66 protein-coding genes and 11 pseudogenes (1 of these 77 running past the window's edge) are annotated in these 56,429 nt (G+C 28.8%); 64 read left to right on the plus strand and 13 right to left on the minus strand.

Annotation, left to right across the window (positions count from 1 at the left end; all coding sequences use genetic code 11):
- The first annotated feature begins 478 nt into the window (after positions 1–478).
- Together BSV1_RS05905 and BSV1_RS05910 are read left to right on the plus strand one after the other, a co-directional pair.
- On the plus strand, positions 479–964 hold the full coding sequence (locus BSV1_RS05905) for a P13 family porin (RefSeq protein ID WP_012672292.1): 486 nt from the start codon (positions 479–481) through the stop codon (positions 962–964).
- A gap of 324 nt (positions 965–1,288) precedes the next feature.
- On the plus strand, positions 1,289–1,798 hold the full coding sequence (locus tag BSV1_RS05910; protein WP_012672290.1) for a BBA03 family outer surface lipoprotein: 510 nt from the start codon (positions 1,289–1,291) through the stop codon (positions 1,796–1,798).
- A 78-nt stretch (positions 1,799–1,876) separates the two neighbouring features.
- Here the strand turns inward: BSV1_RS05910 and BSV1_RS05915 are convergent, their stop codons facing one another.
- The 3 genes from BSV1_RS05915 to BSV1_RS05925 form a co-directional block, all read right to left on the minus strand.
- Positions 1,877–2,728, minus strand: coding sequence for a S2/P23 family protein (locus BSV1_RS05915; RefSeq protein ID WP_012672333.1), 852 nt, complete (start codon positions 2,726–2,728; stop codon positions 1,877–1,879).
- 109 nt (positions 2,729–2,837) lie between these two features.
- Positions 2,838–4,091: a hypothetical protein gene (locus BSV1_RS05920; protein ID WP_012672387.1), complete on the minus strand. Its 1,254-nt coding sequence runs from the start codon at positions 4,089–4,091 to the stop codon at positions 2,838–2,840.
- A gap of 411 nt (positions 4,092–4,502) precedes the next feature.
- The gene (locus tag BSV1_RS05925) at positions 4,503–4,976 is read right to left on the minus strand and encodes a BBA07 family lipoprotein (RefSeq protein WP_012672383.1); all 474 of its coding nucleotides are present in this window, start codon (positions 4,974–4,976) and stop codon (positions 4,503–4,505) included.
- 169 nt (positions 4,977–5,145) lie between these two features.
- Here BSV1_RS05925 and BSV1_RS05930 point away from each other — a divergent pair, with 169 nt between their 5' ends.
- From BSV1_RS05930 to BSV1_RS05995, 15 genes are all read left to right on the plus strand, one after another.
- Positions 5,146–5,481, plus strand: a complete 336-nt coding sequence (locus BSV1_RS05930) for a contractile injection system sheath initiator (protein WP_010890377.1) — start codon at positions 5,146–5,148, stop codon at positions 5,479–5,481.
- Positions 5,478–6,350 (plus strand): DUF276 domain-containing protein, encoded by an 873-nt coding sequence (locus BSV1_RS05935; protein ID WP_012672380.1) that lies wholly within the window; start codon positions 5,478–5,480, stop codon positions 6,348–6,350. Before BSV1_RS05930 ends, BSV1_RS05935 begins: the two co-directional genes overlap by 4 nt.
- Positions 6,351–6,352: 2 nt before the next feature.
- Entirely contained in the window at positions 6,353–6,979 is a 627-nt protein-coding gene (locus BSV1_RS05940) for a DUF735 family protein (protein WP_012672388.1), read from the plus strand.
- A gap of 62 nt (positions 6,980–7,041) precedes the next feature.
- The gene (locus BSV1_RS05945) at positions 7,042–8,076 is read left to right on the plus strand and encodes a DUF685 domain-containing protein (RefSeq protein WP_012672336.1); all 1,035 of its coding nucleotides are present in this window, start codon (positions 7,042–7,044) and stop codon (positions 8,074–8,076) included.
- A 23-nt stretch (positions 8,077–8,099) separates the two neighbouring features.
- Positions 8,100–8,279, plus strand: coding sequence for a BlyA family holin (locus BSV1_RS05950; RefSeq protein ID WP_012672313.1), 180 nt, complete (start codon positions 8,100–8,102; stop codon positions 8,277–8,279).
- The gene (locus BSV1_RS05955) at positions 8,276–8,701 is read left to right on the plus strand and encodes a BlyB family putative holin accessory protein (protein ID WP_012672340.1); all 426 of its coding nucleotides are present in this window, start codon (positions 8,276–8,278) and stop codon (positions 8,699–8,701) included. Before BSV1_RS05950 ends, BSV1_RS05955 begins: the two co-directional genes overlap by 4 nt.
- Entirely contained in the window at positions 8,691–9,056 is a 366-nt protein-coding gene (locus tag BSV1_RS05960; RefSeq protein ID WP_012672350.1) for a BBA14 family lipoprotein, read from the plus strand. The genes BSV1_RS05955 and BSV1_RS05960 overlap by 11 nt, the downstream gene beginning before the upstream one ends.
- Positions 9,057–9,355: 299 nt before the next feature.
- Positions 9,356–10,177: an outer surface lipoprotein OspA gene (ospA, locus tag BSV1_RS05965; RefSeq protein WP_012672372.1), complete on the plus strand. Its 822-nt coding sequence runs from the start codon at positions 9,356–9,358 to the stop codon at positions 10,175–10,177.
- Between the two features lie 9 nt (positions 10,178–10,186).
- Positions 10,187–11,077 carry an outer surface lipoprotein OspB gene (gene ospB, locus BSV1_RS05970; protein WP_012672297.1) on the plus strand — a complete coding sequence of 297 codons (891 nt, stop codon included), beginning with the start codon at positions 10,187–10,189 and terminating at the stop codon, positions 11,075–11,077.
- 567 nt (positions 11,078–11,644) lie between these two features.
- A complete protein-coding gene (locus BSV1_RS05975; protein ID WP_012672298.1) occupies positions 11,645–12,841 on the plus strand; it encodes a plasmid maintenance protein in 1,197 nt (398 codons plus the stop codon).
- Between the two features lie 48 nt (positions 12,842–12,889).
- Positions 12,890–13,474 (plus strand): DUF226 domain-containing protein, encoded by a 585-nt coding sequence (locus BSV1_RS05980; RefSeq protein ID WP_012672392.1) that lies wholly within the window; start codon positions 12,890–12,892, stop codon positions 13,472–13,474.
- Positions 13,450–14,202, plus strand: a complete 753-nt coding sequence (locus BSV1_RS05985) for a ParA family protein (RefSeq protein WP_012672332.1) — start codon at positions 13,450–13,452, stop codon at positions 14,200–14,202. Before BSV1_RS05980 ends, BSV1_RS05985 begins: the two co-directional genes overlap by 25 nt.
- 30 nt (positions 14,203–14,232) lie before the next feature.
- Positions 14,233–14,778 (plus strand): chromosome replication/partitioning protein, encoded by a 546-nt coding sequence (locus BSV1_RS05990; RefSeq protein WP_012672381.1) that lies wholly within the window; start codon positions 14,233–14,235, stop codon positions 14,776–14,778.
- A gap of 264 nt (positions 14,779–15,042) precedes the next feature.
- Positions 15,043–15,201, plus strand: a complete 159-nt coding sequence (locus BSV1_RS07120; RefSeq protein ID WP_164466661.1) for a hypothetical protein — start codon at positions 15,043–15,045, stop codon at positions 15,199–15,201.
- Between the two features lie 63 nt (positions 15,202–15,264).
- Positions 15,265–15,696: a DUF261 domain-containing protein gene (locus tag BSV1_RS05995; protein WP_012672375.1), complete on the plus strand. Its 432-nt coding sequence runs from the start codon at positions 15,265–15,267 to the stop codon at positions 15,694–15,696.
- A gap of 240 nt (positions 15,697–15,936) precedes the next feature.
- Here the strand turns inward: BSV1_RS05995 and dbpA are convergent, their stop codons facing one another.
- The 3 genes from dbpA to BSV1_RS07360 form a co-directional block, all read right to left on the minus strand.
- Positions 15,937–16,485, minus strand: coding sequence for a decorin-binding protein DbpA (gene dbpA / locus BSV1_RS06000; RefSeq protein WP_012672360.1), 549 nt, complete (start codon positions 16,483–16,485; stop codon positions 15,937–15,939).
- 119 nt (positions 16,486–16,604) lie between these two features.
- The gene (dbpB, locus tag BSV1_RS06005) at positions 16,605–17,168 is read right to left on the minus strand and encodes a decorin-binding protein DbpB (protein ID WP_012672359.1); all 564 of its coding nucleotides are present in this window, start codon (positions 17,166–17,168) and stop codon (positions 16,605–16,607) included.
- Between the two features lie 424 nt (positions 17,169–17,592).
- On the minus strand, positions 17,593–17,745 hold the full coding sequence (locus BSV1_RS07360; protein WP_245532230.1) for a hypothetical protein: 153 nt from the start codon (positions 17,743–17,745) through the stop codon (positions 17,593–17,595).
- Between the two features lie 281 nt (positions 17,746–18,026).
- Between BSV1_RS07360 and BSV1_RS06015 the strand changes: the two genes are divergently transcribed.
- The 4 genes from BSV1_RS06015 (at position 18,027) to BSV1_RS06030 (ending at position 21,472) form a co-directional block, all read left to right on the plus strand.
- Complete coding sequence (locus tag BSV1_RS06015) at positions 18,027–18,620, plus strand: helix-turn-helix domain-containing protein (protein ID WP_012672335.1); 594 nt, start codon at positions 18,027–18,029, stop codon at positions 18,618–18,620.
- A gap of 3 nt (positions 18,621–18,623) precedes the next feature.
- Complete coding sequence (locus BSV1_RS06020) at positions 18,624–19,976, plus strand: PBSX family phage terminase large subunit (protein WP_012672366.1); 1,353 nt, start codon at positions 18,624–18,626, stop codon at positions 19,974–19,976.
- A gap of 587 nt (positions 19,977–20,563) precedes the next feature.
- Positions 20,564–20,767, plus strand: a complete 204-nt coding sequence (locus BSV1_RS06025; RefSeq protein ID WP_012672316.1) for a hypothetical protein — start codon at positions 20,564–20,566, stop codon at positions 20,765–20,767.
- A 165-nt stretch (positions 20,768–20,932) separates the two neighbouring features.
- Complete coding sequence (locus BSV1_RS06030) at positions 20,933–21,472, plus strand: hypothetical protein (RefSeq protein ID WP_012672363.1); 540 nt, start codon at positions 20,933–20,935, stop codon at positions 21,470–21,472.
- Positions 21,473–21,530: 58 nt separating this feature from the next.
- Here the strand turns inward: BSV1_RS06030 and BSV1_RS06035 are convergent, their stop codons facing one another.
- Positions 21,531–23,120 carry a peptide ABC transporter substrate-binding protein gene (locus BSV1_RS06035; protein WP_012672300.1) on the minus strand — a complete coding sequence of 530 codons (1,590 nt, stop codon included), beginning with the start codon at positions 23,118–23,120 and terminating at the stop codon, positions 21,531–21,533.
- A 483-nt stretch (positions 23,121–23,603) separates the two neighbouring features.
- Here BSV1_RS06035 and BSV1_RS06045 point away from each other — a divergent pair, with 483 nt between their 5' ends.
- The 21 genes from BSV1_RS06045 (at position 23,604) to BSV1_RS06145 (ending at position 37,876) form a co-directional block, all read left to right on the plus strand.
- Positions 23,604–24,239, plus strand: coding sequence for a hypothetical protein (locus BSV1_RS06045; RefSeq protein ID WP_039949793.1), 636 nt, complete (start codon positions 23,604–23,606; stop codon positions 24,237–24,239).
- Between the two features lie 82 nt (positions 24,240–24,321).
- Positions 24,322–24,927: a hypothetical protein gene (locus BSV1_RS06050; protein WP_012672338.1), complete on the plus strand. Its 606-nt coding sequence runs from the start codon at positions 24,322–24,324 to the stop codon at positions 24,925–24,927.
- Positions 24,928–25,277: 350 nt separating this feature from the next.
- Positions 25,278–26,519: a phage portal protein gene (locus BSV1_RS06055; protein WP_245532231.1), complete on the plus strand. Its 1,242-nt coding sequence runs from the start codon at positions 25,278–25,280 to the stop codon at positions 26,517–26,519.
- A gap of 11 nt (positions 26,520–26,530) precedes the next feature.
- Entirely contained in the window at positions 26,531–27,118 is a 588-nt protein-coding gene (locus BSV1_RS06060; protein ID WP_012672327.1) for a DUF1357 family protein, read from the plus strand.
- Positions 27,119–27,194: 76 nt separating this feature from the next.
- Entirely contained in the window at positions 27,195–27,803 is a 609-nt protein-coding gene (locus BSV1_RS06065) for a DUF228 domain-containing protein (protein WP_012672291.1), read from the plus strand.
- Positions 27,804–27,833: 30 nt separating this feature from the next.
- Positions 27,834–28,751, plus strand: coding sequence for a hypothetical protein (locus BSV1_RS06070; RefSeq protein WP_012672393.1), 918 nt, complete (start codon positions 27,834–27,836; stop codon positions 28,749–28,751).
- A 3-nt stretch (positions 28,752–28,754) separates the two neighbouring features.
- A complete protein-coding gene (locus tag BSV1_RS06075) occupies positions 28,755–29,207 on the plus strand; it encodes a DUF3890 domain-containing protein (protein WP_012672368.1) in 453 nt (150 codons plus the stop codon).
- On the plus strand, positions 29,204–29,578 hold the full coding sequence (locus BSV1_RS06080; RefSeq protein ID WP_012672348.1) for a DUF1506 family protein: 375 nt from the start codon (positions 29,204–29,206) through the stop codon (positions 29,576–29,578). Before BSV1_RS06075 ends, BSV1_RS06080 begins: the two co-directional genes overlap by 4 nt.
- Positions 29,575–29,934, plus strand: coding sequence for a hypothetical protein (locus BSV1_RS06085; protein WP_012672314.1), 360 nt, complete (start codon positions 29,575–29,577; stop codon positions 29,932–29,934). Before BSV1_RS06080 ends, BSV1_RS06085 begins: the two co-directional genes overlap by 4 nt.
- The gene (locus BSV1_RS06090; RefSeq protein WP_012672369.1) at positions 29,915–30,454 is read left to right on the plus strand and encodes a DUF764 family protein; all 540 of its coding nucleotides are present in this window, start codon (positions 29,915–29,917) and stop codon (positions 30,452–30,454) included. Before BSV1_RS06085 ends, BSV1_RS06090 begins: the two co-directional genes overlap by 20 nt.
- Before the next feature lie 77 nt (positions 30,455–30,531).
- Positions 30,532–31,602 carry a DUF787 family protein gene (locus BSV1_RS06095; RefSeq protein ID WP_012672294.1) on the plus strand — a complete coding sequence of 357 codons (1,071 nt, stop codon included), beginning with the start codon at positions 30,532–30,534 and terminating at the stop codon, positions 31,600–31,602.
- Entirely contained in the window at positions 31,602–32,024 is a 423-nt protein-coding gene (locus BSV1_RS06100) for a DUF1463 domain-containing protein (protein WP_010257097.1), read from the plus strand. The genes BSV1_RS06095 and BSV1_RS06100 overlap by 1 nt, the downstream gene beginning before the upstream one ends.
- A 38-nt stretch (positions 32,025–32,062) precedes the next feature.
- Entirely contained in the window at positions 32,063–32,551 is a 489-nt protein-coding gene (locus BSV1_RS06105; protein ID WP_012672331.1) for a DUF1473 family protein, read from the plus strand.
- Complete coding sequence (locus BSV1_RS06110) at positions 32,544–32,762, plus strand: DUF1322 family protein (RefSeq protein WP_010257105.1); 219 nt, start codon at positions 32,544–32,546, stop codon at positions 32,760–32,762. Before BSV1_RS06105 ends, BSV1_RS06110 begins: the two co-directional genes overlap by 8 nt.
- Positions 32,763–32,770: 8 nt before the next feature.
- The gene (locus tag BSV1_RS06115; protein ID WP_012672323.1) at positions 32,771–34,168 is read left to right on the plus strand and encodes a hypothetical protein; all 1,398 of its coding nucleotides are present in this window, start codon (positions 32,771–32,773) and stop codon (positions 34,166–34,168) included.
- Between the two features lie 18 nt (positions 34,169–34,186).
- A complete protein-coding gene (locus BSV1_RS06120; protein WP_010257109.1) occupies positions 34,187–34,750 on the plus strand; it encodes a DUF792 family protein in 564 nt (187 codons plus the stop codon).
- 39 nt (positions 34,751–34,789) lie between these two features.
- Entirely contained in the window at positions 34,790–35,611 is an 822-nt protein-coding gene (locus BSV1_RS06125; protein WP_012672384.1) for a hypothetical protein, read from the plus strand.
- Positions 35,612–35,717: 106 nt separating this feature from the next.
- Positions 35,718–35,993 (plus strand): hypothetical protein, encoded by a 276-nt coding sequence (locus tag BSV1_RS06130; protein ID WP_012672391.1) that lies wholly within the window; start codon positions 35,718–35,720, stop codon positions 35,991–35,993.
- Positions 35,994–36,031: 38 nt separating this feature from the next.
- On the plus strand, positions 36,032–36,298 hold the full coding sequence (locus tag BSV1_RS06135; protein ID WP_039949799.1) for a hypothetical protein: 267 nt from the start codon (positions 36,032–36,034) through the stop codon (positions 36,296–36,298).
- 86 nt (positions 36,299–36,384) lie between these two features.
- Positions 36,385–37,317 carry a DUF693 family protein gene (locus BSV1_RS06140; RefSeq protein ID WP_012672295.1) on the plus strand — a complete coding sequence of 311 codons (933 nt, stop codon included), beginning with the start codon at positions 36,385–36,387 and terminating at the stop codon, positions 37,315–37,317.
- A complete protein-coding gene (locus tag BSV1_RS06145; RefSeq protein WP_012672285.1) occupies positions 37,307–37,876 on the plus strand; it encodes a DUF777 family protein in 570 nt (189 codons plus the stop codon). The genes BSV1_RS06140 and BSV1_RS06145 overlap by 11 nt, the downstream gene beginning before the upstream one ends.
- Before the next feature lie 39 nt (positions 37,877–37,915).
- Here the strand turns inward: BSV1_RS06145 and BSV1_RS06150 are convergent, their stop codons facing one another.
- The 4 genes from BSV1_RS06150 to BSV1_RS06170 form a co-directional block, all read right to left on the minus strand.
- The gene (locus BSV1_RS06150) at positions 37,916–39,160 is read right to left on the minus strand and encodes a hypothetical protein (RefSeq protein ID WP_012672339.1); all 1,245 of its coding nucleotides are present in this window, start codon (positions 39,158–39,160) and stop codon (positions 37,916–37,918) included.
- A gap of 468 nt (positions 39,161–39,628) precedes the next feature.
- Positions 39,629–39,868, minus strand: a complete 240-nt coding sequence (locus BSV1_RS06160) for a hypothetical protein (protein ID WP_012672343.1) — start codon at positions 39,866–39,868, stop codon at positions 39,629–39,631.
- Between the two features lie 99 nt (positions 39,869–39,967).
- Entirely contained in the window at positions 39,968–40,771 is an 804-nt protein-coding gene (locus BSV1_RS06165; RefSeq protein ID WP_012672370.1) for a hypothetical protein, read from the minus strand.
- 355 nt (positions 40,772–41,126) lie between these two features.
- Entirely contained in the window at positions 41,127–41,750 is a 624-nt protein-coding gene (locus tag BSV1_RS06170) for a hypothetical protein (protein ID WP_012672344.1), read from the minus strand.
- Between the two features lie 246 nt (positions 41,751–41,996).
- Between BSV1_RS06170 and BSV1_RS06175 the strand changes: the two genes are divergently transcribed.
- Entirely contained in the window at positions 41,997–42,203 is a 207-nt protein-coding gene (locus tag BSV1_RS06175) for an Lp6.6 family lipoprotein (RefSeq protein ID WP_012672288.1), read from the plus strand.
- Between the two features lie 225 nt (positions 42,204–42,428).
- On the opposite strand, the gene BSV1_RS06180 is transcribed toward BSV1_RS06175, so the two are convergent.
- Entirely contained in the window at positions 42,429–43,337 is a 909-nt protein-coding gene (locus BSV1_RS06180) for a complement regulator-acquiring protein (protein WP_012672334.1), read from the minus strand.
- A 248-nt stretch (positions 43,338–43,585) separates the two neighbouring features.
- Here BSV1_RS06180 and BSV1_RS06185 point away from each other — a divergent pair.
- The 21 genes and pseudogenes from BSV1_RS06185 to BSV1_RS06285 all read left to right on the plus strand — a co-directional run bounded on the left by BSV1_RS06185 (position 43,586) and on the right by BSV1_RS06285 (position 55,937).
- Positions 43,586–44,521 (plus strand): annotated as a pseudogene (locus BSV1_RS06185) (hypothetical protein).
- An 18-nt stretch (positions 44,522–44,539) separates the two neighbouring features.
- Positions 44,540–44,992, plus strand: a complete 453-nt coding sequence (locus BSV1_RS06190) for a DUF3890 domain-containing protein (protein WP_012672330.1) — start codon at positions 44,540–44,542, stop codon at positions 44,990–44,992.
- Complete coding sequence (locus BSV1_RS06195) at positions 44,992–45,375, plus strand: DUF1506 family protein (RefSeq protein ID WP_012672317.1); 384 nt, start codon at positions 44,992–44,994, stop codon at positions 45,373–45,375. Before BSV1_RS06190 ends, BSV1_RS06195 begins: the two co-directional genes overlap by 1 nt.
- Entirely contained in the window at positions 45,363–45,752 is a 390-nt protein-coding gene (locus BSV1_RS06200) for a hypothetical protein (protein ID WP_012672321.1), read from the plus strand. Before BSV1_RS06195 ends, BSV1_RS06200 begins: the two co-directional genes overlap by 13 nt.
- Positions 45,749–46,319: pseudogene (locus BSV1_RS06205) on the plus strand (DUF764 family protein). The gene BSV1_RS06200 and the pseudogene BSV1_RS06205 overlap by 4 nt, the downstream one beginning before the upstream one ends.
- Positions 46,300–47,359, plus strand: a pseudogene (locus BSV1_RS06210) (DUF787 family protein). The pseudogenes BSV1_RS06205 and BSV1_RS06210 overlap by 20 nt, the downstream one beginning before the upstream one ends.
- Before the next feature lie 14 nt (positions 47,360–47,373).
- Positions 47,374–47,802 (plus strand): annotated as a pseudogene (locus BSV1_RS07365) (DUF1463 family protein).
- A gap of 15 nt (positions 47,803–47,817) precedes the next feature.
- Positions 47,818–48,273: pseudogene (locus tag BSV1_RS06220) on the plus strand (DUF1473 family protein).
- The gene (locus BSV1_RS06225) at positions 48,270–48,506 is read left to right on the plus strand and encodes a DUF1322 family protein (protein WP_012672310.1); all 237 of its coding nucleotides are present in this window, start codon (positions 48,270–48,272) and stop codon (positions 48,504–48,506) included. Before BSV1_RS06220 ends, BSV1_RS06225 begins: the two are co-directional and overlap by 4 nt.
- Before the next feature lie 7 nt (positions 48,507–48,513).
- Positions 48,514–49,800 (plus strand): annotated as a pseudogene (locus BSV1_RS06230) (DUF759 family protein).
- Between the two features lie 35 nt (positions 49,801–49,835).
- A pseudogene (locus tag BSV1_RS06235) lies at positions 49,836–50,444 on the plus strand (DUF792 family protein).
- 3 nt (positions 50,445–50,447) lie between these two features.
- The gene (locus BSV1_RS06240) at positions 50,448–51,398 is read left to right on the plus strand and encodes a DUF693 family protein (protein WP_012672329.1); all 951 of its coding nucleotides are present in this window, start codon (positions 50,448–50,450) and stop codon (positions 51,396–51,398) included.
- 13 nt (positions 51,399–51,411) lie between these two features.
- Positions 51,412–51,966, plus strand: coding sequence for a DUF777 family protein (locus tag BSV1_RS06245; protein WP_012672306.1), 555 nt, complete (start codon positions 51,412–51,414; stop codon positions 51,964–51,966).
- 29 nt (positions 51,967–51,995) lie between these two features.
- Positions 51,996–52,327, plus strand: a pseudogene (locus BSV1_RS06250) (DUF2634 domain-containing protein).
- Positions 52,324–53,198 (plus strand): annotated as a pseudogene (locus tag BSV1_RS06255) (DUF276 domain-containing protein). The pseudogenes BSV1_RS06250 and BSV1_RS06255 overlap by 4 nt, the downstream one beginning before the upstream one ends.
- A 9-nt stretch (positions 53,199–53,207) precedes the next feature.
- Positions 53,208–53,813, plus strand: a pseudogene (locus BSV1_RS06260) (DUF735 family protein).
- Positions 53,814–53,822: 9 nt separating this feature from the next.
- Positions 53,823–54,629 (plus strand): annotated as a pseudogene (locus tag BSV1_RS06265) (DUF685 domain-containing protein).
- Positions 54,630–54,712: 83 nt separating this feature from the next.
- Positions 54,713–54,916: a holin BlyA gene (gene blyA, locus BSV1_RS06270; RefSeq protein WP_002658481.1), complete on the plus strand. Its 204-nt coding sequence runs from the start codon at positions 54,713–54,715 to the stop codon at positions 54,914–54,916.
- A 3-nt stretch (positions 54,917–54,919) separates the two neighbouring features.
- Positions 54,920–55,258 (plus strand): BlyB family putative holin accessory protein, encoded by a 339-nt coding sequence (locus BSV1_RS06275; RefSeq protein ID WP_012672289.1) that lies wholly within the window; start codon positions 54,920–54,922, stop codon positions 55,256–55,258.
- On the plus strand, positions 55,248–55,583 hold the full coding sequence (locus BSV1_RS06280; protein ID WP_012672362.1) for a BlyB family putative holin accessory protein: 336 nt from the start codon (positions 55,248–55,250) through the stop codon (positions 55,581–55,583). The genes BSV1_RS06275 and BSV1_RS06280 overlap by 11 nt, the downstream gene beginning before the upstream one ends.
- 3 nt (positions 55,584–55,586) lie before the next feature.
- The gene (locus BSV1_RS06285; RefSeq protein ID WP_039949811.1) at positions 55,587–55,937 is read left to right on the plus strand and encodes a BBA14 family lipoprotein; all 351 of its coding nucleotides are present in this window, start codon (positions 55,587–55,589) and stop codon (positions 55,935–55,937) included.
- A 137-nt stretch (positions 55,938–56,074) separates the two neighbouring features.
- Here the strand turns inward: BSV1_RS06285 and revA are convergent, their stop codons facing one another.
- Positions 56,075–56,429, minus strand: the 3' portion of a protein-coding gene (revA, locus tag BSV1_RS06290) for a fibronectin-binding protein RevA (protein ID WP_039949813.1). It continues 116 nt past the right edge of the window; the window shows 355 of its 471 coding nt (coding positions 117–471); the start codon falls outside the window, past its right edge — the gene reads right to left on this strand; its stop codon occupies positions 56,075–56,077.

Genomic DNA, 56,429 nt, shown 5'->3' on the forward strand with positions numbered 1-56,429 from the left:
AGATAATTTATTAGTATACTAATAAATTATCTTTTAGAATTAAAGAATATTAATATATAAAATACGGAAGCCCATGCCAATCATAATACAAATTGTATTAAAAATAAAAAATATTACATTATAAAAGAACTTTTTTTTAAAAAAAAATAATTGTAAACATTATTTTGAATTAATAATTTAAAAAATCATATAAACAAATTAGAAAGTTAAAGTATAAAAACATTATAAAAACTTGCTTAATGCCATTAATAAATGGTCTTAAAAGATTTTAAGAAGAGATAAATTCAAGATTGATCTAAACTCAATAAGAAATAAATAAAATTCAAAACTTTAAGACAATCCATATTTTTTTAAAAATCTATTATTGCAAGCAAACGAACTCAATCCAAACTTTATTTGCTTGAAATAAATATTAATTTATTATAAATTGCGCTAATATTTTACTTGTCAAAACTTACCATTAGGAGATAATAAAAACATGAAAAAAATTTTCACATTAATATTAATTTTTGGGTTGACAATTCAAATCTTTGCCACAAAAGACACACAAGATAGAATTGAAAAAGGCATTGAAAGTTTTAACAAATATGATAAAGAGAAAAAAAATCCAATAGGGCCATTCCTTTTAAATTTATTTTTGCCTTTTGGAATAGGATCCTTTGTCCAAGGGGATTATATTGGTGGAGGCTCAGTGCTTGGATTTAATTTATTAGGGGCAATCCTTTGGGGAACTGGAATTATTCTTAATCACCGCGAAACACAATTAACCGGATACATACTAATAGGAGTAGGAGCAAGCATGATTTTAACATCCTACACAGTTTCACTTATTATTCCATTTACATTCGCAAATCGGCACAATGAAAATCTTAAAAAAAGACTCAGCGCTGAACTTGCAGGCTTTGAGCCCAATTTTGATCTTGGAATAAACGGATTCCAATTATCGTTTAAAAAAAGTTATTAAATAAATAATAGATACTAATTTTTATAATCTAATTTTAAAATTAAAAATCAATTTGGCAACGGAGAAAGCATTGGTGCGTATACTTTCTCTGTTGGCTTATCAAATGGCACTTAAAATATCGTTAAACCACCGCTTGAATACTAAAAATTGCAAATCTTAAACGCAATATTCAGCCTAATTAAGAAATTATTTTTAATGCTAAATTAGTACAATATTTTTAACAATTAATAATAACAATTATTAAATTAAAATGTTCTAAACATATTATTAAAATGCTATAATTACTAATTAACAATAATTAAAATACTTTTTAAGGAGACTATTTTGAAAAAAACGATTATTGTATTTATAATATTAGCATTTATGCTTAATTGCAAAAACAAAAGTAATGATGCCGAGCCAAACAACGATCTAGATGAAAAATCGCAAGCCAAATCAAACCTAGTTGATGAAGATAGAATTGAATTCAGCAAAGCAACACCTTTAGAAAAATTAGTAAGTAGATTAAACTTAAACAACACTGAAAAAGAAACACTAACATTTTTAACAAACTTATTAAAAGAAAAACTAGTAGACCCAAATATTGGCTTACATTTTAAAAATAGCGGTGGAGATGAAAGCAAAATAGAAGAATCTGTACAAAAATTTCTATCAGAGCTAAAAGAAGATGAAATAAAAGATCTGCTTGCGAAAATTAAAGAAAATAAAGACAAAAAAGAAAAAGATCCAGAAGAGCTAAATACTTACAAAAGCATACTTGCTAGCGGATTTGATGGAATTTTTAATCAAGCAGATTACAAAACCACACTTAATAACCTTAAAGACACTATATAGCAAACCCCCAAGTCTGAAATTTATAATTAATTTAAAAAAGCTAGTGGTTTTAAACTGCTAGCTTTTAAAATATTTTTTTTAGTTAATCAACGAATTAAATGCAAAACTTGCACTTTTTATTTTAGGATATTTTTCAATTATTTTTTTCATAGCAACATTAAAAAGCTGAGAATCAAGCGTAATTCTGTAAACTTTTTCATTTTTTGGATATTGCTTTGACTTAATAGTAATCTCGGCAATCATATCACTCCAAGTTCCATTATTATAAAGAGAAGCAAAAGCTTCAATCACTTTTTTAGCATCGCTAGAACCAAAAGGATATGCGGTTACAAGCCCAGATTCAACTGATTTTTCAGACATTGGGAGTCTTCCCAAAAATCCGCTTTTATTTTCATTAAAATTTATATCATTTCCCTTGCTTATTAATTTAAACCCAGAAACAGAATAAAGCGGATCACTCTCTCTAGTGGTTTCAAAAACTATTAAAGGCATGGCGTAAGAAATATAGCTTCCATCAACAGGAGAAACAAGATAAGAATACTTAATGCCCCTAAGCTCTTTAACAAAATCTCCACGCTCCCCAAACAAATCTCTGGCTTTAATTTTTATCCAACGAACAGAAACCGGCCACCAAATAAAAACACTTATTGATTTTGTTCCTTCTAAAAACTCTATTTTAGAGTAATCAATAAATTTATTTTTATTTTCAAGAGCTTTTAAAGTTTCATAATTCTGAAAATCATAAACTACACCAGAATCTCCAGAAAAAAGCCCAAAATTCATCGCCCCCAAGGCTCTATTTTCTTGACCCAGCCTATCTGATCCACTTTCTCTAATAAGCTTATTACTACCCTCTCTCTCCATTTTTGAATTATCATCTAAATTACACCCTAGGATTAAAACCACAAAGGATACAATAACTCTTTTCAAAATGCTCCCCCTTTTAAACTTTTAAAATTCTATCTAATATTTAAAGTTTTTAAATTAGATTATTAGAAGAAAATGTAGAGCAATTAAAAAAAAAATCAAAATAAAAACTTTAACGCCTGCTAATCTCTTTTATCAAGCTGTTTAACATGCGATTTATATAATCATAAAGTTTTTTATTCCTGCCAATATTGTTGTAATAAAGTTTAAAAATTTCCAAAAGAGAATTTCTAACCTTAAAAATCACTACTCTTTTGTTTTTATTACTAATAGAACCTAATGCTTGTTTGAAAGATTTACGTGATTTCTCCATTTCTTTTAAAAACCTATTAACATCGTAATTTAATGTTATTTCTTCTAGCTTTCTTAATATCAACCTAGAATATTCCTTTCCAAGCCTTTTAAACAAATCGTCAAGATTTTCAAAATCCAATTCTCCGCCTAACAAAACCCTGCAACACTGCAAAGTCTCTTCTTCTTCGTCTGTTAAATTGCGCTTCCAATTTAAATACCAATCAAGCTCTGACTTTGTAGTAAGAGAAAAATTTTTTAATTCAAGAAGTTCTTTGCTAACGCCGCTAATTTGTTGATCGATTGTTTTTTCAAGAGCAACAAGAATGTCTGCGCTTGAACCACCAGCATTAATCTTGGTTAGATAAAATTGTTGACACAAATTCATATCCAGAAGAGAAATTTCATCTTCTCTGTCGCTTTTGTCAGAATAATTTTCAATCAATCGCACTAAGGTGCTCATTTTAAAAGACAAATCTCCCCACCGCTTTTTTCCTATATCAATTAAAAACTGATTAACATCTTTTTCGCTGTATCTGTATTTTGCTAACACCTCATCATTGTTTAAAAGCCACCCACCAAGAGCATATCTATTCTCATCGTTTTGCAAAGATTTCTTGAAAAACTCAAAATTTTTGTCTTCTTCCAAGTTTAAATGGGGAATCCAAATCTCATCGTGATCATTTTTCAGCAAAGCTTTACCGTATCTTGACTTGCCAATATTGTGCTTTGAAGAAGCTTCTTGCAAAGACTCAGAATTGTCTAAATTGTCAAAATCATTGCTCGACTGTTCCAAGTCTTTAGGCATTAAATTTTTTGAATTTCTTAAAGTTTGTAAATCCTTTTTAAAGTCTTTAGATTTTCTTAATGTCTGTTCATTCTTTTTGTTTTCAAAATTACTTAACCGAGAATCTTTAAGCCTGTTGTTCTTAGAATTTAGAGACTTTTTTTCATTGCTTATTAAATTTTGCTTATTGTTAGAAGTGGTGCTTTTTAAATCTTCTTCTAAAGATTTGCCCTTACAATTAACAAACAACAGAAAGCTAATAATAAATGCAATTCCTATTTTATTCATAAATTTAATTACCTCTATTTAATTATTGGTTTAAATAAAAATATAGCTCACTTTACATACACTAAATGTATGCATCGCACTATTTCTTACTATAAAAGGAATTAGGCTTGCAGCTGTCTTAATAAATTGTTTTTTAAAATAAAAACCCATTTAAAATGACTTAAATAGAGCTTTAAACCTAAATTAATCCAATAATTCCTTTTAAAGCAAAAAAAGTATTAATAATCTGCATTATTTAATAATCTAAAATTACACAGATAAATTAAAATCATTAACACCAATCTAAATTACAAAAATTTAAATTTTTGTAATTTAGACATATTTACAATAAAAAAACAAAAACAAGCACAAACAGGAAGATTAACCCTTAAGCTTAAGAGCTAATCTAAGGATTAATTAAAAATAAAAAAGTTAAAACGAAACAGATGCATCATAATTTTTCACAAGATTACAAGCCTCTTCAATGTTTTTAGTAGTCATAAAAGATTGTCGCAAATTATCTATATAAGTTTTTTCAACCTGTAACAACTGCTGCTTAGATTTAGCAACATTTGGATCATTTGAGTTCTCAAGAGCCATTTTAGCCTTTCTTATGGCTTGTAAACACTTAACAATAGTGGCAAGCATTTCTTTTACTTTTTCTTCATTAACATTAAAAATTTGATTAAACTTATCAGGATTGCTATCAAGAACCACCTGCTCAATAAAAAACAAAGCTTCTTTTTGATCATCATTTAATGAGCCTATAAAAGAAGTTTTAAGTTCTTTGCTTGATGCACCACTAGAAGCATTTAAACCCTTTGAAGACCTTCTCCTAATATCAGAATAATTAAATTCTTTACAAGAAAAGAATAATAAAATAACAAATAATAAAATATTTTTCATACCGTCTCCCACAATGCGATTGTGCAAATATTTAAATTTAAAAATTAAATAAAATTTTTTAAAAAAAATATAAATTATAATATATCTCAACATTTAAAATAATAAACATTTTGTAAAACTTTATAGTAATATCGAATAAAATATGTTAAAATGACTTTGGTAGTTAAAAATGGAAATTAAAATTGATGAAAAATTTAATATAGTATTTAACAACGATCTTAAATTAATAGAAAACATTGAAGAACAAAAACAGCGTTTATTTTTTTACCTTAAGACACCAAAAGGCAGTTTAAAAGAAAATCCAAATTATGGGCTTGACTACAGCTTTTACTTTAAACTTTGCAAAGCCAATAAACTAGAATCTATTAAAAATTTTTTTTTAAACCTTTCAAAAGAACTCAAAATAGACCTTATTAACGTAAGGCCAAGCATTAAAAACAAAACAATAACAATAAATTTTTTCTTTTTAGGAAAAGACAATTTAAAAATGGATTTTAAAATATGAGTATAATTTTTGATAAAAACTTAGGAATATTGGAAAAAACAATAGAAGAAATTCAAAATGAAAAAAAACATATGCTGAGAACAAAATACGGCATAAACATTAAAGACAATTCAATTTACGACATAATAAACTTTCCAAGTTCAAGCATTGACAAACAAATATCAGAAGTCTTAAAAGAACTTTTTTCCAAAATAAAAGAAAATGGAAGCTACTTTAATGCACTAAAAGAAGACTTAAGCACGCCCAAAAGCTCAACTTACGAAGCAATAAGAAAAGCTCTGCTAAATGTTGAAGGAGTTAAGCACATAAATATTTTAAGTGGGCCTGGAACAATCAGCCTTTACTTAATACTACAAGACGATTGCTTTCAAGACCAAGAAAAAAAGCAAATCAAAATTGAAACTAAACAAAATATTTGGCAAGCAATCTACTATACAGCGCCAAGCGGAACAGTTTTTAAAGGCGACATTGAGATTGAGTTTTTAAACAAGCACAACCAAAAAAAAACATACAAATTCAGCTTAGGTAAGAAGAAATATGCATATCTTAAAGCAGTCTACAAAACAGAAGCAAAAGACGCAATCTACAAAGAAATAGATACTCAAATTAGAGACATTTACAACAAAATATTAACTGACAAATACATTGAAATGGGAACATCTCTTAGGTATCAAGACTTTCTTGCACCAGTTAGCATTATTCGGGGAATAAAAGAGCTGAAAATCGGAATTTGCATTAAAAATGATGAGACAAAAAAAATCACAGAGCTTAGTGATAGCGATTTCACATTTAATAAAGACGAAAACACCAAAGAGAATGAAATTATTATTTTTGATACAAACAAAAGGCTTCTTATTAACAGAGAATAAAAATGAATAAAGAGATACCAAAATTTTTAGAAAATACCCAAATTGAAAAATTCATTTGCAATGAGCTTGATTACAAAAAAGAGATACTAAGAGAGTTAAAAGAGCTGCTTGAAAACTTTAACACAATTAATGTTAAAAATAGCATTAACTCTAAATACATTGCATTGCTAATGCTTTCAATATTTAATGCATTTCACTTTAAAAAAGAGCTTAACAAAAATCTTGTTAACTCTTTAGATGCCATTATTTTTGCAATAAAGTCCATTGGCACTGACGAAAGCTTTATTGTGCTCTTTAAAGCCTTTTTACACGCAAATGTAGAAGTAAGTTCAAACGAAGACGCTCCAGGCGAAATAATAATAAAATTGCTTGGAAACATTAAGTCCCCCATTGAATTTAATATTGCAGCAAAAAATCAAAACAAGCTAAAAAAAATAACTGCAAAGCACGCGGGATTTAAAAAAGCTCTAACTTCTAACTATATGCCCAAAGATTACAAAAACTCGGTGTATGAGTTTATTAAAATATTAATTCCTATAGGAAGGATAGTCAAAATCATAGACAAAAAACAAATAGAAATAAAAGGCGCAAGAACAAAAAAATTTAGCGCAGCAGATCATTTTTTTTGACCTTCTGCTTACTAGCGTGTAAATACAATTTAAAACTTAAAGAAATTTAAAAAGGAGAATTTATGAATACCAACGAACCACAAGAAAGCGTACAAATAAAAGACTTAAACAGAAAAACAAAAGTTAATCAAAGCGACCTTATTCCTATTGATGACATAGTAGAAGATACTTGTGCAATCACATACAAACATCTCCTAGAACAAATACAAAACGATACATTTTATAACAACGAATTTGGATGCTTTAAAAAAGCAATAAAAGACGTAATTAGCAAGGAACTTTTAGAAAACAAAGAATATATAAAAAACATTTACATTAAAGTAATCTCAAAACTTTTAAAGCTAAGCGCACCACTTGAAAACATAGATTTTGATACTGTTTTTAGAAAAGTTAAATCTACGTTTATTGAGAGCTTAAAGCACACAAACACAAAGCCATCTTCAAACAAAATTTCAATTTACAACTCAGAAACAAAAGATATTGAACTTATTCAATTTGAAATCTTGATTGAAAGTTTAAAAGAATTTCTTGCAGAAAAATCTGAAATAAATGAGCTCAAAAGCGACCTAACAAGTCGCGTACAAATAAACGATTTTACAGATAAATTTAAAAACTCTTTTAAATTAATACCCAAACAAACTCTTGATACAAAAAATGAACAACTTGTAAGCTGCTATCAAAACGGAATTCCGCAAATTGTAGAGATTCCTATTTGGTGGCAAGGAAAACCATACGACTTTGGGGGGCTACACACAATAGTTGATGATGCTAGAATAATAGAATTTCAATATAAAAATAAAGCTACAACCGTTGCACTTAAAAACAGAAATAGCACATCAATTGTAATAAACGAATCATACAAAGATAATTACATTTATTTACAAATAGATGCAGAAATCAGGTATTCAAGCTCAACAGAAGATCACAATAAACAATTTTACCTTCAATTTGAAAAAAGCTCTGCAAAAATTTTAATAGCTTCATTTTCTTCTCAAAACATGCCCACACTTAAAACACCAATTTACAATGGTTGGTACTACGTTGGATCGGGCAAACTAAGCATGGGAGAAGAAATGCCAATACTAAACAAAGTATAAAAAATAAATAAAAGGAGACATTTATGGATACAATACTTATTTTTTTGTCAACAATTGACAATACAAAACTAATTATCTTAGGAGGATTTATTGTGTTAGCAATAATGCCGATGATTTTGGCAATAAAACCACAGTTTAGAGAAAATTTAAATTTTCTTATTCAAAAACTCTTAAAAAATACAAATAAAAAGGAAAAAAAATGAACAATAAAATGAATATCAACTCTGGCATTGACGCTTTAAATAATTTATATGATTTTCTAAAAAGTAGCGATTCTCCAACAGAAGTCAAAGTAGAAAAGGGAATATATTTGGGACTTAATCTTTACAATCTAATAATGAGCATCTACAAAGACAAAATCACAACCCTTGAGAAAGAAGAATCATTAAAAATATTAAATGAAATTAAAAATGTTAATAATAAGATTACTCAACTTATATCAAGCATTAATGATGAGAGAGATGCAAGCATCATTGAACATTTAAGAGAAGAAAGAAATGAGCTAATGTCAATCAAAACTCAAGCACTCCAAGAACAAATAAAAGAGTTTCCAGAAAATACAAGCACTGCTAACAGCAAAACCCAAAACTTAAAAGAAAATAAAGGAGATAAAATTGCAAATTAAAAATTTCCCCTTTTTGTTTTTATTAAACAGTCTTATAATTTTTTCATGCTCTACAATAGCAAGCCTTCCAGAAGAACCATCATCCCCGCAAGAGTCAACACTAAAGGCTTTAAGCTTATACGAAGCACATCTTTCAAGCTATATTATGTATTTACAAACATTTCTTGTGAAGACTAAACAAAAAGTAAATAATAAAAATTATCCTGAATTTACGCTTTTTGATACCAGCAAATTAAAAAAAGATCAGACTCTAAAATCAATCAAGACAAACATTGCTGCTTTAAAAAATCACATTGACAAAATAAAACCAATTGCAATGCAGATTTACAAAAAATACTCAAAAAGTATACCTTAATACTTTAAAAGACATTTAACTTTTCTTTTTCCTGAAAGTCCCAAAACTGGGACTTTTTTTAAATAAAAAATCTACATTAAATCTAAGCTTAATTAGAACCAAACTTAATTAGAACCAAACTTAATTAGAACCAAACTTAATTAGAACCAAACTTAATTAGAACCAAACTTAATTAGAACCAAACTTAATTGAAGTTATTATCATTTTATTTTTTTTTCAATTTTCTATTTGTTATTTGTTAATCTTATAATATAATTATACTTGTATTAAGTTATATTAATATAAAAGGAGAATATATTATGAAAAAATATTTATTGGGAATAGGTCTAATATTAGCCTTAATAGCATGTAAGCAAAATGTTAGCAGCCTTGACGAGAAAAACAGCGTTTCAGTAGATTTGCCTGGTGAAATAAAAGTTCTTGTAAGCAAAGAAAAAAACAAAGACGGTAAGTACAGTCTAATGGCAACAGTAGACAAGCTTGAGCTTAAAGGAACTTCTGATAAAAACAATGGATCTGGGGTACTTGAAGGTGTAAAAGCTGACAAAAGTAAAGTAAAATTAACAGTTTCTGACGATCTAGGCCAAACTACACTTGAAGTTTTAAAAGAAGATGGTAAAACATTAGTATCAAGAAAAGTAACTTCCAAAGACAAGTCATCAACAGAAGAAAAATTCAACGAAAAAGGTGAATTAGCTGAAAAAATAATGACAAGAGCAAACGGAACAAGACTTGAATACACAGAAATTAAAAGCGATGGATCCGGAAAAGCTAAAGAAGTTTTAAAAGACTATGTTCTTGAAGGAACTCTAACTGCTGAAAAAACAACATTAGTGGTTAAAGAGGGAACAGTTACTTTAAGCAAGCACATTTCAAAATCTGGAGAAGTAACAGCTGAGCTTAATGACACTGAAAGCAGTTCTGCTACTAAAAAAACTGCAGCTTGGAATTCAGGTACTTCAACTTTAACAATTACTGTAAACAGTAAAAAAACTAAAGACCTTGTGTTTACAAAAGAAAACACAATTACAGTACAAAAATACGACACAGCTGGAACCAACCTAGAAGGATCAGCAGTTGAAATTAAAAAACTTGATGAACTTAAAAACGCTTTAAAATAAGGAGAATTTATGAGATTATTAATAGGATTTGCTTTAGTGTTAGCTTTAATAGGATGTGCACAAAAAGGTGCTGAGTCAATTGGTTCTCAAAAAGAAAATAATCTAAACCTTGAAGACTCTAGTAAAAAATCACATCAAAACACTAAACAAGGCCTTCCTGCGGTGATAGAAGACTCAGTGTCTTTGTTTAATGGTAATGAAATTTTTGTAAGCAAAGAAAAAAATAGCTCTGGCAAATATGATTTAAGAGCAAAAATTGATCAGGTTGAACTTAAAGGAACTTCCGATAAAAATAATGGTTCTGGAACCCTTGAAGGTTCAAAGCCTGACAAGAGTAAAGTAAAGTTAATAGTTTCTGACGATCTAAACACAGTAACCTTAGAAACATATGATGCTAGCAACCAAAAAATTTCAAGTAAAGTTACTAAAAAACAGGGGTCAATAACAGAGGAAACTCTCAAAGCTAATAAATTAGACTCAAAAAAATTAACAAGATCAAACGGAACTACACTTGAATACTCACAAATGACAGATGCTGAAAATGCTACAAAAGCAGTAGAAACTCTAAAAAATGGCATTAAGCTTGAAGGAAGTCTTGTAGGCGGAAAAACAACAGTGGAAATTAAAGAGGGTACTGTTACTCTAAAAAGAGAAATTGAAAAAGATGGAAAAGTAAAAGTCTTTTTGAATGACACTGCAGGTTCTAACAAAAAAACAGGTAAATGGGAAGACAGTACTAGCACTTTAACAATTAGCGCTGACAGCAAAAAAACTAAAGATTTAGTGTTCTTAACAGATGGTACAATTACAGTACAAAAATACGACACAGCTGGAACCAGCCTAGAAGGATCAGCTAGTGAAATTAAAAATCTTTCAGAGCTTAAAGGTGCTTTAAAATAATATATAAATAAACCCCCCTACAAAGGCATCAGCTAGTGTAGGAAGGGTTTATTACAACCTAAAAATTGAATTTATATATTTTTCAATTTGTTACTTCTGGAAAAAGCCTCTTAGGAGGCTTTTTCTCTTTTTAAAAAGAGAAAATAAAATAATACATAAGTCAAGCTATTTAGGTCTTTAAGTCTTTAAAATCAAAATAAAAAACACTAATACACTGAATGCACAAAATTTAATAAAATTAATGGGAATAATTCCTTCACCCAAGCCCAACTCTTGAATGAAGGATAAATAAATAAAATAATCTAAATTCTTAATAAAATTAAACCCATCGCTAATAAGCTCACTATTTTAAATAAAAATTAAAGCGTAAAAATAATTTACTCCTAATATAAGTTTATTATTTATTATATTTTATTACAAAAACTTACTTTTGTAAAGTATATTTAACAAATATGTATTAAATATACTTTTTTTTTATTTTTTATATAAAAATACTTTACTTTTTTAAGAAACTGTACTATTAATTAAGTTATAATTAAAGAAACTACTTATATTAGGAGTATAAAATTGAAAACATTAAAACAGAAATCACTAAACACTACAAAAAGAGTAAAAACAACCACAATGAACTTCCAACACAACTTGATTGTATTAATCTCTACCCTTAACTTTATCAACTTAAACTTTAAAAAATACACACAAAAAAACATACTTTATTTACTAAATAAAAACCTTGAAAGAAATAAACAAAAACTCATAAAACTCAAAACACTACAAAACTATTTATACATACTAGAGAAAAAATTTAAAGTCACGATAAACTACTGTAAACATTTGGGAAAAAATTCTGGAAGTGAAACTTATTATAAACTTAAATACGAAAAAGAAAAATGCTATTTGATAATTAACACATACTTTAAAGAAAAAATAATAAATAAAATTAACGAATTTACGCAAAGAATAAAAAAATTTAATCAAATAAATAGTAGTGTTAAATGGGAGTGTATTAATAATACTAATAATATATATAAATATAAAGAATATAGAAGTATACACAAAAATTCCAAAAAAACAACAAATAATGAAATAATAAAAAAATATTTAAGTAAATGTAACTTCAAAACAGAAATTCCAGCTTTAATAATGGATTTAAAAACAACAAACGGCACTAAAATCGATCATTTAAGAAATCTAAAACACATTGAAAATGACCTAAAAGGAATAGATCCTAAAAAGATTGAAAAGCACATATCAAACGCAATAAAAGAAAATATAAACAACCCGGGATATCTGTGCAAATTTTTCAGAAACAGTGGATATAAAAGGATAATATATAAAATAAAAGAACCGGAAAAGAAATATAGAAACAAAAACGAAATTCTAAAAAAAATACTTGAAGCAAAAATAAAAGAATTGGAAAAAGAACAATATAAAAAAGAAGATCTTGAAAAGTTTTTTGGCAAAACATACGAAATTTACAAAATAAAACCACATTTCATAATAGAACACAAAAAATATCCAGATTTAGAAAAGCTCGTAAAAAGAGCAAAAACGGAGATCCCCAAAATCCAAGATAAAATGGTAAAACAAAAAAGTATAAAAAACAACATTTTTAGTATATTATTAGAACAGTTAAGGCATAAAGTAGATAATGATAAGCTAATTCCTACTTTAAAAAAATTCATTGAGAATGAGCCCGATCTTAAATATAGTAAGGTATTTGACAATTCCTACTATAACAATTTGATTAAAATAGTGAGCTAGGGAAAAAAATGTACAGCTTAGCTTTACTATTAAGGAAAAAGGAAAAAAATGACGGCTTTACTTGAACGACTAAAGCAAAAGCAAAAAGAGTTAAAATTGGACGCAGACAACAAGCCAAAGGCCAAAAAAGGAAAAAAGGCTAACGTTTTTTCTAAGATTGAGGAGGTTAAAGGTAGAAAGATATACCATACTAAAATCTTTAATGACTTTTATACATTTGGAATAAGCAAGAATGAACCTACGAAATTTTTCATTTCCTTAAGGGGAATCTTTAACATAGAAGACATAAGCATGTTTCATTTATTTTCTTTAAGAGAAGATGATGAATTTATGGGAATTTATTACGGAATAAGAAAGCTTGATAAAGCATTTATTGTAAAGAATTTCAACAAGAAAGAAACTTACACTCTTAGAAAATGTGAATACATTGAATTTAGGTTTAAAAAAGGTTCTGTTTTTTGTTATTTAAACGGTCTTCATATTTTACTTAAAAAGGATAGGGTAAACAGCCCCTATTACAACACGCTGTTAAATATTATTTTAGAACTAGAAACCGAACTCTACACTTTTTATAGCAAAAAATTGTCAAAAGGGGGAATTATTCCTGAATGGATAAAAAAGAGACAAAAGTAATAACAATCGCAAGTATAAAGGGTGGTGTTGGCAAGAGCACAACAAGTTTAATTTTTGCCACATTACTTTCAATCAAATACAAGGTTCTTTTAATAGACATTGATACTCAAGCTTCAACAACAAGCTATTTTTTTAATAAAATTAAGGACAATAATATAGATTTAATAAATAGAAATATATATGAGGTACTAATATCAAATTTACACATAGATAATGCATTAATCACTATTCACAAAAATCTGGATTTAATTCCAAGCTATTTAACATTACATAAATTTAATTCAGAATCTATTCCATATAAAGAATTTAAATTAAAAGAACAGCTAAAGTTGTTAAGTAATCATTACGATTATATAATACTTGATACAAATCCCAGCTTAGATTTTACCCTAACAAATGCCCTTGTGTGTAGCAATTACATAATAATACCAATAACAGCAGAGAAATGGGCTGTTGAAAGTTTAGATTTATTTACTTTTTTTATGAACAAGTTATTATTAACTTTGCCAATGTATTTAATTAATACTAAATTTAAAAGAAACAACACGCACAGAGAACTTTTAAAGGTTTTAGAAAAAAATAATAATTTCTTAGGCACAATATCTGAGAGAGAAGATTTAAACAAAAGAATAGCAAAAAATGATAGATTTGATTTGACGAAGGATTACATAATAGAGTACCAAAACACGCTTACTGCGTTTTTAAATAAATCAAGTTACGTACACTAAGTGTACTCAAACTGTAAAGGAGGATTATAAGTGGAGATAAAGATAAATAAAAGAAATTTATCTGAAAGCGTTAGAGAAGAAGAGCAAGCACTTGTTCATTATAATAAACTTAAAGAAAAATTAAACATTAATTTTCAAAAAGAAATTTATTGTAAAATAGAAGCAATGAAGGTTTTAAAAGAAATTAAAGACAAAGAATATTATAAACTTGACAATTATTCCAGTTTTGATGATTTTGCAAAAGACTATAGACTTGCCAGAACTCAAACTTACAAGTATCTTAAAATTGCAACAGCAATAGAAGAAGGGCTTATTGAAGAAAAGTATGTAGTTAAAAACGGAATCAATGATACAATTTATCTTCTTAAAACAAAAGAAAGTCCAAGTTTAAAAAAATCTAATCAAAACCCAATAAAACCACTAAGATTTCAGCTTAAAAAGGAGGAATCTTATTCTTTTTATAAAAAAAATGCCAAGCTTACAAGCTTTCTTTTAGAGAAAATTTTTTTTGAGGAAAAAGATTTTTTATTAAAAATAACTAAAGAATTTGAAACTTTAAGAAATAAACGAAAATGAAATATTTATTTGCAAAACTTGAAAAGTTAGTGTATACTTTATAGGTACAGACTGACACGCAATGTGTCGCTCTTAATATAAGGACCTGTTACCTTAAAGGGTTTATTGGGGATTCTTTTAAAAGAAATTCCAATAAACCCTTTAACTTTTGATTTAAAGTTTTTATTTTTTAACAGTAATTTTGGAAAAATTTAGAAAAGTATTTACAAAACATAAATTTTTTTATACTATAGTATTAGTAAAAAACTTATATTAGGGGTTAAGATGAAAAGGCTTAATAAGACCAAAAGGAAAGAATACTGCAAACTTTTAATTGAAACTTTTGCCATTAAAATAATGGTTTTGAGTGGCTTGGTTCTAACAATATTAAAGATTCTTAAAACCAAATGTTTTCTTATTAAGCTTTTAGATTCTAAAGTTTAGATAAAAATTGGTCGGGAATGTTTAATTATTTAAAAATTATATTTAAAAATTGTGTATTTAAAAATGTTTATTGAGAAAATATTACAAAGCAATGCAGAATTGTTTAAAGACATTCAAAATTCTGGATGTTATTTTTTGTCTTTGCACTATTGGATATTTGTTTTAACGGGGCTTGATTTTACAGCAAAAGACGTTAATTTAAATTATCAGCGGTTTTTGGAATTAGGCTACATTAGAAAGGATTGTTATATTTTAAATCCATGTAAAATTCTTAGTTGTTATAAAATATTTTCCAAGGTTAGATACGAGAGTCCACTTTATTTGCCTAAAGCCGGCAGAGAGTTTGAAATAACAGAGATTAAGGTGAAAGATCAGATTTTTGTGCATTTTTTTGTAATGGATAATAATAAGGTGCTCTACGACAGTCTTGATTTAAAGTCTAAAGGAAAGAAATTCCAAATAACATCAAAAAGGATATTTAATTATTTTGTTTGAAAATAATAATTACATTTTATAACTTTTAATGTTTATTGCAGTATTTTTTAAATTTTAAATCCTTTGGGTTAATTGCTTTAACCTTAATTTCTTTTAGCTTTTGAATGCTGGTTGAAGAGCTTAATATTTGGTTTCTGCATTTCAGAATTAACATTAAAATTGTAAGACCAAACAGCCCAACACAGGTGGTTGTTTGGTCTATTATTTTAAGTTGCTTATAAAAATGGTGTTTATTACGGGTTAGTAAGTAGCTTCTGAATTTAGTCTTTGTTTTCCTTTAACTTTTATTAATTTTTCTCTCATTATTCTTGCAATTTCAAGCACCCCTTGAGCTGTAGTTGGAGGATTCTCTTCAGCTGCCATTGAGACTGTTTTTGTCATGTCTTGTACTCCAATTCTTTCTAATGGTTCTGAGACTTCGAATATTAAGTCATACATTGCTGAAAATTCACCACTACGTCCAGTCTCTTTAAGTTTAGTAGCCTCCTCTTCTATTGCTATTACGAATTTTTCCGCTACTGCAATAGCTCGTACTTTTGCTTGTTTTATGAAATCCCCTGATTCTGTTCCTGCTACCCTACTACCTGTTGCACTACTTGTAAAGGCAGCAAAATTTACACCCCTAGAAGCAGCCTCTTTTTTAATTGCATCTATTTCATCTACAATGGCTTTAGCTGATGATTCTAATTTAATTTTTGTTTCTCCTGTTAGTCCACATGATATAAGTAGGTTAACAAGTATAGTTAGTTTAAGTAAATTGTTAAAAGTTTTATTATTACATTTAATCATATCATTATCCTTTTTTTGTATTTTAGTAAAAGCAATAAACCAATATTATTAAATTGTAAATATTAGGACGAGCTAAAAATTTTACTTTTAGTCCATTCTAATGACAATATTTTTAATATTTATTTCTTTTTTTTGCTTTTGTTATTTTTTTTCTCCCCGCCATTTTCAATATTTTGTTTTTCCTTAACCACTTCAAGTTGATTTTCTATTTGAGCTTTAGCCGCAAGCAATCTTTCAGTTGTGTTTATAGGATTATTTTTAGATTCCTCTAAAACACGGGCTTTTAAACCCATTATTCCAACGTCTTCTAGCGATTCTACAACCTCAAGCATTAAGTCAAACATAGCCAAGAATTGACCACTATTTCCAGTTTCTTTAAGCTTTAAAGCTTCTTTTTCTATTATCTTAAGGAACTTTCCTGTTTCATCAATGGCTTGTACTTTTGCCTCTCTTAAGGCTAGTCCACCACTTGTCACCTTAGAACCGGTTTTAAGGCCTGTAAAAGCTGTAAAAAGTACACCTTTTTCCGTGGCTTCTTTTTTTATTTTTAAAATTTTGTTTTTTAAATCCTTAAAGGACGATTCAAGAGCTACATTTGTTTTTTCTACCAATCCAATACTACATGCGACCAATAGTTTAAAAAACAAGGCTATAACTATTGAATTTAACTTTCCAATTTTCATTTTTTCCTCCTTATGTTTAAATTTGATTAAATTTAAATTTTAGCCCACTTTATGGAAAATAAAATAAAATAGTTAGTAGTGTTGATGTAAAAAGTTAATATAATTTCTAGATTTTTACTAAACTTTAAAACTTTTATTTTAAAAGCGCATCATTTTAAATTTTATTTTTATTATTTTTATTGTTAGTGTGAATTTGTTTTATGCAAATATAGCAGTAACATTGTTTGGAATTACAAGCTTACTATGCAATCTGGCTTGTGATTTTAAGACTTGTTTCCAGTTTGCCAAAATATTACAAATTGGTTATTTTGCAAATTGAATCAAAGATCTAAAATAATTAGGTCTTAAAAATAAAAGAGAAGCCATGCTCCCGCAATTTATTGGCTTCTCTTTTGAGTATTTTGACTATTTTGACACTGTTTTATTAGGGGGCAGAAACGGGATTAGCAGGCCTAAAGGGCATAAAAATGCCCTTTAGGCCTTTAAAGAAGTATCCTTTTTTGTTTGCTCCTGAGGCTATTTTATTTTTTACTTTAATTGTCATGTTTTTTAAACTTTCACTAGATGTATTTTCCACAAGATTTTATTAAGCGTTTTAATCTTTCATTTTGTTCGTTAACAACTATTTTTTTGATTTTTGTTTCTTGCTCTTGAGTAAATACCTCACTATACATATTACACAATAATGTTATTGCTGGCAACAGAATATATTTTGTTTTAAATATTCTTTTCTTCTTTTACCACTTATTTTTATTAATTTTATTATATTTAAAAAATAGATCTCTTTAATTAAATTACTCACGGTAAAAAACATTAATTTTTCTTGAGTTTTTAAAAGAACTTAATTAAAATTAAATAATGATATTTAAAAATAGAAAAGAAGAATATATTTTTTTATTTAAAAAAGGTTTAAAAGATTTAGATATCGCTCAAATTTTAGGTGTTAGTGAATCTTTTGTAGCAAAAGCCCGAAATAAATATTTTAAATCCGGTGATTCTGTTTGTAAAAAGAATTCTTTTTCCAGCGACCTGGCAGAAGAAAGCACTACTAAAGTGTCTTTTAATGAGGACAATTTTAACAATTTGGTGCTGCTTGCTACAAAAAAGGCCTTTGAGCTTGAAAATGCCAAAAATGAGGCTGAAAGGTTATTTTACGAGATAGTTTGTTCTTTTATTGATTCCCACCACAGATGTAAAAATCTCAGTTTAGCGGCAATAAAAAAGGAAGCATTAATTTTGGATTTAAAAATTAGCAAACTTCAAAGCGAGATTAGCGCCAATAAAAAAAGAGGCCTTAAAGGCCAAGAAAGCCCTGAAAGAGAGCTTGCTGATAGGATTAAAAAGAGAGAAGAGATTGAAAAAAAGCTTATTACTATTTGCATGAGAGAGGATTTTGATACTCTTGTTAAGCTTAAATCTGTTTTAAGCAGTAAGAATTTAAAATTGGAGTAAAATTTGAAATTCTTAAGATCATTAGCATTTCTCAATCTTCAGAAAAAGTTTAAAAATAAGTTTAATATTAACATTTTGGATTATATTAAGCCAAAACCAACCAAAATTTGTTTTAAAGATTTTGAAAACAAATACTTAACTGATAAGCAAAAGGAAGTTCTTTTTGACATAGAAAGTCACGATTATTCAAAAGTAATATTTAGCGGCGGGATTGCAAGTGGCAAGACGTTTTTAGCTTCATATTTGCTTGTTAAAAAGCTTATTGAAAACAAATCTTTTTATGAGCAAGATACCAATAATTTTATTATAGGCAACTCAATTGGTTTGTTGATGACAAATACTGTAAAGCAAATAGAGAAAATTTGCAGCTTGCTGGGAATTGATTACGAGAAAAAGAAAAGTGGACAGTCTTTTTGTAAGATAGCAGGCCTTAAGCTTAATATTTACGGGGGTAAAAACAGAGATGCTTTTTCCAAGATTCGTGGGGGCAATAGTGCAATAATTTATGTAAATGAAGCAACAGTAATTCACAAAGAAACTTTACTTGAAGTAATAAAAAGGCTTAGAAAGGGTAAAGAAATTATTATTTTTGATACAAATCCGGAAAGCCCTGCGCATTATTTTAAAACCGATTATATTGAAAATACAGATGTTTTCAAGACATATACTTTTACAACGTATGACAATCCTTTAAATTCAGCAGATTTTATTCAAACCCAGGAAAAACTTTACAGGCGTTTTCCCGCCTATCGGGCTCGTGTGCTTTACGGGGAGTGGATTTTAAATGAATCTACGCTATTTAATGAGATGATTTTCAATCAAGATTATGAATTTAAAAGCCCAATAATGTACATTGATCCTGCATTCTCAGTAGGTGGAGACAATACAGCCATTTGTGTTTTAGAGCGCACTTTTGAGAAGTTTTATGCATATATTTATCAAGACCAAAAACCAGTAAGTGATAGTTTAGTGCTTGCCTCTATTCAGGTTTTAATAGAAAATTTCAATGTAAATACCGTTTACATTGAGGAGAGAGACAGTACCAAAGGGGATGGAATTTTAACTAAAACAATTCTTTTCTTGAGAAACAAAAGCAGTCACTATTTTAAAGTTGCACCAATAAAACCTTTAAGCAATAAATTCAAAAGAATATGCGCGCTTATTCCTTTGTTTGAAAGCCGCAAAATAGAATTTTTAAAAATAATAAGTAAAAATGTAATATCTGATATTTACAGCTACAAAGGAGATGGCAAAACAAAAGACGATGCGCTTGATTCTCTTGCAAATGCGTATCTTCTTTTAACGCTAAATTATAAAGAAAAATTATTTCATTTCGGCAGGTTTAAATATTTATAATTTGTTCTAAATTTTTAGTTATCAATTTAAGTTTATTGTAATTAATAATTATTTAAAAGTTTTTGTCTTTTGTGCTGATTTTGCTAAAAATTCCTTTTTGCCTTAAATCTAGGCCAAATCAATATTAAATCAATTTTTAAAACAATTAAATTTTTATATTAAAAAATGCAAATTTTTGTAAAAAATATAAAATTAATATTCAATCTTTTAAAGGTTTTGAAAAATTATTTTTAAAGTTTAATTTTTTGGAAAATATTATTGATATGATTTATAATTTAATTTTTATTATTTTTTACTTTGAAGGAGTCTATTATGAAAAGCAGATTTTTTCTCTATTTTTGTTCTCAAGCTTTGATTTTTTTAATTGCAATGCTTTTGGAAGCATAATTTTGACTTTGAAAAAAAGCTTAGTTTGAAATATTTAAGCTAATTGTTTTTAAAAGAGAGTTTATTTTACATCAATTTTGATTAGATTTTATTAAATTAGCATTAGAAAAATTTGCTAAGTTTGTCAAATTTGTCTAGTGTAATCATTTTTAAGATTTATTTTTTCAATCTATTCAAATGTATTTCTAGGGGAGTGAAATATGAGAATTACCGGTCTTCTTTTTTTTTTAATGTGTCTTTTAGGTTGTAGTTCTTTTAATAAGTCGAGCAATAAAAGTTTATTGGCCAAAAATAAGCAAAAAGCATCAGATTATAACAGAGAGTATTATCAGAAAAACAGAGAAAAACTTAAATTAAGAGCCAGAGAGCGATATCGTAGAAACAGAAAGCTTAAAATTAACTAGAAAAAATTAAGTTTATTAAACTTATTAATAATTTTTAAGTAATTTTAATATTAAATAATATATTTAAATTGAATAATAGTTTCATGTAAAATTTGTATGTTTTTTAGTTATTTGAAATAATTTTGAACTTTTGAAATAAATTAAATTTTCATTAGGAGAATATACATGAAGAGATATATTTATGTATATATCATTTCAGTAGCTGTAATTTCTTGTTATTTAAATGATTTTTCTGGTATGAAAGAAAATAACTGTAATAAATATGATTTAAGTTTTTCTGAGCTTTATTTAGCTGAAAGAGAAAATGCTATTTTAAAAATTCAAAGAAAATTTAAGAGCTTGACTGATAAAATAAGCTCCAGGATATCTAATTACAGTGAGATTAAAGTTGGCAATTTTTTTAGCGAATCTAGTGAACAAAAGATTAATCTTTTAAACAAAATATTAGAGATTTTAAAAATACAACATGGGTTAGTAGAAAAAAGCAGCAATATTTTAAGTAATCTTAAAATGTTAAGTGTAGGCAATTATGCCGCTTTTGATCCACAGCCAGAATTGAAACTTTTAAATCAAAAATATTCAGATATAGATGAAAAATTAAGAGAAATATGTAGTTGCATTCTTAGTAACAGTATTGACTTTAATAAGGTTTTAAAGGATTTGATTTATTTAAAAGAGAGTGCTTTAGCGCTAATGCAAAAATAAGTTTTCATAAATAGAGTCAAAATTAAAGACTCTATTTATGAAAAAGTTTGAAAATCATTTATTCTTCTATAGGTTTTATTTCTGATAGGGCAAATCTTTCTGAATTGTTTGTATTCCACCCTAGCCATTTGTCGTTTTTAAAAAGATAGTTTCCCGCAACACTGTATATTGGAATTATTGGATAATCATTTTCAATAATTATTTCTTCTATCTTTTTTAATATTTCTAATCTTAGTTTTTCATCCCCTTCAAGATCGGATTTTATTATAAGCTCATCAAGTTCAGGATTTGAATATCCGTAAGATGCAAAATGTGAGCTTTTAGTTTCAAATATATTAAAGAATGCCATGGGATCTAAATAATCTCCTTGCCAGGACCTTACTGAGATCTCATATTGACCTTTTAAAATATTTGATATGTGGTTGACCCATGTTTCAGGCTCAATTTCTACATCAATGTTTAAAACTTTTTTCCATTGGCTTTGAATAAAACTAGCAACTTCTTTTTCAAGGTCATTTTTATTGTATTTTATTGTAAGGGTTGGAAAATTTTTACCATCTGGATATCCAGCTTCGGCTAAGAGCTTTTCTGCTTTTCTCGGGTTGTATGGCTTAAGCTTTTTCCCATAATTATAGTTGTTAATATTAGGGCTTATTTTTCTTGTTGCTTTAAAGTTGTTGTCAAGAACTCTGTAAGCTAGAGTTTCTCTGTCAACCGCAAGAGCTAATGCTTCTCTTACTTTTACATTGTTAAGAGGTTTAACATTTGTGTTTAGCGAAAAAAACCCAATTTGATTAATGTCAGCTGAATAAAAATCTTCTCTTAAGATAAGCTCATTAATAAGGCTTAAGGGGATGTTATTAAAAATAGCATCTATTTCATTGTGCTCGTACATGCTGTAAATTCTGCGGGTGTCGTTTATAGTAACAAATATGAGCTCATTAATATCAACGCTTTTAGCATCATAGAATTTTTCATTCTTTTCAAGAGATATTTCTTCGTTTAAGATCCTTCTTTTTAGCTTGAAAGGACCGCTTGTAACCATGTTTTCTGAGCTTGTCCATTTGTTTCCAAACTTTTTAACAATGTGCGTAGGAATGGGGATAAATATTGGGTGTGTAAGCATGTCAAGAAAATATATTGCTGGGCGAGAGAGAGTTATTTCTAAAGTTTGCTCATTAATTACCTTTATTCCAACTTCATCTGCATTTAATTTTGTTTCGTAAAATTCTTGTGCATTTTTTATCTTTGATGTTAATAGGTTAATATTTGGCACATCAAGCTCATTTTCTAAGGCCATTATGTAGGAATCTCTAATGGTGCTTGCTGTTATTTTAATGCCGTCACTCCAATAAATGTCGTCTCTTAAATGGAATGTATAGCAGGTGTTGTCGTAAGAAATGTCCCAATTTTTTGCAAGTCCTGGCCTGTATCCACCCGTTTTGGGGTCACCCCTTAAAAGCCCCACAAATAGTTCGTTTATAATTAAATTACCTAGTCTGTCGCTGCAAAATTGTGGATCAAGCGATGTTGGTTCGTCTCCAATTCCAACACCAAAGACAATATCATCTTTTGGTTTAGACATTGCTGCACACGAGATTACAGTAGCAATGCCCAATATTAAAAGTTCTCTTTTTTTTATTATCATGTCCTTGTTAGCCTCCTTTATGCTCCTTTTTTATTACAAATATTCAATTTTTATTAGCAAATTATATTGCAATATTTTTGTAAAGTATTTTATTTCTGCTGCTGGGAATCCCAAAAGGCTTGTTGTTTTTTATTTAAAGGAGTTTAAAGCAAAAGGCTTTAACATACGCATTTTTTATTTTAAAACTACAAATAAGGCCTTAAGACCCTATTTGTAGTTTTAAAGAAGTTTTCAATGAATTGTTGATTTATAACATTAGACAAATATATATCCCTCTTTGTTTTTTTTCAAATAAAATTTTAACCTTTACTTGTATGTTAAGGCCTGTAAAGGAAATAAAAATTTAAGTTTTAATTTCTTTTTTTGTTCTTAAGGGATAAAAAGAATAATTCTAAAGAATAAAACAAAGAGATTGATTTTTCGTATGTCTTGATAATGCTAAAAAATGAACTATAATGACGACTTATTCTAGCGGAGGTTTTGATGCAAAGGATAAGTATTTTATTAATGTTATTGGCGGTGTTTTCTTGTAAGCAGTTTGGCGATGTTAAATCGCTTACAGAAATTGATTCTGGGAATGGCATCCCTCTTGTTGTTAGCGATGTAGTTAAGGATTTGATTCCCAAAGAGATTTCTTTAACCCCCGAGGAAGCTGAAAAGCTAGAGTCTTTAAAAGTCTTTTTAAAAGATGCAATGGACGTTAATGGTAGAGAAGAAAAATTAAAAGCTGAGTACGAAAAATCTTATAAAGAATTTTTTGATTGGCTTTCTAAGGATGTTAGCAGACAAAAAGAATTTATAAGTTCTTTTGACAATATTTCCAGCATTGTTTCTAAAGCAGTAGATGCAAGCAAAAAGCAAAGCACCGAGCAACAATCTTTAGGCTTTAAAGAATATGTTTGCTACAAAATTAAAAATAGCACTGGGGGGTATTTAAGTTTATTTTTCCAAAAGGTAGTTGATGCATTTGGTGTTGATCCTTACAAAAAAGATAATGACGAGAGTGTTCAAAAACCTGTAAAATGCAATGAAGAGATTTTTAAAGTAATTAAAAAAGTGTTTACTGAAAGCGAGAGTAACAACGAATTGAAAAATTTGAAAAATTGTGTAAATGTTTAAATTTGAGATATGATTTTTTAAAGACAAGTTCTAGTGAGAACTTGTCTTTTTCTTTTTTAAAAGACTTTTAAGTGTCTTTATTATGAGTGATGTCAATAACGTAAAGAGCAATTTACAAGATTTTAAATTTAATAATGTTAAATTTGCCAAGGAATTATCAACTCAAGTGATTAATTCTGCTTTAGAAGTAGAGACCAATTTAAATAAGGTTTTAAATGCAAATAATTTACATGATGCTCATTTAAAGGTCCAAAAATCAAAATCAAAACTTGTTTCTACGATCAATCTAGCCAAAAAGCTAAACAATCATCTACTTTTAGAATTTGATAAAATTTCTGATTTTGACATTCCCATAACATTTAGGATTGTTGACAAGATTTTAAAAGTATTTTATTGGACAATAGTCAATTTTGATTCTCACACAGTAAGTGAAATTGACTCAGTAGGGTTAAAAGAGATTGATTTTTTGCATAAAGATGAAGAAGGAATAAAATCAGCCGAAGAAGAGATTAATAGCATTGAAAATTTAAAGACAAGAGAATTTCTCCTTGGGCTACTTTTGGTTATTAAATCCACATTTCAAGCAAATAGAGCCCTAATAAAAGCAATTAGAGCATCCCTTTCAGCGACATCTTTTATTGCTCAACGGGGAATAGAAGGCAAGAAGACATTATTTTTTTATTTTTAGTTTAATTGGATTTTCTGCATTTCAATATTAAAAGGTAGAGAAACAGCTCTCTACCTTTTTAATATTTATTGGGATTGGATAAAGTATTAATTTAATTTTCTTTTTAATATCATTTTACAATGTCTATTTTTTTACAATGCGAGCAAAAGTAAGTAGAATATTTTGTAAGTTTTACTTATATTCTTTAATTAATATTAGCATAAATACTTTAAAACGTATTAGTTTTTTTATAAAATTTTAAATCAATTTTAAATTTTAATATTTACATTTTGAATATCAATATTATTTAATAATTAATATCAAATAATAATAATTTGCATAAAAAACTGTTTTTGATATAATAATGTATAATGATATTTAAAAAAATGATTAACGAATTTAAAATGGAAATAAAAAACAATAAATCCAAAATCAATCCTATTGATGTTTACAGATATTCAATTTTTTTTAGAAACTACATAGAAAGTACCGCAGAAGATGCACTTAAGAATGGAATTAATTTAAGCCTACTTGAAAAGTCTTGCTTGAAAGAAAGCAGCAAGTCTCTTTTGGGGTTAAAGGTGCAGTTAAAAGAAGCTCTTCTTGAAGCAATGATAAGCTACAGATTTAATGGAGCAGGTTATATTTTGGTAAAACCCAAAAGTGAAGATGAAGATTTAAGTAAAAAGGTTAACAGCGAATTACCCACAGGTTTTAAATATTTGGATTTTCAAAAAATTATTAACAAAAGAGATTCTAGTTACGTGGAGTACCTTTCTAGCTCAAAAGACCCGGATGGTTTTGAGAGAGCAAGGGTTGTAAAAATAGATAAAAGCAGAGTAATAATTTATGAAAATTATGATTATGTTTTAGGCGTGCAAGAACCTGCTTACACGCAAAGTTTGCTGCTTAACATTTGTCTTTTAGAACAAATTTATTTAGAAATAGAAAAAAGAATAAGAAATTATAATTTTTTGTTTTACAAAGACGAACATTTGGTGGGACTTGTTGAATCTTTAGAGATTGCAAAAGAAGAAATTAATGTTTTGGCAAACAGCAAAGGCAAAATATTTTCTACCTTTTTTAAAGCTCAAGAGCCAAACAAAAGTTTTCAAGCATTAAGTAGTGCCTCTGACGAGCTTAGCAGAGAGCTTAGCAAGATTAAAAACACTCTAAACAATGATGGAATTTTTTACACAGCATCAGAGAATGCGTGCCTAGAAGTAATAAAATATGATTTAGAGTTTTTAAAAGACGCATTTGAACTTGTTAAAGCAAAAATTGGCGCTGATACCAAAGAGCCTTTAACTAGAAGCTTCAATGAGCAAGTCAAAGGGCTTGGCAGCAGCGGCAAGGGAGACAAAAGTAATTATTATGATTATTTAAAAGGCGTTCAAGAATCTGTTGCTAATGCGTGCAATCTCAAGCTTAACAAATATTACAGATTAAATATGAAGTTTAATGAGCTTGAAGCTTTAAGCTATGAGCAAAGACTTCAAAAAGACAATTTGCTTCTTGATGTTTATTTTAAATATTTAGAGCTAATTAAAAATGAAAATCTAAGCGACAAGGCAAAAGAAAATTTAAAAGAACAATTAAGTTTGGTTATTTAAAAGGAGTAATTATGGAAAAAATGGCTTCAGGCACAGACGAAACCCAAGAAGATTTAAAAGAGTCTAAAAGTAAAAACAATGAAGTTTTAAGCGACTCTTTGGTTAATGAGTTTTTGGAATATAAAAATCTCAAAAGTGCAAGTAATAACTTAACTGGTAATTTTTCTCACAATGATTTAAGAGAATCTGTTGAGATAAATAAACTTGCAAATGATAATTTAAGTTTTGAGTATAATACAGAAAATCTTTTAGCAAAAGGGTATTCTTTTAAAGAGGTTGTAAAAGGACAAGCTGAAGAGCTTATTAGAAAGTATGTAAAATCATCTCAAATATTTGCGGTAGCTCAAACTTACAACCTTGAAGAGATTGACTCTTGTTTTCGGTCAATACTAATAAGGCTTGCAAAGACTAATATTGATCAGAACAAGAATTCAGAAAATTCATACAAAGTCATAAATTTTCAAAGAATAAAATCAGATCAAAAAAATAATTTAAGAGACAGAAATGTTTTTTTTAACACATATCATGATTTAAGAAAAGCAATGCTTAATCAGTGGGAAGAGATTAAGAATGAATTTTATTGTAATAAATTAGCTTAAATTTGTTTGAATTTTTGTAATTTAAGCTTTTAATGAAAAATTAAACAAAAAATTAATTTAAAAAAGGAGATTATTAATGAGCGATTCAATTGATTTTAAAAAAGAGATAGAAAAACTAAAAGCATCAAAAGTAGAACTTGAGAGCCAGCTTGAAAGTTTAAAGAAAAATCAAGCTCAAAAAATTGTTTTAGACAAACTGCAAAGCGTTAATGCTAGCAGTTACCCGGTATTTGAGAGCCACAAATTTCAAGACGAAGGGCTTTATTTTGCTCAAAAAGGCGGACTTAAAAGCTGTCCTGCTGATAAGTTTGAAAATTACCAGGCTTTAGATTTTTGCTACAAATACGGGGTTAAGCTTGTTGTTAGCGGTTCAAATTTGCAAATAGCAAAAGGCGGTGGTAGTGATCTTTATGGAATTTGTGTGGACTTTGACGATTTTTCAAGAACCGGCACGGTTGTTCCAATCACTTGTAGTTTTGAATGTGTTTTGATTACTAAAGACAAAACCATCAAAGCAGAAGACAAATTAATAATAAACAGCGAAGGGGTTTTAGAAAAATCTAACAAGAATGCATCTGTTATTCACGCTTTAGCATTAGGTCCTGCTTTAGAATTTAAAGACAGAAGAGATGTTTATGGTGTTAGAGTTCTTTTTTTAGTCAAGCAAATAAAAGATTCAATTTAAAATAGGAGAATTTAAAATAGGAGAATTTGAATGGATGAGAGCATATTAAATAACGACGAGTATGTAAACACAGTAAGGGATGTTTTGGTTAAAGAGTGTCCAATCCCAGAATATTATCATTTTCTAGATTCACAGCAAATACAAAGTAGCAATATTTCCCTTGGAAGCGACAGAATTATTAAGTGGTATTCTAATTTAACAGACATTCCCACATTAAAGGTTAATGATTTTAACACAGTCTCAACAATAAAGTTCCAAAGACAAATAGTAAAAATTAACTATTTGCCTTTTCAGTATGCATTTACCTACTATGCACCAGATGGAAAAGTTAGCGTAGAGGCAAACACAAATATTAACATGAGAGAAGGGCTTTTAGGAGCAATAATTGAGATACAAAAGTTAATGAGTGCGCACTATTTAAGAGGTGGACTTACATTCTCAAGAGACAGTAAAAGAACTCTGCTTGTTGATGAGTCTAACAATGAAACTATGTACGGACTTTTGAATCTTCCAAATCAAATAGATAAAACAGTTAAACAGACAAACATATTAGATCAAATAAAATCAATAAATGATGATCTTTCAAAAATTAATTTAGAAGATGAGAGAAAAGTGCCTTTTAAAATACTTACAACCAGTAAAATCAAAGGCCGCCTACTTGAAAGACTTCCAAACAACAATTATTCATACAAAGACATGCTTTTTGATTTTATAAGCGCAATTAATAATGATGCAGATATTGAGCTTGAGACTACAAATTTACTAGATGATGAAATTTTAATATATCCAAGAAGTAGCAAACTACTGCTTTTAAAAGACGGGCATCAGCCGATATTAAATTCATACACAGAAGTTTCAAGTAGTAATTTTAGAACAAGTTTTCTTGACTTTTCTATTGGAACAATTTTGGCAACAAAAAATTCAATCCTTAGAATAAAATTGAGCTAAAAAATGAATGACAGTAAATTAGATACCAATCAGGCCTTAAGTGCAAATTTAAAAACTCTAAAGAGTAATAATTCAGAATCACTGCAAAGAGTGTATGAGCAAATACTTAAGCTTTTAATGCTTGATTTTAAAGATCTAAGTATCAAAGAATTTTTTTTATATTTAAATTTACTTGAAAATATTTTAATTCTCAAGAGAATAAGAATTGAAAGTTTAAATGATTCTACAATGTTTGTTTTAATTTATTATTTTATTGGCTGCGAGCTAAAAAGACGAAACAGATTAAAGGGTTTTAATTTAAATAACATCAAGTCTGAAAAATTTAAAGAGATATCATTGGAATATTTTCCCACAAATCTTGACAGCAGCAGCTGTGGGGGCGATTTTTGCAAATGCTTGGATGATTTAATAAAAGATTTAAGAGCAAAAGGCTCTCTAATAGGAGTAGTTAAATGAAATCTTTAGAGATGATTAATATTGGCTTAAGTAATATTATAAGTATATATTCACAAGAACTTTTTTTCTGTAAATTCAGAGTAATCAAAGATCCAATAAATGCATCTTATGAAACTAGATTTAAAAGTTCTGATACTGTTGTTTTTAAAGGAATGTTTTTGTTAATTAATCCAGAAGAAGTAGTTGAGATTGAAGGTGTAAATATTTTTGATCAAAATAGTTACGCTAAGGTGTATACTCTTGAGAATTTGGAATTTGAGTACGGAGATTTGGTTAAGATTTTTGATGATGTTTATTCGATCTTGGGGGTTCAAAAAAGCTACAAAGAAGGTCTTAGCTATAATACTCTGGTTTTAAGGAGCTCTTGTTGAGTGTAAAGATTAAATTTAAAGACATTTCTTTTAATGCAGAAAATAGCATTAATATCAAATCCGAAGAAATTAAAAAAGAGCTTAATTTCAAACTAGCAAAGGTTGCTTACAAAGAGTTTTGTTCTAATATTTTTTCAAACAAAGAAATAAAAATAGCTTTTAGAAAATCTATTCAAAAAGGACTTATTGAAATAAAAGATCAATTTAGAGTTTTTTGTAAAAATTATTCACTTATCAGGCAAAAAGACCTAAGTCCAAAAAGAGCTTTTAAGGCCAAAGAGGCTAATAAAAGCATTGAAAACCCCAGGATCTTAAAAGCAAAAGAAGGGGACAATCATGATTATAGGACTAAATGAATCTGTACAGTTTTTAATAAAAATACTTACAAATTTTAAAAAATATTTATATCTTAAAGAAATAGAATTAGAAATTTTAAACACTTACAACCACCCATATTTGGAAAAGTTTGCTACAAATACTAGCAATTTGCTTGTATTAAAAAGTGAGTCTTTCGAAGGTCTTACCCCCAGAAATCTAAGGGGTAGTAATTCTTGTAAAGAGTTTAATGAATTTAGATTAAGGTTTTCGCTTTATTTTTTAAGTTTTGTTTTATTTAAAGCTTACAGAGATTCTTATGAGAACATTTGCAAAGTGTATGAACACTTTTTGGAATTTTTGCACGAGCATAGATTTAGGTTTGAGTTTACAAAAGAGCTTGAAGGCGATTCTTATTTGCTTTTAACTTATTATCTTTGCTCGATTAGCAATTTAAATAATGATGGGCTTCTTGGTGTTTCTAATATGCACGCCAATATGTGTTTTAGTTTTAATCAGATTTTTGTTGCAAATATACAGGTTTTAAAACAAGAGAGATAAATTTTTTTGAAAAAATAGAAATAAATAGAAATAAATTAAAAAACAATTAAAAAAAAGAAATTTAAAAAGGAGTATAAATGCCAAAAGATACAATAAGCGTTAGTTTGGTGCAAAACAGACTAGCTTTCAATAATGTTAATTATTACAATCCGCTTTTAATCTACAAAAGCAATGTTTTAGCAAGTAAACACTTAGCATTAAGTGTTACAAATTTACAAGATCTTCTTGAAAAACTTGAGATGCAAAAGGCCCAAGAGTCTGATTCTTCCAAGAAGAAAATAGCAGAAGAGCAGCTGAGCGCTTTAAAAAAATCAATGAGCGATTTTTTTGGGCAAGGCGGGCTTAAGTCTGTTGATTTTTATGTTTACAACCAGATTAAAGAGATTAAAGATTTTTTAAAATCCAATTTACATCCGTTTGTAGTTTTTGTAAATCAATCAGAAGATGTTATTAGTAGTGATTTTGAAGAGATTAGAAAAATTTGCAATTTTATTGTAATTTCTACTAAAGATGCCAATTTGCCTGATTTTTTAAAAGGCAAAGACAAAAGTGAGCTTAAAAATATTATTGCTGTTTACGCCGGCAAGCAAAATTTGCACCTTAAGTTTACAGCAATGTATTTGCATCAAGCAAGTATTTTTCACGCTGTTAATCCTTATGGGATGATTTTAAACGCTGTTCCTATTTATGATGATTCTCTTATTGATTCTCTTAGAAAGACCAATATTAATTTTTACTCTCTTTTGAATGAAACCGGCAATGACGGCATTTTAGCTTTCAAAGAAGGGGTTAGTCTCTCAGGCGATCCGATTGATGAGACTTTTACGCTTTTTTACATTAAAAATGAAGCAATCAAAGAGCTTATTAGAATTTGGAATAAAAACAATAGAGCTAACAGTAAGCTTGGTTCTTTAAATTTGGACGGCAATTTGCCAAACGAATACACAGCAGGGCTTGAATGTTTTTTCCATGAACTTAAACAAAGGGGTCTTATTGTCTCTTACAAGGAGATTAAACTTAAAATTAACTCTTCTGAGGGCTTAAGCTTAAGCTTAGAGGTTGCGCTTAAGTACAATGACAGCTTTAATGGTGTTAATTTAATAATAACAACACAAGAGATAAACGAATATTTAAGGAGAGCATCATAATGAGAGAATATTATTCACTTGATTTAATATTTTTTAGCTTTAATGACAATTTAATAGACACAGGCACTCTTGAGTACAGCACAGAGCCCAATGTAATGGCTAAAGCAAGCACAGAAGACAGAAATTTTCCAATTCCAAGCTTTAGAGATCCAAGAACCGTTGTTCATATTTTTGATTTAGAAGTAAGCAAAGGGTCTCTTGATTACAAGCTCTTAACAAAGCTAAGCAACGAGCAATTTTACGAGAATGTACCAAAATCTAAAAAGTTAAAAAGATTGGTGTTTAACGATCAAATGGGACTTAAAATTATTTCAAATAGTGCTTTTTTTGCCGAAATTCCAACTAGAAAGTATTCAGCCGATAATGATACTGTTAAGTTTACAATTCATGCAATCAATTGTGATGTTGAGAAAGCAAGTTAAAAGCGTTAAAAGCAAATTTAAAAGGATAAGAATTAAAAATGAGATACAAGTTAAAAATATTAACCAGAGCCAAAACACATACATACGTTTTAAAAGATATTCCCATGTACGATTGGGACAGCGTTTTAGGATTTGACGTTGAAAGAGATGAGCTTATTAGCAAGCTTAATGATCTGCGAACATTAAAAGAAATAACCAAATTAATGATCTCAAGGGGTTTTTTAGATGAATTTTACGGAATTTTAAACAAAGAGAGAAGATATTCTGAGCTTTACAAGTACGCTCTTCCCACAATTCTTTTTTCAGTTCAGTATTCACTTTTTGAAACAATTGAAGGTTTTAAAAAGCCCGGGTTGGTTTACATTGAAAGTTTTCAAGATAAAAACGGCGACTACATTAAGTATGACTACATTAATGAGCGTTGGAGTTATGATTTAATCACAAACAGCAAGCCTTCAGACTTAAACCAAGAAGATTCTTTAGAGTCTGGTTTTGAGTCTTTGTTGCAAGAAGGTAGCAATGAATAAGCAAGAGATTGCGACTAGTTATTTTAAATACATAGACTATTTGACAAGAGAAACTAATAAGTATTATTTTCCTGTTGTAATGGGCATTTGTACATACAAAGATGTTAAAAAAATGGGCTACAAAGAGCTTGTAGAGGTTAACCGAGTAGCCAATTTAAAGCTTAACAAGGAAATATACGAGAGGTTTTTGTCTTTTAGTAGCGTGTTTTAAAGGTTTTTATGTACGAAGAAAACAATAATGAGAATAAATTCACAATTACATTAGAAGGCGTTCTTGACAGAAATGCCACAAAGAGTAATTTAAAAAAAGAGTTTTTAAGTCTAAAAAGGGAAAATTTTTTCAGTCAGGGTTTTGGTGGTTTGGGTGGAAAAGGTGGTAAGGATTTTTTGTCCTTAAGCCTTGAAAAACTTGAAAGTTTGAAAAGACCCAAAAGTGATAATTCTAAAAAATCAGCAAGTTTTAAATCTTTAAATGTTTTAGGCAAAATTGATTCTTTTAAGGATTTTCTAGGTCTTGATTTTCAGAAAAACAATCCAAAAAGCGTTTTAAAAGATTTGGATTTAGACTTAGATTTAAAAGACAAAATCGCTTTGCCTGATGGGCACTTAAATAAGAATAAAAGTAGTCTAAGCTCTTATTTAAAGCCAGAAGTAGATAAATTGGATCTTGGCTCTCCCCAGCATTCATATTTTAAAACTGAAAATATTAAAAACACTTTTAAGCAGAATTTTGTTAATAATTCTGGTGAAGCTCAAACTAATCTACCAAAAGACTTTAGATTAAATTCCAATTTTAACAAGACTTTCCCTTTTGGGGATTTGCAAGAACCATTAGGCATAAAAAATGCAAACAGCCAGATTGTTTGGAAAAATTTAATGTCTTTTAGAGATCTTTTTAAAGACTCAAGCCTTGTAGATTTTTTTAATATAAAAAATGGTTTTAATGATTTAAATTTGCCTTTAGAAGAATTTAAAAATTTAAAAGACAAAAAGACTGCTCTAAGTCTTGAAAATTTGGTTTTCAAAGATGATCAAAAAGAAAGTGCAAATAAAATACTAAAAAGAAAAAGATCTTTTGAAACAGAGCTTGAGAGAAATGATTTTTTAAGAAAACTTTACATTCTTCAAAGTTCACAAAATTCAAATCCAGATTCAAATTTAAATTCAAATTCAAATGATTTCTCTTTTATGGTTGAGCTTGCACAGAAATTAAAAAACGAAGGGCATGCCAAAAATGATTCAAAAGCAATTAGCTTGGTAAGTGATTTTCTAAGGAGTGAGAATAATTTAGAAAAAGTTTTAAGTTTTCAAATGCCAACAATGTCTTTAAAGAGTCCGGGGCAGCCTGAAGTTTTAAATAGCAAGATAATAAGAACTGCCTTTGAGCCTGGATTAGACTCAATTTTGGAAAAAACTTTAGAACTTTTGGAGTGGGCTAAAAATTACGATTTTACAAGCAGTGTGCTGGACCCATTAAGAAATACTTTTTCAAATCTTGGTAGTATTTTGGCGCAAGCTTTTGAAAGTTTGCCTTTGGTTGAGCACATGACAAATTTGCTAAATAATGCTAGTGAATTAAATTCAAGAGGAATTGATGATGATTCTAGAATGCCTTAAGTGCAAAAGAGGTTTTAAGTGATTAAAGAGCAAGCTAGTAAGTTAATAAAAGAGATTGTAAATCAAATCTCAAGTTTAGCAAGCATTTCTAATTTTGTTTTACTTTTTCCAAGGCTTGATTTTAAAGGCCTTGGGTACATTCCCCAACTATTTTTTATTTTTGTAAAGCACGATCTAATAGAAGAAAATCTCTCAAGCGTAAGCTCGGACCGCGCGGTAATTGATTTTACAAATACAAAAAGTGAATATGTAAACTTTAACATTACTCCAAGGCCTGAGATTGTAACAATTAATAAAGGGATTTTGTCATCTATTTATGACCAAACTTTGATAAGAGCTTTAAGAGAAACTCCTTTTATGAATAGTGCTTTGGAATTTAATAGTAATTTTATAAAAATGCAATTCAGACAAAGGTTTAATCTGGGGGTTTATTACAGTATGTACAGCCCTTCGGTGGGGTTTCACGAGGTTGTAAGCATTAGTTCGTTAAAGCTTAAAGACACAGTTTATCTAGAGGAGGTGGAAATTAGTTTGCAAGTAAAAATTTGCAAAACGTTTAATATTTTGACCTATAAAGGTTAAAATATTAATTAAAAACATCTAAATATTAGGAGAATATTAATGATAAAATTTAAACTTATTTTAATATTTTTTTTATTTATTGTTTCAACGACATATGCAAGTGTGGCAAGACCATTTGATTTTAGAAAATGGAATTTCAAAAAAGACATAGATTTGGCATATGTATTAATGCATGACCTTGACAATGGGATTTTAATTAAATCTCAAGATAAAGCTGGCAGCATCAAAAGTCAAGAAGTGCTTACTAAGCTTAATGCACTGAATGCCTATTGTAATAATTTGCAAAGGATAATAAAAGCAAGGCTTGTTAGGGGGAGATTCCAAAAAGAGGTGGAATTACCACTACTTAAGATTATTAGAAAATATAAATATTTAACAAGAAATTATAAAAACAAAAATCTTATTGAAAATCCGGAATATACGAAACTTATTGCAGAGAGAATTATTGAAAAAGCTCTTTTTCTGGAAAACTATTTTCAATCCAATAGGCTTAAGAATGTAAAATCTGGTGAAAATATTAAAAAAAGAATATCTGATAATCAGAGCAAACTGAAGTCTTTAAGGAGTAAGCCTAACAAATCTGTTGGTTCAAAGTTTTCAAAAAACTCAAGACCTTCCAAAAGACCACAAGGTGTAAAAAAATGCAACAAAAGACAAATCTTAGATAAGTATTATCTTAACGGTGCAGAAAGTGAATTTTTAGATGATCCAAGCCAAGAATCAGACGAGCTAGAAAGAGAGTACCAAGATGATGAGCTAGAAAGCGAAGATCCAGATGAGCGGGAAAGCAGAGACGATGCATTTAATGAAGATCAGAGTGAAGATGAGTTTTTGGATTCTCTTGAAGATCAATTTAGCTAAATTTTTGAATTTGAATATTTTTTTGATTTGCTTTGGAAGTTTTTAATCTTTTAAGTTTAATTTTTTAGGCTTTAAAGCCAGAATAATTTTTATTTGGAGAATATTAATGAGACAATTAATTTTAATTTCTTTTTTATTTTTAAGTTTTAATTTATATTCTTATGATCTTCAAGATGACGAAGAGATTGTAGTCAAGTTTTTATACGAAGAAGTAAAAATTAGTGGCAATTTAAACGAAGATCATTCTGTTTCTTCTGTTGAAGGGTTAATACAAAATGCAATCAATAAAATAGGACCTGAGAATATTTTAAACATTGAGCATAGCATAACTTTTAATGGTTTGTCTGTAATGGTGATCTATAAAGCCAAAAAGCAAAGGTAGCAAGGCATTTGCAAGTTTAAGTTAGGTTGGTAGCATTTGTGAGAAAAGTTTGTACAATTTTTATTTTATTTTTTTGTTTGTCTTTCAATTTGCATTCCTATGCTGTTGAGAATGGTGCAGTTATTAAGGTTAAAATTTTCAATTTTAAACTAAATCAGCAGAGATCTTTTGAGGAATTAGAGAGAGATTTAAGACTTTTTATTCAAAAGATAGGCTCAAAAAATGTGTTAGACATTAATCATAAGATTTTGTTCACCGGGGTAGAAGTTGTAGTGATGGTGATTTACAAATCAAATAAGGAGTAAAAAATTAAATTTTGCTTTTAGGCTGATTTGTTAAGAATTTAATCAATAATTTAATATTGATTTAAAAGGAGTTTTATTTAAAAAAGATGTTAATATTTCAGTACGATTTTAAGATTGAATTTTACAATGCAGTTAATTCTAAGAATAGCATTGGCGGCAGGCTTTCAGGCCTTAGGCCCAGAGTTGTTATTACCACTCAAAATGGTGCTCCTGATTTAAATATTTTTATTCAAAATACATATTCTGAGAATAATTTAATAACTAGTAAAAAGGCCAAACTTCAAATTTTTAATGTGCCTTTAGATTTTTCTGATTTTAAAACTGCAGACATTGTAAAAATTTATTATAAAAAGTTTTCAGATCAGCAAGATTACCAATTTATTATGGCTGGGTATTTGGGAGCGCCTGTTGAGAGAATTGGTGGGGCTGAGAATTTTAGTTTTGAGTGTGAATTGTATCTTTTGTCCAGAGCGACCTTTTTAGAGAGAAAATTTGAGTATAAGAATTTCAAAGACAGCACTATTGCTGATGCAATAAATTATGTGTTTAAGGACAAAGCAATTTTTTTTATGAATGAGCTTGAAAAAACAAAAGTGATCAAAGAGAGCTTTGCTTGTAACTCGCCAAAAGGATTAATAGAATACCTAAGGCGGCAAGGATACGTTGACGCTGTAATTGTTGATATTGGAAATCCTGGGCAAGATGTTGATTTAAAATTTATTTTCATGAATTTTGGACAGTTTGGTTCTGCTGAGTGCAAAAGACTTAAAGATTATGGGCTTTTGTTTGTACCTCAAAAGGATGCTTTAGGTTTTAAGTCTGGTTTAAGTTTGTATCAAGCGCAAGTGATGTTTACTCACAACATTAAGATTGCAGATAATCTAAGCTTTAAAGACAGATATGGAAATACTCTCGAATGCAAGGTTAAAAACACCAGTGCCAGATTAAGCAGTACCAGAGAGTGTGTTTTAAACCTAGAGCTTTACTCTGATAAAGGGGGAATGTATTATGCAAAATAATGATTTTCGCGCAGGGTCAGGCAGCCTAAAAGGTTCTTCTACTGGTGTGTTAAAGCAATTTCTTTTTGAAAATGTTTTTATTTGTAGAATAGGTGTTATTAAAAGTTTTGACTTTGAAACTCAAAAGGGCGTTGTTACTATTAAAGAGTACGAAGGGCTAGAGATTAGTACTTGTAGTATATCTAACTTTAATTTTGATTTAGCAGCAGAAGATGAGGTAATTTTACTTCAAAGTAATTTTAATATTTTCCAAGAAAGTGATAATAATCATTTTGATAAAAATTATTTCTACATTTTAAGTGTTCTTAATCCTAAAAAAATTGGCATTAAGCTTGATAAGTTTGAATTGAGCGTGCAAGAGCTTGGTGCGCAAAGTGAGAATATAAAATTTAAAGCAAAAAAATTGATCATTGATGTGGATAATATTGAAATTAAAGGCAATTTAAAGATTAATGGAACTAAGTTTGAAAATCATATGCACAGTTCTGGTACTCTAACTTATGTTAATAGTAGTGGTGCGCCAACAACTACAACCGGAAAAACAGGCCCGATTGCTTAAAATAGTTTTTTCTTTTTTTAGTGTAGCTTTGCCAAAGATTTATTGATAATTTTTTTCTACCAATAAGATTAAGTTTATCACCTGGTTTGCAAATTCTTTTGTTGCGTTAATTATTTTGCTGATGCTGTTGGTTGTTAATTTGGACTCAGCTTTTAGTTGTTCTTTTGTGTTTTTGTATTCATTTTTAACTTTAGTAAATTTTTCAGCCAAAACTTTATATTCTTGAGCTGTCAATTTGTTGTAAAATTTTGGGTTTGGGTGAAACTTAAAGCCCAAGTCCCAGTCTATTTGACTTGAATTTTCTTTTTCCTGCCATTTTTGAGCAGCATCTATGACCTTTTTTATTGTGCTTGTTCCTAGGGGATCTTTAGTCTCTTCAAAAATAAGCTCACTTTTGTTTAGCTCTTCGAGCAATCTGTTTTTTATTATTTCTATGTTCTCGGTATTAATATTATTAATGTTGCTCTCAGTTGAGTCTTTTGTTGCGCTTAGAGAGTTTTCTTGATCCTTTGGTAAATTTTCAAGCTCTCTAAATTCTTTAGATGTTTCTAAATTTTTTATTGCATTTAGCGCTTTATCTAGAGAGTCTCTAACTTGCTTTGAGTATTCTTTTGTTATGAGTTTGTCGTTACTTTTTAAGTGAGTGGTGTATTTTTGGTTTTGTGCTAAGGTTATTGTGTTTTTGTTTAAAGTTGCATTTTCTAAAGAGTTATTTCCTAAAGTGACATTTTCTTCTTTGTGGTCAAAAATTTTGTCTTTGTTGTTATTAATTTCTTCTTCTTCAATTGTGGTAAGTATTGTTTCGTTGGTGGTTGTTGAGATTTTAAATTCTACTGTAGTTGGATTTAAAAATTTTTGCATATTTTCGCCCAATTCTTGATCTGTGATCTCGTCATTAGCTCCGATTAACAATAATTTTTCTTGTATTTTTGCAATTTCTTCTTCTGATTTTGCCATATTTGCTTCTTCCAGTTCTTCTAGTGGTATTAAGCTTTCGCTGCCAAATTCGGATTTTAAGGACATCTCTTGTTTTCCAGGTTCGATTTTTTCAATTTCCAAAATAGGGGGTGTGCTTTGATTTATGTTTGATTCAGGTTCTTTTTTAAATTTAGGGTCTGATTCAAGCTGCAAGCTGTTTTTAATGACTTCTGAAATATTTTTTAATTTATATTCGTTTAAGGCTTTGTTTTTATCGTTTGTATCCATGTTTGCATTACAGCTAATAACTAGCAGCAATGTTGTAAATATTGCAATTTTTAAAGCTTTTCTAAGCTTGCCGTTCAAAGCCTCGCACTCCTTTAAAAAAGAATATTGAGAAACATTATACCACAATTTTTGCATTTTGATTTTATTTTTAAATATAAAAATCCCCTTTAAGGGGATTTAAGGGGGTATCATAGATTTTGTATTATTTTTTTTAAATTTTTATTCTTACTGTTTTTAAAAAATTAAAATTTAACAATTTATAATGCGTTGCCTTTGGCCCATTTGTAATTTGGTGTTGAAGTAGTGGTGCTGTTTTTAAATTTTCTAAATTTTTCTAAAACTCTAAGCTCCAGTCTTCTTTTTTATATTGATACAAAGGATTTGCTTTGTACTAAGTGTACAGCATACTTAGAATTTTTCAGATTTATCAATAAAGGAGAACATCGGATGAAAATCGATGTTCCTTTGAATATATTAATATATTTAAATGTAGGCTTAAGATTTTAACTATTAGCTAATAAAATGCTTTTAAAATATGAAAATGATTTAATTGCTCTGCTCACTCTCTTCATTTTGATCATCATCATCTTCTTCTTCAGGGTTGTTGTCAGCATTTTCTTCTATTGAGGCTTTTGATTGTGAGTTTTTCTTTTTTTCATCTTTTTTTTCTTGTTCTAATTCTTTATGCACATTGTTAAGAATAGAATCTATTAAAATCCCACGACCAATTGCACTGCAAGACACAATAAATACTGAAAATGAAATAAATATTATTTTTTTAACCATTTAATCATTCCTTTAACCTAAGCAATTTAACTGTAATTATATATCATTGGATTTAATTAATCAATTAAATGTATTTTATTTTTAAAGCCCGATTTAATTTTACACTGATTCTTTTTGAATTACTAATTTTAGATTATTTACGTCTGTTATTGTGTCTAAAATTTGAGTGAAATTTTTATTCATTTGAAAGACTTGTTTGTGAGGCAGTAGGTCCAATTCTATTGTTTTTTCGCTAATAGTCACTTTGTTGTAATCTATTGAATGATAATCTTTTTTGTTTTTTATTTGAAATCTATAGATAGGATTTAAGTATTTCTCACCAGTGCCCTTTTTAATTGTGTCTTTAAGGTCTTTTAAAATATAATCTTTGTGTTTTTGGGTGTCGTTTGGGGGATTGAGCATGATGTTAATAATGTTGTTGTTATTTTTATCTTTAAGGTTTAAGACAAATAATAAGTCTTGACTTTGGAAGAAATTCTCAATATTTTCAATTTCTTTGAAATTTTTTAAAGTTGAGCTTTTTGAATTTTCTGGGGCTTTAAAGTTTAACAATTTTTTATTTATTAATATGCTTAAAGACACCACTTTCCCCTGTGTGGGCAAGATTTTATCTTCTGGTTTTAGAAATTCCTTTTCTCTTGCGATGCTAAAATCAAGAGTGAATGTTTGAATCGGATAAGCTTGTTTGTAGTATTCCTCAATGCTTTTTGGAATTTGATTTGATTCCCTTATTTCTATCGTTTGAATTGATGCCGTAGGGATTATTTTTGCTACATTTTGTTTCTGTTTTTCAGGCTCTTGTTTTTCAGATGTTTTTTCTTTGGTTTTTTGTTCTTTATTGATAGATAAATCACAAGACAAGATCAAAATTTCTAGTAATATTAAAATTACTTTTTTGCTCATTTATTTCTCCTTATCTTTTGGTTTTTTCATTATATAATTAATATTTATTATTAATAAGTTGTTTTAAAGCTAATTTGATTAAATTATTTAAAAAATAATAGAGAACTTAATTTTTGAAAAAAGAAGTTCTCTAATGCAAAAGAACTTCTTTGGAGGTAGTTTAAAAGTAGTGTTATTTTATATTGATTTAAATAGTCTACTGGCTTTGATGAAGTATGTAGCTATTCTTAAAGTATAGCTCACATTTTAAAATATGAATTTTACTTATTTTTGAAATTTATACAAAGAAGGCTCGCATTGAGAGCCTCTTTGAAACGTGTGTGGGAAGTGTTTAAGTTAATTTTAATAAATAAAATTATTTGATAAATTCTTTTAGTCTTGAAACATTGGTTAATATTTTTAGTGCATCGTAAATGCTTTGACTTACTTTAATGTAATATTTTTTATTAGAATAATTAGAGTAGATAAGTTTAATTTTATTTAGGCTTTTTTGAAATTTGGCAAAGTTTAAATATTTCCAGCTGTGATTGGTTGATACGTAAAATGAGCTTCCAAATTGCAAATTGCCGTCTTTGTCTTTGCTTAGAATTGCCTTGTTGATGCTTAACAAGCTGTGATAATGAAACAAGGGCATTAAATTCAGTTCTTTTTTTTGTCTATCTTCAAAATTTAAACAACATCTTATGTAATTATTTTCATAAAAATGATTAAAATCTTTGTGATTTTTTAATTGAAGTAGGTTTTTTAAACCTTTTTTATCCATACTGGTTTTGTGAGCCAGTATGCTAATTGATTTTAGCTTGCCTTTTGTTAGTGTGATTTTATCGTATTGGTCTAAATATTTTGCTTCTGATTTTATTTCGATTGCTGCTTTTGAATCTATGCTGTAAGTTCTAATGTAAAACTGTGCACAAAGAATAGGATTTAAAGGCTTTGCATGTTCATTTTTGTAAATTAGGTTGTTTTTAATTGCACTCATATTTATCTCTTGTAATATTAAATTTATTTAAATTATTTTTTAAAATATTAAAATTTATGTACATACAAATATTTAATTATTCCTCAGTCCAAATTTATTTGTATAAGATATCATTTTATACGGATTTTATCAATAGTTTGTAAATTATTTAATACTTTTTTTATTTAGAATAAAAAACCAATTGATATTGATTATTTTAAAATTATATTTTAATATAATATCAATTCTAAAGAAGGAGAATAAACAATGACAAAATTAATGTACGCTATATTTTTGAGTGCAATATTATTTGTTGCTTGCGAAACTACAAGAATTTCAGATGAGATGAAAAATACTAGCGATGAAGATTCAAAAGTTACAGCTCCAATGCCAGATAAAGATATGATGAAGTCAATGCCAGACAAAAATACCAAATCAATGAAGCAACCTATGACAAAGTCAATGAAAAAGTAATAATACTTGCTTATAAATTAATTTAAATACAGTACTAATAACTATTTTAAAAAACTTTTTTGATAAATTTTATTAAAAAAGTTTTTAGTTTTTAGTTTCAATAATATCAAACATTTCTATTTATTATTTTGATTTAGAAAAATTAAATTAATATTAAAATTAAATATAAAAAAAGGGGAAAGAGGTTTTAAACCTCTCTCCCCCCTTTTGAATGCAAAACCAATATTACTGAATTGGAGCAAGAATATTGGTAGTCGTGTTTACTAAGTCCAAAATTATATCGTGAATGTCTGCAAATTGAGCTCTTGAATTTTTTGATCTTAAGGTGTCATTTAATTTTGAAACGTCAGTTTGTAAGTCAGGGTTAGTATTGTACTCATCAATAAGGTCATCTGTGTCTTTTAGCCATTTTTCTTTAAGTGGTGTAAGTTTTTCAAAATCATTGTAGAGTGTTTCCAAATTAGGTTTGTTTAGCTGTTGTAGTTTATCTTTTACATTTAGTATTTTTGCGCTGATTTCTTCCATTGCTAATTGAATGCTAAATCCTCTGTTTATAAGAGTTTCTTTAACCAAACCTCTGTAGTTTGAGTCTTGGCTGAGTTTTGATAAAATTTGCCCAAGATCAAAAATTTTTCCTTCGTTGAAATTTAAAGATGTGTAAAGCATTCTTCTCTCTTCTGTATATTCGTGGTCGTCAAAATGCACTGTTGAGCTTGCATTGAAAAATATTTTACTAAATATTTCTGCTCTCATTCCAAATTGGTCATTAGGTTCACCCCTGGAAGAATCCATTTTGCTTATTTGAATAATATTCTCAGATCTGTCCAGTATTTTTTGTATTAGCTCTGCAGCTTCAGGATCTAATATTTTTTTTGGAGCATTGTTGGCATTAGCGTTGGGATTATTTTTTTGTTTCAAAGCCTTTGAATTTGCTTTATTTTTTCCAGCTGCGGGTTTTGTTGGATTTTTTAAATTATTAATAGCAACAAGCAGATTTTCTATTTTTCCTTTCCCTTTCCCTTTTTTATGCTTTTTGCTTTCATTGCTGTCTTTTACTTCCAGAGAGCAAGAAAGCAAAATTAGCACAGTTAATACATGCAATAAAAATATTGCAATTAATTTATTATTTTTCAAAATGTTATCCTTCAATAAAAATTTTAAGTAATTTATATTAATTAATAATTTTAATTACCCCATTAATAACTTTAATTCAAAATTGTTATTGTACAAGAAGAATTCAAAAAAAAGAGAGCATGTGCTTTCTTTGGGTAAAAGGTCTTATTTTTTAATTATTATTAAATTTAAATAATGTGTCTAAGTGAAGTAATGTTTGCTCGGATTTCAAGCAAAGAGAAATCATAGTATCTTTATATGTTTGCTCAATGTGGTCGTTTAGCTTTTCTGTTATAGGAGAAGTTAAAGATCCTATAATGTATAAATGGTTTTCGCCTGATCAAATTGAAGATGTTGATCTTCAGATGGGCTACCAAAGAACTGTAAAGTGGGATGCGTTTTTAAATGCTAATCCTACAACGATTGCTAATGAGGTTAATACTATTTCAACTATTGGATTTAGTTCTGAAGTGGTAAGACTTAATTACTTAAAATTACAGTACAAATTTAGGCACTTAAAGCAGGCGTCTGAAAAATTTTACACTTCAGACTCATATCTTGGTGACATTAATAACAATTTACTTCCTTTCTCTCAAGCCTATAAGCTTGCAAGTAGCGAGATTATTAAACTTATTAATCACTTTGTAATAACAGGCACTGTTTCAATTCAAAAAGATGGAAAAAATCAAAAACATTTACTTCCCAATATGTATGGACTACTTAATATGCCTGAGCAGATAAAAGAAGAAGTTCAAAGTGCTAATAAGGATAAAATGGATAAAATATTTGAAAAAATTGAGGCGGGACTTTCAAAGTTAGAGCTAGGAGACGAATTTTCTACACCTATGATGGTAATAGTTAACCCTACAACTTCGCTCAAACTCGTAAAACCATACGCAGCAGCACAGGGTGCAGCAAGTAGCTGTGAAAAATGGGAGGATGTTTTGATTCAAACTATTAAGGCTATTAATAATAGAGAAGATGTCTACATTGAAACTTAAAACTTGCTAAAACATCAAATACTTATTTACCCATTAAACCCAGAGCTTATTAAGTTTAAGCCTAGCAAGTATATGCTACCTACACCAAATGAATAAGTGGATAAAGATTCAACTGATATTGCTCATTCATACATTGATTTTGTTTTAGGCGGACTACTTGCTACTAAAAATACTATTTTGCAAGTCAATATTAAACAAAATTAAACACTTGGGGCAAATAAAATGAGCGAACAAAAAGACTTGCAAACACAAGTTCAAAATGAAGAAGAACTTTTAATAACACTTCATTCTGAAGTGTTATTACTACTAGGGATAGACGAATTTGCACTAAGTAGGCAAAATTTTCTACTTTATTTATTTTTACTTCAAGCTATTCTAGTAACACGTGGTATTGGTACGGGTTCACTTACATATGAACAAATATTTTTGCTAACCTTTTATCATATAGGTTGCCAATTAAGAAAACAAGGAGTTGTTCGCGAATTTGAATTTGAAAGAATAAAAAAAGATAAGTTCAACGAGCTTGCGCTTGATTATTATCCTAGTAGCAGTGGAGGCGAAGAAGGTGGTGGAGAAGGCTGTAGATCAAATAAAAATTTTTGTTCACAATTTGACGCATTTTTAGAAAAATTAAAAAGAGATACTTCAACACCATCTTGTATGGGAGCAGTCTAATGAATGGTGTTAGAAAAAGACTATCAGATATGTCTTTCCGCATGATTAACGCCTTTAAGGCCCCTAGCCCCTTAAGGTTTTATAAGGGTAATGTTGTAAAACTTGAAAATGACGATTCTTATCAAAGAATATTTGACAAGAATAAATACACTGAATTTATTGGAATTATTATTGATATAAAACCACAAGAACTTGCGATGCTTTATGATTCCAATATATCTGATATTAGGGGGTATTCTAAACTTTACACATATCAAGACCTTAACTATGAACTAAAAGACCGAATATCAATTACAGATTCAGTTTACTTTGAAATATTTAGCATTGACTCTTCAATCGGATACTTCACATTAGTTTTAAAGGAATTTGTATGGACAAACTAGAATTTAAAATTGAATTAGAAATTGGTTGGTTCGGGGTTCGTGCAGGTATTGCTAAAATGCATGAAAAAGGGAGTAGCAATTTACCAGCAAGAAAACATTTAACCAAAATTGCTAGTAGTTCTGAGTTTAGAGAATATATCAATAATAGCTATATAAATTCTAAATTTAATCTTGACCCTAAATCGGAAATGGAGGCTATTGGACAAGCTTTTATAAGGTACTATGAAAATTATCTACTATCATCACAAGTTGCTCCAGTCTTAAATGCTAATACAATTAAAAGCAAGTTAAAAAAGGGTAGTAACACCGCATCAATTCCACTTGTTGATACAGCCAAAATGTTATCAGAACTTACTTATAAGGTAATACTTGAATGATTATGACTTTAGACACAGTCTTAAGCTATTTACTTAAAATATTTCAAGGATTTAAGGCTTATGCAACTGAAAATAATTTTGAGTGTGATATCATAAATACCTACAATCACCCATATCTTTCAAAGATTACAACTACCAGCCCCAATATAATAGCATTTAAATTTGATAGTACACAACATTTGTTTGATCATAACTGCAAAACTGGCACATTTTATGAAAATGCTTTGGAATTTAGTATAAATTTTCAAATATATATTATTGCGATAGTGTTAAATGCTAAAGACTTTGACGCTAATTCACGTATGTTAATGCTTTATAGTATGCTTAGTGACTTTTTGCACAATAAAGCTCATAAGTATACTTTGTTTGTCCGGTCTACAACCCGAATATATTAGTAAAATTAATTTTTACATTTACCCAACATCCAATATACAAACAGTTGGACTGATTAATTTAGGCACAAAATATAGCAATCATGCATACAGCGCATCTGTAGCATTCAATGCTAGTGTAAAAGCAATCGAAATTTTAAAGGAGGAATACAAAATTGCCGCAAGATACAATTAGTGTAAGTTTGGTTGACTCTAGAATTCAGGTTAGTAGGCCCAATTATTATAATCCACTTTTAGTTTACAAAACAACTAAAATCAAAGTTAATAAAGATACTGCTAACTTTATAACATTGAATTTAACCGTTAATAACTATGAAAAACAAATTGAAACTTTGGAAAAAGATAATGGAAATGGACAAGATCAGTTTGGGAAAGAAAAAACACTGCTTAAAACTACAATGTCAAATTTTTTCAATTTAAGCGAAGAGTCATTAAAATCCGTTGTTCTTTTTATTTATAAGGATAAACCCGAAGAGTTAAAAAAATATCTTAAAGTACATAGACAAAGTAATGAAAGATGATTATGATAAGTTTAAAACACCTTCAATTTTTTTTGTATTCTCAACTAAAGAGCAAGAAATAAAAGAACTATTTAAAGATAAAGGCAATGCTGAAAAAGAAAGAAATATTGTTGTTTACAGTAACAATAAAGACAACTTACACCTTAAATTTATAAGTCAATATTTGCATCAAGCAAGTATTTTTCATTCTGTAAATCCTTATGGTATGTCACTGGCTGCTACACCGCTTGTTGACGACACTGTAATTGGAAAGTTGCGAACTGCAAAAATTAACTTTTATTCACTTCTTAATGAAACTGGGCTTGATGGTGTACCTGCCTTTAAAGAGGGTGTTGATCTTGCTGGAAGTTTAATAGACGAACAGTTTACATATCACTATATAAAAAATGAAGCGATTATTGAGCTTATTAGAATTTGGAATAAAAACAATAGACAAAACAGCAAACTATCTGTACTACAACTTAGTGGTGCTAGAGACAATGCATATACTTCAGCAATTGAGTGCCTGCTCAAACGGTTTGTAGATAGAGGACTGATTATTGAGTATAAAAATTTAAGTCTTGCTCTCTCTCCTACACCACAACTTAAATTAGAACTCAGTGTGAATATTACTTATAACTTTAGCATTAATGCTGTTGCTTTAGCAATTACTACTCAAGATATAGTTGATTATCAAAACAGCTTAAGTGCTTAAAAGGGGGGCTAAAAATGCAATTTTATGATTTAAGAGAAGTTTATTTTTCAATTGGCGGTACACAGCTACATAGTGGCAAACTAGAGCTTACAAGCTAACCTACAACAAGAGTAGTGATTAGTAGTGAAGATAAAGGTATGTCTGTAATAAGCTTAAGAGATCCCAAAACGATAACTTATGTTTTCAACATTGAAGTGACATTAGGTAGTCATGACTACATTTTGTTAAGTGAACTTTCTGATGAACAGTTTTACAACATGTATGTGAGAAAAGAGGATAAAATGCTTGATTTAGCATTCAATGCTAGAATTGCTACCAAAATTATTTCTAACTATGCAATTTTTACTGAAGAGCCTTCAAGAAGTTAGTCTGCTGAGACCGAAAAAGTATCTTTTGAAATTAGGGCTATTAATTGCCAAAAAACTAAACCAAACAACACTTAAAAGGAGAGTCTTATTATGATAATGAGATATAAAATGAAAATTTTAACTAAAAATAAAACTTATGAATATCCACTGAGAGTACTTCCAATCTATGAATGGGATAAAGTTCTCGGATTTAATCAAAGTGACGCTGTTTTAAAGCTTAATGAGGTTAAATACTTAAGAGAAATCACAAGCTTAATGATAAGTCCAAAATTTTTAGACGAATTCTATGTGATTTTAGATTAAAATAGAGAATTTGTTTCTTATTATAAAGACTATCTTGTTGCAATAATTTACACTGCACAATTTAATACTTTTCATTTAGACAATGATCTCAAAAAACCCACTTTAGTATATTTGAGTGAGTATAAAAATAATGTTGGTGACTTTGTTACTTTTGACCATATCAATGAAAATTTTGAATATGAAAAAGTAGCCACTTCGCTTTCATCAATTACATCAAATTCCAATGAGTTGGTTGCTAAATGAGCAAGAGAAATAAAGATATTGATAAAGCTATTGCAAGTCTTAATGAGACTAGAAAAAAGTATTTTAACTTGCTTGACGAGATAAAAAACGACAAATACTATTTTCCAGTAATTATGAATATTTGCTCATACGACTCGGTAAAGAAATTGCCTTATGACGAACTTTTAGAGGTCAATAGGCTTGCTGATATTAAATTAGAAAAAGAATTGTATGAGTTAATTTTAAGCAAGTGAGGGCTTAGTGAGCGACAAATTTACCATTAAATTTAAAGGTATTCTTGATCATGCTGCAACAAAAAAGGCTATCGAACAAGATATTTCCAAAATGGAAAAATATCTTAAACCCAAAAAATCTAGTTTGGGTAGCACTAAAGATATTGTAAAAAATAATTTGTCGGACAAGAAAAAAGAACTTAGCAAACAATCTAAATTTAAAAGCTTAAGAGAGCGTGTTGAGAAATATAGACTTACACAAACTAAAAAGCTTATGAAACAGGGCATGGGTTTTTAGAAAGCCAGAAAAGAGGCTTTCAAAAGATCTTTAATGTCTGATAGAGACAAAAGACGTCTTGAATATAAAGAACTTGCAAAAGAATCAAAAGCAAAAAGTAAAATGTTAGCAGCCTCTCAAGGAAAAGGCCTTGTTGCCAAAATTGCAATAGGTAGTGCTCTTAGAAATGTCATCGGCAATGCTGTAAGTAAAGTTGGAGGCGAGATTATTGGGTTTGTTACAGGATTTATTAAAAAATCAGTTGTAGAAGTTTCTAAAAAAGAAAAAGCTCAAAAACTCAATACCGCATTTTATACAACAGCACAACGAAAAATACTTATGGGAGATGAAAAATAAAATATTAAGGGTATTTTTCATGGGAAAAAAGGATTTGAGCGTGACTTAGAAAAAGAAGAATTTTTGCGTCATTTTACTCTAGTCAAGGGCACTCTAACAGAAATGAACAAGTTAAATGGAACTAATTTAAAAAATATAGGAAATTTTATGGCCGAGCTTGTATCTAGCGGTCAGGCTAGCATGGAAGAGGCTGCAGCGGCTATTGATGATTATCTTAGAGGAAATGAAGACATGCTTTATAAGATTATGGTAGGCACAAAAGTCGGCTGGAAATATACACAAACGGCTAAGGATAACTTTCAAAAAGCCGTTATATACAAAGATTTTGGATTTAGACTTACTGAATTGCAAAAAATGGCTGCGGATTTTCATTCTTTTAATCTTACTGAATTTGCCGGAGAGAAGGAAAAAATTGATAGCAATATGATCAGCCTTGAACAATCCCTTATGAATGCAACTGCTGCGGGTATGCAGCTAGTGCTTGAAGGCGCTTCAGAAATAATTGAATGGGTTAAAGACATTATGAAAACCTATAAAGAAGGAGGCATTACTGGAATTATAAGCAACATGGTTTCAGCTATTATAAATCCTATAATTCAGCCATTTAGAGATTTATGGGCAATGATTGAAAATAGCTGGTTTGCGAAAAAAATAGCAGAAATAGCAAGTTGGTTTAAATAAAATGATTGAGAAAATTAGATAAAAAGGGAATTCTTATAAAAATTAACAAAAAAATTACTAACAATAATGATATTGAAACTAAGAAAAAAATCATGGAGATTACTCATATAGTAAGAGATGTAACAACCCAAATATTTGCTCTTTTTGGTGCAGATAGCTTTTTAGTGTTATTTCCAAGAATGGATTTAAAAGGTTTTGGATATGTTCCTCAATTGTTTTTTATAAAACCAAAAAACGAACTCATAACACGCACTTACAATACTAGTTGTTCTAAAAGACCAATTATCAATTATTATGATAGAAAAGCGGAATATGTCAGCTACAATCCAGTAATGACTGGTGAACATATATCATTAACCGGTGAAATACTAACATCGTTATATAAGGATATGCTTTCTCTACTCAAAATGACTGTTTTTGGCAACACTCTGCTACGTTTTGACGCTTATCTTGTAAAAGAATAACTAGCCAATAGAATACAAGCTCAAGTTCCATTTAGTATATATAGCCCGACTTTTGGCCTTAAAGAATTAGCTGTAATTACGAGTCTTTTGTTTAAAGACACTCCTTTCATTGATGAAGTTGAAGTTAGTCTATCAATGGAAATAGTGAAAACATTTGCATTAGAACCATATAAAGGATAAAAAATGTTGCTACTACAATATGATTTTAAAATTGAATTTTACAATGTAGATACATCAAAAAAATCAATTGATGGAACTCCTTTTCCAAAAAAAATTCCTAAAATTACAATAAATACACAAGATGGAATTCATGTTGATATTTCTATATCTAATAGGCTTTCATCAAAATTAAATACTATAAGTTCCAAACAAGCAAAAATTGTACTTTGGAACTTACCCCTAGACTTCACCGAAGACATTAAAGAAGGAGATATAGTAAAAATACGCTATAAGAAATTTGCTTATAAAAAAAATTTTGATTTCATAATGGCAGGCACTTTAAAGCCCCCCATGAGTACTGATTATCCTGGTGGAGATTTTAGTGTAGAGCTTGAGGTTCGTCTATTAACTAAAAGCAATTTCTTTAATCGAAAATTAGAGAACAAAAACTTTAAGGGCAAGACAGTGCAAGAAGCAATAGAATCTGTATTCCCCAATCGAAATATCCTTAATATGGACGAAAAAGATCGTCTTAAAATCATTAACAAAAATTTTTATGCCGCAACACCAAAAGAGTTTATTGAGAAAATAAAAGAAGGAAACTACGTTGATAACGTAATAACTGATGTTGGCTATCACAATTTTGAAATTGAATGCAATTTTATATTTACTAATTACAAACAAGTAGGGAAAAATATTTACTACAAGGCATTAGAAGATTATGGCCTTGAATTTATACCACAACAAGAAAGTGATATCGACCCTGAATTCAAGATAAGGCGTATATATTGGAACGCTCAAATATTTTTCACACATAAGCTAAGAGTTGGTGATAAAGTTTCTTTCAGGGATGGGTTGGGAAAAGTTGTCAAAAACATTATATTAGAAACAAGCGAAAGACTTAGTAACACAGGGGATTGTTCATTAACACTTAAGTTATATGACGCCTCTAATTTTGCACCGATGCCTGTGTAGTAAAGGAGTTAGAATGGATATTGACTATGCAATTTACAGAATGAATCAACGCCTTTATGGAAATACATTAACACAAGAGGACGTTAAAAATTGGATTTATTCAAACATTTTTATAATTAAAATTGGCACTGTAAAGGAGTTTAAACAACAAACTCAAGAAGCTATTGTTACAATCCCCGAATTTGAAGATTTAGAAATTCACACAAAAAATATCTCTAATATCAGTTTAGAACTATCAAAAGGTGATACCGTATTACTACTTCAATCAAGTGTTAATATTTTTGATAAAAATGACGATATTCACTTCGACAAACATCATTTTTATATACTTAGTGCAATTAGCCCAAAGACTTTAAATCTAATCTCTGATACTGTTAAAATTAAAGCAAACAATAAAATTAAAATAGCTAATGAAGTAACGACCTTAAAATCAATTCTGGAGAGCATTGTAAGTGCTATTGAAAGTATAAAAGTCGTAACCATAAAAGAAGGCCCAGTAATTAAACCAGTCAGTCTAAAAATAGCAACCACTAAAATTAATTCTGATATTAACAGCTTGTTCAAGTAATTTTTGCTAATTATGGTATAATTAATAGTATGGATTTAAGATTAGGCAATGATTTTGAATTGGTATTTAATAACGATTTATCACTTGTTGATGGAATTGAAGAACAAAAACAAAGATTTTTGATATTTTTAAAAACCTTAAGGGGTAGTTTAAGCTATGCTCCTCATTGGGGACTGGACTATTTCTTGCTTTTAAAACTGTTAAAAATTAACAATCTTCACGCTGTAAAAAATTATTTTCATGAAATATCCAAAGAGCTTAACTTAGATTTAATAAATATTTCAACTACTATACAAGACAACAAAGCACATATATCCTTTTTTTCTCAGGCGATGTTTTGAATATGGAGTTTAATTTATGAGCATCGTTTTTGATTCTGATTTTGGCATTTTAAAACGTACAATTAAGGATATTGTAAGAACAAAAAGAGAATATTTGCGTGTAAATTATGGGATTAATATTGATGATAATCAAAGCTCAATTTATAACATTATTGCGTCTTCTTTAGCATTAATTGAAGAAGAAATAATTAATGAGCTTAATCTCTTTTTTTCTAAAATGAAACCGGGTGGCACTTATTGGGCTGCTATTGAAGAACACATTTCTTCTAAAAGCACAACTTACAGTGCGGTTCGCACGGCTTTACTTAATCTTGATGGGGTTGAGTACACTAATATTAAAAGTGCAGCTGGTAAAGCCAACAAATATCTAATTCTAAAGGAAACTTTACTAGACACTAGTAAATCTAATATTAATAGTCCTGAATTTAAAGCAAAACTTTGGAAAACATTATATTTAACAACTCCTAGTGGTACTTTACTTGAGGGAGACACAGAAATTGATGGTCTCAATTCAACTGGACAACGCAAATCCTATAAAATATCACTAGGGAAAAGAAAATATGTTTACATGAAAGTAAAGTGTAAACTTTACCTTAAAAACTATCTCTACTTAAACACAGACTCTCAAATTAGGGACATTTATTCTAGGATTATTTCAAATAACTATTCTGATATGGGAATTAGCTTTGAATATCAAAACTTTTTTGCTCCAGTTAATGAAGTTAAAGGAATTAAGTTTATGGAAATAAGCACTTGTATTAAAGATACAGACACTGAGAGTATTACAAAAATTGGTGATAGCGATTTTAAAAAAATCAAGATATTGCCATTAATGGTGACACAATGCTACTTTTCAATACTACAGATAGATTGCTTATTGATATTGTATAGTTAACAAATATGAAAATACCCAATCTTTTCAAAAACACCGAAATTCATAAATTTATACGTACAGAAACAGAATATGCACAAGCATTGCTTAATGAACTTAAGTCCCTTAATTCCAACTTCATATCCATTAATGTAATAGAAAATATAAAATCAAGATATATTGCAATATAAATATCTCAAGTTTTATCTATCTTTTATGCAAAAACTCAAACTTTACAAAGTATTACAAGCAATATTAATAGTGTTATTTTTGCTTTACGTCATATTGGCACTGATGAGTCATTTAGACTGATTTACAAGACCTTTTTAAATGTGGACATTGAAGTTACTACTCCTGAAGCTGGGGTTATTGATATCTCTTTAAAAGGGGTAATAAAAACAAACTTTACTACATTTATTTCGCCTAGCACTAAAAAAGGAAAACGACTAAAAAAGATAATTTTTAGAGAAAAGAAACCGGGATACGCTGCATCTAAAAAGGCTTTAGCATTCAACTCACTTCCTAAGGGCTATGATTATTCAATTTGTGCTTTTATTAAGAGAATTATTCCTATTGGTAGAGTTCTCAAAATTAATAATACAGATGGTAACAATATTATTACTTTCAACAACTAAGGGGGTTTTATGGCTGATGATCAAGAAAAATTACTGATTGATGAAGAAGAAACGTTTCAAATAAAAGATTTAAATAAGGTTACGACCGTTAACAATACTGATCTTTTACTGCTTGATGATGGAGCTGCAAGCAGCAATGCTATCACCTTTAAAAACTTTTTAGATACTTCTAAAGACAAAATATTTAAAGGATAAGGATTGGACTATTTTAAGCAGATAATTAAATCTACAATTACCGAAGAACTTGCAGCTGATAAAGATTTTGTAGAAAAAATTTATGCTAAAATAACGGACAAATTAATTAACAACGATTCTACTAATATTTCTAACCTTTTTAGTAAAATCAAATCGCGCCTTACAAATAGCATATCATCAGTCACTCTATCTAGAAATGATGATCTTTTGATAATGTCTTCTTCAAGTATTCAAAAAACACCCGTTCCAAAACAACTGCTTGGAGTACCATCAGATTTTTCACATGGAAGAAATTTTGCATACGGACCAACGCTTTATTCGTCTGACTACAAAAACAAATCAATAACTATTAAGTTGGAGCACACTAATAATGCAACTCTTATTTTTTATAAATATAATGATAATGATCCCATTTACCTTGATATTAAGCTTGACGTAGAACACTATAGGGATACATAGATTAAAGTACTTTATCTAAGATATTCCGATGAAAGTGAAATAAGTATGGCTTATGAGCAATCAGACGCTCCCCAAGGACTATGTAGTAGATTTCCCATGTATAAAGGCTGGTATATTCAAAAAAGAGCCTACTCGTCAGGGAGCCCCATCCCACAGTTTTAAAAGCTGTAAACTTTTTTAGCAAAAATTAAGGTTTTGATATATAATGCATATGCAAATAAAAAATTAAAATAAAGGATTAAAAAATGGATACTATTAAATTAACAGAACTTCTTATCAATTTAAACGAAATTAAACTTATAGCCGTAATGATTTTTGTAACAGTATTGGTTTTAGGAGTGTTAATTCTTCTCAAGCCTTTATTAAAAGACATATTGACTATTGTAATAGGTAAGATTTTTAAGAATGGCAATGGTAATGGCAAAAATCACATTAAAAAAAGAGATTAACTTATGAAATTATCCAAAGATAATGTTGAGCTTGGACTTACGTCTTTATCAACCCTTATTGATATATTTTCTAAATTTGAAGATGAATTTGATGAAGTTGCACATAAAGGATTCTTTTTGGTTTATGAGCTGTATTCTCATTATAAATTAATCTATACAGCAAATATGGAAAGTGCATTGACTCCAGCAATAAATGCGGCACTCGCTCCATTAAATGAAAAAATCAATCAATGCATTGACTTAGTTAATTCTGATGAAAAAAATCTCAAAATATCTAATGATCTGAAATTCAATCAGGAAGGAAAGCCTATCTATAAGGAAAGAATAAATAATGCAAAATAACACTATTGGTTTAGGACTTAATTTACTATCCAGCTTAACTAACATAGCTAAAACTGATACAAACATAGATCATAATTACATTAATACTTTTAGTAAAGTAATATATTTTTTCTACAAAACATATATAAGGACACTAAAATCTATGGAAACAGCTGAGTCAACTAAAATATTTGAAGAAATACAAGACATTTTAAAATACAATATTGAGATAATAGAGGCTATCTCTACTGACAAAAATAAAAAAATTATCACTTCACTTAAAGCAACACGTAACAAAATTATGAAAGAATATATCAAAATACTTAAAAGAGGTGAAAATGCTTAAAAGATTAAAAGATTGCATTGTCTACTAATTGCTTTGCTACTATGTTGCACCACTATTGCCAACCTACCAGAAGAGCCAAAACCTCCAATTATTCAAACACTAAAATCTTTAGCTAAATATGAAACACAACTTTCAGAGCATGTTATGTACCTAGTAACATTTTTAGCTAAAACAAAGGTTAAAGTTAATGATCCAAATTATCCAGAATATCCTTATCCAGACTTATCAACACTAAAAGACGAACACTCTATAAATGCAGTAAAACATAATATCAACATATATTTAGAGTACATTAAAAAAACAAAACCAATAGTGGAAAAAGTCTATAATAAATATTCCCAGTTAAAAATGTAAATTACAAAAAGATTTTTCTTGCAAGAAATTCTACTTTATGATCAAATCGGCTTTTGCAACAAAAGAAAAATCTAGATATTAGATTAATGCAGATTTAATATCTAGATTTTAACATTTTCAACACTAATATTTACTAATTAATTAGTACCTTCTTCGAGAAATTTTATTATTTCATCTATCTGTTCTACAGCTTCTTTAGACATTTCTTGCCCTTTGCCAGTAGTATTGCTTTCGCTGAACTTTATAGTTACTCCAACCAACTTTGATTCTGCCCATATCTTGTTTTTTGCAGTACTATTGTCAGCATCTGTAGTCCCCTCAATTTTTTGTTTAGCTGCTTTTAAAGCTGCTAATTTATCTTGGAAGAGACTTTCTAAAGCCAATAGTTTTTCTTTAAGCTCTGCATTACCTACATCCTTTAAACTTTCTTTTAATTTATTTATTTCTTGTTTATAATAATTAAATTTCTCATGATCAATCTTATTATTAAGC

Source organism: [Borrelia] finlandensis, from assembly GCF_000181875.2.
GTDB lineage: Bacteria > Spirochaetota > Spirochaetia > Borreliales > Borreliaceae > Borreliella > Borreliella finlandensis.

Bases quoted from the DNA above. Each gene is read 5' to 3' on its own strand.
- BSV1_RS05920 (WP_012672387.1), bottom strand. From the start codon at position 4,091: ATGAATAAAATAGGAATTGCATTTATTATTAGCTTTCTGTTGTTTGTT.
- BSV1_RS06055 (WP_245532231.1), top strand. From the start codon at position 25,278: ATGATATTTAAAAAAATGATTAACGAATTTAAAATGGAAATAAAAAAC.
- BSV1_RS05985 (WP_012672332.1), top strand. From the start codon at position 13,450: ATGGATAAAAAAGAGACAAAAGTAATAACAATCGCAAGTATAAAGGGT.
- BSV1_RS06100 (WP_010257097.1), top strand. From the start codon at position 31,602: ATGAGAGAATATTATTCACTTGATTTAATATTTTTTAGCTTTAATGAC.
- BSV1_RS05925 (WP_012672383.1), bottom strand. From the start codon at position 4,976: ATGAAAAATATTTTATTATTTGTTATTTTATTATTCTTTTCTTGTAAA.
- BSV1_RS06065 (WP_012672291.1), top strand. From the start codon at position 27,195: ATGAGCGATTCAATTGATTTTAAAAAAGAGATAGAAAAACTAAAAGCA.
- BSV1_RS05980 (WP_012672392.1), top strand. From the start codon at position 12,890: ATGACGGCTTTACTTGAACGACTAAAGCAAAAGCAAAAAGAGTTAAAA.
- BSV1_RS06175 (WP_012672288.1), top strand. From the start codon at position 41,997: ATGACAAAATTAATGTACGCTATATTTTTGAGTGCAATATTATTTGTT.
- BSV1_RS05930 (WP_010890377.1), top strand. From the start codon at position 5,146: ATGGAAATTAAAATTGATGAAAAATTTAATATAGTATTTAACAACGAT.
- BSV1_RS06190 (WP_012672330.1), top strand. From the start codon at position 44,540: ATGAGCGAACAAAAAGACTTGCAAACACAAGTTCAAAATGAAGAAGAA.
- ospA (WP_012672372.1), top strand. From the start codon at position 9,356: ATGAAAAAATATTTATTGGGAATAGGTCTAATATTAGCCTTAATAGCA.
- BSV1_RS06140 (WP_012672295.1), top strand. From the start codon at position 36,385: ATGTTAATATTTCAGTACGATTTTAAGATTGAATTTTACAATGCAGTT.
- BSV1_RS06240 (WP_012672329.1), top strand. From the start codon at position 50,448: ATGTTGCTACTACAATATGATTTTAAAATTGAATTTTACAATGTAGAT.
- BSV1_RS06075 (WP_012672368.1), top strand. From the start codon at position 28,755: ATGAATGACAGTAAATTAGATACCAATCAGGCCTTAAGTGCAAATTTA.
- blyA (WP_002658481.1), top strand. From the start codon at position 54,713: ATGGATACTATTAAATTAACAGAACTTCTTATCAATTTAAACGAAATT.
- BSV1_RS06160 (WP_012672343.1), bottom strand. From the start codon at position 39,868: ATGGTTAAAAAAATAATATTTATTTCATTTTCAGTATTTATTGTGTCT.
- BSV1_RS06115 (WP_012672323.1), top strand. From the start codon at position 32,771: ATGTACGAAGAAAACAATAATGAGAATAAATTCACAATTACATTAGAA.
- BSV1_RS06195 (WP_012672317.1), top strand. From the start codon at position 44,992: ATGAATGGTGTTAGAAAAAGACTATCAGATATGTCTTTCCGCATGATT.
- BSV1_RS05945 (WP_012672336.1), top strand. From the start codon at position 7,042: ATGAATACCAACGAACCACAAGAAAGCGTACAAATAAAAGACTTAAAC.
- BSV1_RS06095 (WP_012672294.1), top strand. From the start codon at position 30,532: ATGCCAAAAGATACAATAAGCGTTAGTTTGGTGCAAAACAGACTAGCT.
- BSV1_RS07120 (WP_164466661.1), top strand. From the start codon at position 15,043: ATGAAAAGGCTTAATAAGACCAAAAGGAAAGAATACTGCAAACTTTTA.
- BSV1_RS06245 (WP_012672306.1), top strand. From the start codon at position 51,412: ATGGATATTGACTATGCAATTTACAGAATGAATCAACGCCTTTATGGA.
- BSV1_RS06145 (WP_012672285.1), top strand. From the start codon at position 37,307: ATGCAAAATAATGATTTTCGCGCAGGGTCAGGCAGCCTAAAAGGTTCT.
- BSV1_RS06050 (WP_012672338.1), top strand. From the start codon at position 24,322: ATGAGTGATGTCAATAACGTAAAGAGCAATTTACAAGATTTTAAATTT.
- BSV1_RS06080 (WP_012672348.1), top strand. From the start codon at position 29,204: ATGAAATCTTTAGAGATGATTAATATTGGCTTAAGTAATATTATAAGT.
- BSV1_RS06275 (WP_012672289.1), top strand. From the start codon at position 54,920: ATGAAATTATCCAAAGATAATGTTGAGCTTGGACTTACGTCTTTATCA.
- BSV1_RS05955 (WP_012672340.1), top strand. From the start codon at position 8,276: ATGAACAATAAAATGAATATCAACTCTGGCATTGACGCTTTAAATAAT.
- BSV1_RS06280 (WP_012672362.1), top strand. From the start codon at position 55,248: ATGCAAAATAACACTATTGGTTTAGGACTTAATTTACTATCCAGCTTA.
- BSV1_RS05940 (WP_012672388.1), top strand. From the start codon at position 6,353: ATGAATAAAGAGATACCAAAATTTTTAGAAAATACCCAAATTGAAAAA.
- BSV1_RS06060 (WP_012672327.1), top strand. From the start codon at position 26,531: ATGGAAAAAATGGCTTCAGGCACAGACGAAACCCAAGAAGATTTAAAA.
- BSV1_RS06110 (WP_010257105.1), top strand. From the start codon at position 32,544: ATGAATAAGCAAGAGATTGCGACTAGTTATTTTAAATACATAGACTAT.
- BSV1_RS06030 (WP_012672363.1), top strand. From the start codon at position 20,933: ATGAAGAGATATATTTATGTATATATCATTTCAGTAGCTGTAATTTCT.
- BSV1_RS05905 (WP_012672292.1), top strand. From the start codon at position 479: ATGAAAAAAATTTTCACATTAATATTAATTTTTGGGTTGACAATTCAA.
- BSV1_RS05995 (WP_012672375.1), top strand. From the start codon at position 15,265: ATGTTTATTGAGAAAATATTACAAAGCAATGCAGAATTGTTTAAAGAC.
- BSV1_RS06090 (WP_012672369.1), top strand. From the start codon at position 29,915: ATGATTATAGGACTAAATGAATCTGTACAGTTTTTAATAAAAATACTT.
- dbpA (WP_012672360.1), bottom strand. From the start codon at position 16,485: ATGATTAAATGTAATAATAAAACTTTTAACAATTTACTTAAACTAACT.
- BSV1_RS05935 (WP_012672380.1), top strand. From the start codon at position 5,478: ATGAGTATAATTTTTGATAAAAACTTAGGAATATTGGAAAAAACAATA.
- BSV1_RS05950 (WP_012672313.1), top strand. From the start codon at position 8,100: ATGGATACAATACTTATTTTTTTGTCAACAATTGACAATACAAAACTA.
- BSV1_RS06125 (WP_012672384.1), top strand. From the start codon at position 34,790: ATGATAAAATTTAAACTTATTTTAATATTTTTTTTATTTATTGTTTCA.
- BSV1_RS06070 (WP_012672393.1), top strand. From the start codon at position 27,834: ATGGATGAGAGCATATTAAATAACGACGAGTATGTAAACACAGTAAGG.
- BSV1_RS06130 (WP_012672391.1), top strand. From the start codon at position 35,718: ATGAGACAATTAATTTTAATTTCTTTTTTATTTTTAAGTTTTAATTTA.
- BSV1_RS06105 (WP_012672331.1), top strand. From the start codon at position 32,063: ATGAGATACAAGTTAAAAATATTAACCAGAGCCAAAACACATACATAC.
- BSV1_RS06045 (WP_039949793.1), top strand. From the start codon at position 23,604: ATGCAAAGGATAAGTATTTTATTAATGTTATTGGCGGTGTTTTCTTGT.
- BSV1_RS06170 (WP_012672344.1), bottom strand. From the start codon at position 41,750: ATGAGTGCAATTAAAAACAACCTAATTTACAAAAATGAACATGCAAAG.
- BSV1_RS06200 (WP_012672321.1), top strand. From the start codon at position 45,363: ATGGACAAACTAGAATTTAAAATTGAATTAGAAATTGGTTGGTTCGGG.
- BSV1_RS06025 (WP_012672316.1), top strand. From the start codon at position 20,564: ATGAGAATTACCGGTCTTCTTTTTTTTTTAATGTGTCTTTTAGGTTGT.
- BSV1_RS06015 (WP_012672335.1), top strand. From the start codon at position 18,027: ATGATATTTAAAAATAGAAAAGAAGAATATATTTTTTTATTTAAAAAA.
- BSV1_RS06225 (WP_012672310.1), top strand. From the start codon at position 48,270: ATGAGCAAGAGAAATAAAGATATTGATAAAGCTATTGCAAGTCTTAAT.
- ospB (WP_012672297.1), top strand. From the start codon at position 10,187: ATGAGATTATTAATAGGATTTGCTTTAGTGTTAGCTTTAATAGGATGT.
- dbpB (WP_012672359.1), bottom strand. From the start codon at position 17,168: ATGAAAATTGGAAAGTTAAATTCAATAGTTATAGCCTTGTTTTTTAAA.
- BSV1_RS06165 (WP_012672370.1), bottom strand. From the start codon at position 40,771: ATGAGCAAAAAAGTAATTTTAATATTACTAGAAATTTTGATCTTGTCT.
- BSV1_RS06035 (WP_012672300.1), bottom strand. From the start codon at position 23,120: ATGATAATAAAAAAAAGAGAACTTTTAATATTGGGCATTGCTACTGTA.